The sequence below is a fragment of the Methylobacterium sp. 88A genome, from assembly GCF_000376345.1.
Lineage (GTDB): Bacteria > Pseudomonadota > Alphaproteobacteria > Rhizobiales > Beijerinckiaceae > Methylobacterium > Methylobacterium bullatum.
The window spans coordinates 3769766-3825429 of record NZ_AQVT01000001.1 but is presented as its reverse complement, the minus strand read 5'-3'; the positions used below and the strand labels follow the sequence as shown (position 1 = coordinate 3825429).

Genomic DNA, 55664 nt, shown 5'->3' with positions numbered 1-55664 from the left:
ATCACGACGGGGAGATGGGCGGTGGTCGGGTTGCGCTTGAGGCGCCGGCACACCTCGAAACCGTCCATGCCGGGCATCATCACGTCGAGCAGAACGAGGTCGCACAGGCCCTTCTCGCAGATCGAGATGGCATCCGGCCCGTTCATGGCCGCCAGAACGTCGAAATACTCGAGGGACAGCTTCGTCTCGAGCAGCTTCACGTTCGGAAAGAGATCATCGACGATCAAGATGCGGGCCGACATCGTTCCTCGCGGATTCTAACGGGTTCGACGGGGCGACCCTGTGGACGGTGGCCCTCATCAACGGGCTCCGTCGCCGAGGTAGAGGCGGACGGTGGCGAGAAACTTCGCCACGGAGATCGGTTTCGAGAGATAGGCCTCGCAGCCGCCTTCACGGATGCGCTCCTCGTCGCCCTTCATGGCGAAGGCCGTGATGGCGATGACGGGGATATGCTTGAGGTCGTCGTCTTCCTTCAGCCATTTGGTGACTTCGAGGCCGGAGACCTCGGGAAGCTGGATGTCCATCAGGATCAAGTCGGGCCTGTGGGCGCGGGCGAGTTCGATCGCCTCGATCCCGTTGGCCGTCTTGAGCGTCGCATAGCCGTGCCCCTCCAACAAATCGTTGAAGAGCTTCATGTTGAGTTCGTTGTCCTCGACGATGAGCACGGTCTTCGGCATGGCTCATTGTTCCCGGCAGGCTGGCGGCGCATTCTGGAAGGACCGACGTCCCGCTCGATGAGAACCTAAGGGATACATGTTGACGAAACGCAAATCCGACCGTCCCGAAGAATCCGCCGAGCACCTCGCCATCTCGGTGCTCGGATGGCTCGCGGAGGACGGCGACAGGCTGCTGCCCTTCATGGCCTCCTCCGGTCTGACGCCCGACACGTTACGGGAAAGCGCCACCGATCCGGCCTTCCTCTCGGCGGTCCTCGACCATCTCATGGGCGACGAGGCGGTTCTGATCGCCTGCGCCACGGCCCTCGACGTGAAGCCCGAACAAATCGCCGCGGCGTGGCGCCGTCTCGGGCCGGCCGATCCTGATGCCGAGTTCGGGTGAGGTCGAAGCTCGGCAACGTAAGGGTGTCTTCCGCGCCCTGCGAGCCGCCCCCGGCGACCGCCCTTCACGGGCTTTGAAAGGCGCCGGGTCTCACGGCTTGCACTCGGCCTCAGTTTTTGCGTCGGCCTTGTGGAGGTCGAGACGGCTGAGGTCGCCGGCGATGGTGAAGTCGCCGTAATTGAGACTGAGCCCGCCGCTGACGCCGTTCTCGTAGAGGAGGAAGGTGAGGGTGTAGACCGGGGTGCGCTCACCCTGTCCGGGGGTGAAGTAGCTCAGGGTCACCGGCCAGCGCCGCATCGCCGCCATTTCCCCTTCCCGCAGGGGCTTGTCCCTGTCGGCGCCGCCATCCTTGGCAGGCTCTTCGGCGGTGATCGGTTTGCCGATCACCGCGAGCGTGTCGAAGATCTTGCGGCCGTCGTCCGACCCGTCGAACACCTTGGCCGACATCGTCGTCTCGCCGGCCTGTGCCGCCTCGATCATGCGGCGCATGTGGAGAGTCGGGAACAGCACGAAGCCGTTCTCGGTGTACTGGTCGCGCTTGGGCTCCTTCAGCTTCACCTTCAGGGCGTCCGCGCCGCTCTCTGCCGTGCCATCCACCGAGGTCGATGCGCTGCCGTTGAGCACCGTGTTGGTCTTGAAGCGGAAACTGTGCCCGTCGCCGCCCTCGAAGGTGGTGTTGCGCAGATCGGAGAGGCGCTTGCCGGTCTCGCCGCTATCGAGTTCCGTCACCTGCCGGGTCTGCATCGTGTAGCCCTTGCAGGCATCTCCGCTGAAATCGAGGACGATGCGTCCCCGTGCGCTCTCGACCGCCCGCGCCCCCCGGCTTTCGGCCAGAGACAGGTCGTAGACCGCGCGGTGGCCGGCCAATCGCATCGGCGCCGCCTCGGCGATGGCCGTAGAGGCGGCGATGGCGCCGAAGGCGATGGCGAGGGTGGAGCTTGGCAACCGCATGAGGTCTCCCGATGGACGCGCCGGTCGAAGCGAGAGGCGTGCCGATGCGCCGTCACAGATAGGGGGGCGATGCCGAAGCGGCAACGGCGGCGGTTTGCGTCGCCTCCTCGATGCCGGGAGCGTCTCGGAACCGTCCGTGTCGGATGAAGCGTAGCGAAGCGGTGATCGCGGCGCGGTTCAGGATCATCAGGTCGTGGGTGGTGTGGAGGGTGAGGTGATCGCTCATGCCGGTGACCCGTGTCCGCGCCACGCTCACGCGCCCGTCATTGGGGCGGGGCAGGATCAGGAAGGATTCGATGAGCCAGACCGACCGGTCCGCCGCGATGACCCCCAGGGGAAAATCGACATCGCCGAGGAGCGTGGTGAGGGCCTCCGAGCGGTGGGTGGTGAGTTGTGCACCCGCCGGTCCGAAGAACAGCCGGTATGGCCTCATCCGATGCAGAAAGTCAGCCACTTCGCTGCCGCCGTTCGGCGGTCCCAGCATCACCACGCGGCCGAGATTGGCCGGGCGATACCGGGTGATGATCCCCCGCGCCACGAGCCCGCCCATGGAATGGGTGACGAAATGCAGGCGGCGGAGGCCGGACGCGAACGCCGTCACCTGGGGCGCCGCGCCCTCGACGATCGTCTGGATCGTGGCCTTTCGCCCGGGGTAATCGAGATTGAGAGTGCGGTATCCCTCGGCGCGAAAGGCACGCTCCATCCTCCCGAGGGAGGCCGAGCGCCGCGCGATGCCGTGAAGCAGCACGATGCCCTCGGCACCGTCCGTCTGCCTCGCGTCCGCGCTCCTGCCATTGAGGTCGACTGGCGAAGCAGTCATCGGGTTGCTCCCCGCAACACTGCGCCCGACACTCGCCGGGGCGGCGGTCGAGGTAGTGCCGGCGCTCGCCATGACGCAAGCGAGGAAACGCACGATGCCGGCCACACTCGCGTGAGCGACCGTACCGACGACCGTCGGCTGCTGGCCGGCCATCTCGCCCTCTTCGTCGCGCTCTATGCCGGATACGGGGCACTCTCGCCGTTCCTGCCGCTGTTCCTCGAACGGCGTGGGCTGCCCGCGCACGAGATTGCCTGGCTCCTCGCCCTCGCTATCCTGGCGCGGATGGTGACCGGGCCGCTCGCCGGGTGGATCGCCGACCGGTGGGGCATCGTCCGCCCGGTCCTGGCCGGTGCGGCCGCGCTCGCGGGACTTGCCGCTTTCGGGCACCTCGCGGTGACGGGATTCGCGAACCTGCTCGCCGTCGGCCTTGCCTATGCCGTCCTCACCGCCCCCCTGGCGCCGTTCAGCGACGCCCTCGCCCTGGCCGCCTCGCAAAACGGTCGGCGCTTCGTCTACGGCTGGGTGAGGGGCGTTGGCTCGGCCGCCTTCATCCTCGCGACGAGCGTGGTCGGCTGGCTGGTGCCTGGGCTCGGGATCGAGGCCGCGATCCTGATCGGGGGCGGTCTCTTTGTCGCCGCCGGTCTCGTTGCGAATGGACTTGGGACGGGCAGACCGCCGGAGGTGGCGGCCAGACCAAGGCCGCGGCGGGGCGTCTCGGAGGTGCTGGCGAACCGGCGCTTCCGTCGCGTCGTGCTGGCGGCCTCCCTGGTCATGGGCGCGCATGCCATGCACGATGCCTTCGCGATGATCCTGTGGAGCCGGAATTCCATCCCGGCCGGGATCGCTGGCCTGCTCTGGTCGGAGGCGGTGGCGGCGGAGATCCTCGTCTTCCTCCTTGCCGGGCCGTGGATCCTGAGGCGGCTGGATCCGGGCCGGGCGATCGGGCTGGCAGCCGTCGCCGGGGCATTGCGATGGGGGATCAGTGCCGAGACCGTGGTACTTCCGGCGCTCGTTGCGATCCAGTGCTTGCACGGGCTCACCTTCGCGCTCCTGCATCTCGCCTGCCTGAAGGAGATCGAACGCTGCGTGCCGCCGGATCTCACCGCCACCGCGCTGACGCTCTACGGTCCCCTCGGCCTCGGCCTGTCATCAGCTTTGTTCACGCTTGCGTCCGGTCCGCTCTTCGCCGCTTACGGAGCGTCGGGCTTCTGGGGCATGAGCGGGGTCAGTCTCGCGGCCCTTCCGGTGGCGATCGGTCTGGGGCGCGGCGAGCGTTCGCGATCCGGCGAGAGAGTACGTACATAGAGCATGGTTCCCGTGCAGAAGAGCCCATGCCCAGCGTCGCCGATATCCTGATCCCGCTCGCGCTCGACAACGCCTACAGCTACGCCGTGCCCGCCGGGCTGGTCCTGTCGCCGGGCGATGTCGTGCAGGTTCCGCTCGGGCCGCGTGAGACGGTGGGGGTGGTCTGGCAGGTGGCGGAGAGCCCCGGCGGCTCGAACCTGCGGCATGTGACGGGCCGGGTCGAGGCGCCCCCTCTTTCCGATCCGTTGCGCGAACTCGTCGACTGGCTCGCCCGCTACACCCTGGCGCCGAAGGGCTCGGCTCTGGCCATGGCCCTGCGCCTGCCCGACGAGGCGGCGCGCGGCGAGACCTCGCGGATCGGCGTGCGCGGTTCGGGCAAGCCGCCCGCCCGGCCGACGCCGGCGCGGATGAAGGTGCTGGCGATCACCGCCGATGGGACGATGCGCGGCAAGAGCGCGCTCGCCAAGGAGGCGGGCGTCTCGCTCAGCGTGGTCGATGGCCTCATTGATGACGGCGCCCTGGAGGCCGTGGCCCTGGCGCCGGAGCCGGTGGCGCTCCCGCCTGACCCGGACCACGAGCGCGTCCCCCTGTCGGAGGCGCAAGACCAGGCAGCCCGTGAGCTCATCGGCCTCGCCTTTCCCGCGTCGGAGGATGCGAAGGCGCCCACAATCCTCCTCGAAGGCGTCACCGGCTCCGGCAAGACCGAGGTCTATTTCGAAGCCGTGGCCGAAGCCGTCCGGCACGGGCATCAGGCACTCATCCTGATGCCGGAGATCGCGCTCACGGCGCAGTTCCTCGACCGGTTCGCCGAGCGCTTCGGTGTCCGCCCGGCGACCTGGCATTCCGGCATCGGCTCGAAACGCCGCGAGCGCCTGCGCGCCGGTGTGGCGGCGGGCGAGGTCGCGGTCGTGGTCGGTGCCCGCTCGGCCCTGTTCCTGCCGTTCAGCGATCTCGGCCTCGTCGTGGTCGATGAGGAGCACGAGGCTGCCTACAAGCAGGAGGACGGGGTCCATTACCACGCCCGCGACATGGCGGTGGTGCGCGGCCGTCTCGAGAACTGCCCGGTGGTCCTCGCCTCGGCGACCCCCTCCATCGAGACCAAGGTCAATGCCGAGAAGGGGCGCTACGCCCATATCGTCCTGCCCGAGCGGTTCGGCGGGCGGCGGCTGCCGGACATCCATGCCATCGACATGCGCCTCGACATGCCGGAGAAGGGCCGCTTCCTCGCCCCGCCCCTGGTCAACGCCGTGCGCGCCACCATTGAGGCCGGCGATCAGGCGCTCCTGTTCCTCAACCGCCGTGGCTATGCACCGCTCACCCTGTGCCGGGCCTGCGGCCACCGCTACCAGTGCCGCAACTGCTCGACTTGGCTGGTGGAGCATCGCTTCCGCCGGGCGCTGGTCTGCCACCAATGCGGCTATGCCGAGCGCCGGCCCGACGCCTGCACCGAATGCGGCACGTTCGACAACCTGACCCCCTGCGGTCCGGGGGTGGAGCGCATCGCCGAGGAGGTGGCCGAGCTGTTTCCCGACAAGCGCGTGATCGTCCTCTCCTCCGACTTTCCCGGCGGGGCCGAGCGCCTGCGCGCAGAGTTGCAGAGCGTGGCGGATGGGGAATGCGACATCGTCATCGGTACCCAGCTCGTCGCCAAGGGCCACAACTTCCCGCATCTGACCCTGGTCGGCGTGCTCGACGCCGATATCGGCCTGACCTCCGGCGATCCGCGTGCGGCCGAGCGGACCTTCCAACTGCTCCAGCAGGTGACGGGCCGTGCCGGGCGCGGCGACAAGCCGGGCCGTGCACTGGTCCAGACCTACCAGCCGGATCATCCGGTGATCGCGGCCCTGCTTTCGGGCGACGCTACCCGGTTCTACGAGGAGGAGATCGCCTCGCGGGAGGCCGCCGGCCTGCCGCCGTTCGGGCGGCTCGCCGCCCTCATCGTGTCGGCAAACGAGCGCGAGGTGGCGGAAGCGCATGGACAGGCCCTGGCGCGGGCCGCCGAACCGCCGGAGGGCATCATGGTGCTTGGGCCGGCCGAGGCCCCTCTCGCTCTGATCCGAGGACGCTACCGGTTCCGGCTGCTGGTGAAGACTGAGCGGGCCGTCGATCTCCAGGCCTATCTGCGCGACTGGCTCGGGCGCGGGCCGAAGGTTCGCGGCAACGTGAAGGTCGCCATCGACGTGGACCCCCAGAGTTTCCTATAAGTCTGGTCCGACGTTCGCATGGTGCGTTCGACCCGACCAGGAGTGCTGCACGTGCTGACCTACACCAAGACACCGGACTCGAACGTGGCCGAAATCGTCGTCGACGGCCAGATCACCGATGAGGACATGAACACCGTCATCACCGCCATGCAGGCCGATCTCGACAAGGGCGGCAAGCTCAAGCTGCTGGAGGACGTGCGCGAGTTCAAGGGCATGGAGCCGGCGGCCTTCTTCAAGGACGTTCGCTTCGGCCTCGCCATGATGAAGGGCGTCAGTCACGTCGCCTTGGTCACGGACGCGTCCTGGCTGCGCATGGTCGCCGACACGTTCGGCAAGGTCTCGCCAGCCAAGATCAAAACCTTCGACCGCGCCCATATCGACGAGGCGCGGAGCTGGCTCGCTGCCGCCTGAGGAAGCCTATTCGGCCTGGGCGGTGCGCGTGGTCTGACGCCGCGCCGTCCAGCGCCCCGAGCAGAGCGGGGAAACCTTCCAGGTTCCACTGCCAGAACGGGCCTCGAGCCGGCCGGAGGCCGCGCCGTTTGCGCTGCCATTCGAGACATTGAGCCCCACCGTTCCATCGGTGCCCACGCGACCTGTCATCGTAGCCCGGTCCGCCGACGAGATGAGCCGAACCTGACCGTCCTGCACCGAGACCGAGTAGCTGTAGCGGCTGTCGCAGATGCCGGTCTCGGTTACGAGCTCGACGGACCACGCGCCATTGAAATTGCCGCCCTCGCGGCTGACGGCCGGTTGAAGATGAGCGGATGAGAGTCCGGCTCCGAGCGCCAGCACAGCCACGAGTTTCGACATGTTTCCCCCTGAGTTGAGACAATTCGCAGATTCCCATGGGCAGCCTTTCGGCGCTCTTGATAGGAACCATGCGTTTTGTGAGTTGATGGATTGTATAGATCTTTGATGCTCAGGGCAAATTTATGGCATCGGCCAAGGTAAGCTTCGCCGTTATGGTAGGCAGATGGTGGCGAATGCTAAGGCGAAATGGCGAATGGGGGCGTACAAATCAGGCGCGATATGAATTGGCGTGCAAGCTATAGCCGAGCCGGTATCGCTTCGATGTTGGCAATGCTTCGGTGTCGAGCGATGGCACCTCCGATCAACGCTCGTTTTAACGATCGAAATAGGCCTGCAACGCGTCGCGGTCCTGCGTGATCGGCAGCGTGAGGAGGGCCAGCACGCGGGCCTTGTCCGGCGACAGGTCGTCGGCGAAGACGGCGCCCTCCGCCTTCAGGGTGCTCCCGCCGCCAGGGAAGCCGTAGACCGGCAGGGCGCGGCCGTTCTCCAGTTTCGTGGCGATGATGATGACGACACCCTGGGCGATGGCGCACCTGATCGCGGCGAGGAGCGCGGCATTGACGTTGCCCATGCCGAGGGCGGCCACCACGATCCCTTCCGCGCCGCTCTCCACGGCATGGTGGACCTGACTGCCATCGGCACCGGCATACATCGCCACGATGGCGATTCTGGCGAGCCGATCGGGTAGCGGCAGGGTCTGCCGCCGCAAGGGCGCCCGGCGGATCACCACGCGATCCTCGTCGATGGAGCCGAGATAGCCGGTCTCGCCCGAATGGAAGGTCTCCACGTTGTGGGTGTGGGTCTTCCTCACGTCACGCGCCGCATTGATCGCGTGGTTGAGCGTCACCGTCACGCCAAGGGATGCGGTGGCGGGCGTGAGGATCTGGCGTACCGCATTGAGGAGGTTGCGGGCGCCGTCACTGTCGCGGTCGGAGGCGTTGCGCTGCGCGCCGATGACCACGACCGGCTTGTCGCTGCGCAGCGTCAGATCGAGGAAATAGGCGGTGGTGTCGAGGGTGTCGGTCCCATGCAGCACCACGACTCCGGCGATCTCGGGATCGGCGAGCAATCCCTCGACGGTCCGTGTCAGCGAGGGCCACAGGTCCGGGCCCATCTCCGCGCTCGGGATGTTGGAGAACTCCGTCACGGTGATCCGCGCGAGCTTTTCCAGGCCCGGCGCGGCGGCGGCGAGGTCGGCTCCGGACAAAGCCGGCACCGGTGCATGGGTCACCGGGTCGGTCTTCATCGCGATGGTGCCGCCTGTGGCGACGATGGCGACGGTGGGGAGAACGAGGTCCGTCACCGTTCGCCTCAATCGTTCAGGGGCCGCGCCTCTTCGGGCAGCATGATCGGGATACCGTCACGGATCGGGTAAGCGAGCTTGGCCGAACGGCTCACCAGTTCCTGGCGGACGGAATCGTATTCCAGCGTCTGCTTGGTCAGTGGGCAGACCAGGAGTTCGAGGAGCTTGGGGTCGACGCGCGTGGCTTCCACGGCGGTGGGGATTTCGTCGGTCATCGTCATTCTCCTCGGGTCGCGGCTTCACTGCAGGGTCGGCTCGGACCCCGATCCGCGCACCAACTCCATCTCGGTCACCGCAATCAAGACTTCAGCGCGGGTCTTGAGGTCGGCCGCCTCCAGCATCGCCTGTTTTTCGCGCGAGCCGAACGGGCTCATCATGCAGAGCGCGTTGACGAGGGCCTCGTTGGGCGCCTCGTCTATGCCCGCCCAGTCGACCTTGAGGTCGTTCACCTCGACGAAGTCCTTCAGTGCCTTGAGGACGCCTTCGCGGTCTACCGCGTCTTCGCCCGCTCGCGGTTCGAAGTCGCTGAGGAAATCGTCGTAGGAGACCTGGCAGCGACGGTAACGGGTGGTGGTCGCGAGTTCGCCTTCGACGCGGAACCGTGCAATGCCAGTAAGCGAGATGAGGTAGCGCCCGTCGCCGGTCTCGGCGAATTGGGTGATCCGGCCGAGGCAACCGACGCGAAAGAGCTTGGGCGTCATTGGCGACGATCCGCTTTCCACGTCGGGCTGGATCATGCCGATGACGCGATCGGTCCTCAGGGCATCGTCCACCATGGCGAGGTAGCGCGGCTCGAAGATGTTCAGCGGCATCTGTCCACGGGGCAGGAGCAGCGCGCCGGGCAGGGGGAAGACCGGGATGACGCCGGGGCAGTCGCCCGGTCCCTTGTAGCCCGCATGGGTGCTCATCGCGTCTCTCCGCCCCGGCGTTGATGCGTCATGCGAAGACCAGCGTCGACAGTCGCCGCCGGCCCCGGATCGAAGCCTTGTCCATGAGGCCCCAGGCCTCGAAGAACGTCAGGAGCTGCTTGCGGGCCGCCCCGTCGTTCCAGGTCTTGTCCTGCCGCTCGATCTCGATCAGCTCGTCCACCGCCTCGTCGCGCTTGCCTAGACCGTTGAGGCCGAGGGCGAAATCGAACCGGGCCTGGAAATCGGCGGGATCGGCGGCGATGCGCTGCTGGAACACGCCGAGATCACCGAGGGAGGCCGCCTGTTCGGCGAGCTCCACCGCTGCGCGGATGCTCGCCAGAGCCGGGTCACCGGCCTTCGCTGGCGGCGCCATGTCGAGAATCTGGCGCGCGTTTGCGACCTCGCCGGAATCGAGTTGGATCTTCGCGAGGGCAGCCAGGGCCACGAGGTTCTCCGGCTCCTGCCCGAGGACGGCGGCATAGAGTTCGGACGCCCCTGCCATGTCGCCTTCGCCGAGGGCCGCTTCGGCTTCGGCCATCATCGCCTCCACCGGCGTCGGGCCGGCGGGACCGGCGAGCCTGGCGATGAATTCCTTGATCTCGCTTTCCGGCAGCGCCCCGACGAACCCGTCCACGGGACGTCCCTTGTCGATGGCGATGACGGCCGGGATCGATTGCAGCCCGAGCTGCTGGCTGATCTGCGACCAGATCGCCGGATTCTCGTCGATATTCACTTTGGCGAGGATGACGGCGCCCTTGGCGGCGGTCACGGCCTTCTCCAGCAAAGGAGTCAGCTGCTTGCAGGGGCCGCACCATGTTGCCCAGAAATCCACCAGAATTGGCTGCTGCAGGGAGGCAGTGATGACCTCGTCGCGAAACGTCGCGGTGGTGACGTCCTTGATGAGGTTTGCGGGACCGCCGGCGGGGCTCGCCCCGGCGGTGGAAACGTCGTTCAGCATGCCATCCTCAACTCTCGCACTCGGATCGACGGAACGGATGCCGCCGGTGGCCGATCAGATTCGTCCAAGCCCTAGATGGGCGCCCCGGATCAACTGGACCAGAGCGGTACTCGGGCTATTCACACCATCCCGGCCTCTAAGCGCTTCGGCCGTCTCGCAGCACCACCGCCTCAGGGTTTCGGCGCGCCGGGGGGCGTTTTCGCGTCCGTGACGAAACGGGCCTCGTAGCGTCCCTTGGCCGAGGTCGCCTCGCAGGTGATCGCGGTCTTGCCTTCCTGCGGGTTGCTGAAGCTGCACGACCCGACAGCCGCTAGCGGTCCGCGAACCACGCCCTCGTCGGTCTTCTCGCCGGGAACGACGAGATTGATCGGCTGCAGAGCGTCGGTTTCCTCCGTCCGCTCCTGCTGTGCCCCACTGCCGCTGAAGCTCAGGGAGCGGCCGTCCCAGGCGGAGAAGTCGAAACTCGTCCGGTTGCGGGACACGGTGTTCATCATCGTGTCCTTGCAGTTCTGGGTCACGTCCAATCCCGCCACGATCAGCTTCTCGCATGTGCCCTCGAGCTTGATCGCAGTCTGGGCGCCCGCAGGACTTGCCAAGGCGACAAGGACGGCGAGGGCGGGCAGGATGAGGGCGGATGGTGTCTTCATGGCGCTGATGTATGTCCGTGGTCGGATCTGTCGAGGGCAATGTCGCGAAGGTCGCGGCCTCATGTTCCGAAGCGTAACGCCCTGTCGTTGGGAGCGTCGAGATCGAGCTCTGGACCTTTCGGCACGATCCCCGTCGGATTCAGGCTCGGATGACTCCCGTAATAGTGCTGCTTGATGTGGATGACATTCACCGTGCCGGCGATGCCGGGCAGGGTGTAGAGGTCGCGCAGGTAGTGCGAGAGGTTCGGATAGTCAGCGATCCGGCGCAGGTTGCACTTGAAGTGCCCGACATAGACCGGATCGAACCGCACCAGAGTGGTGAACAGGCGGATGTCGGCCTCGGTCAGCGTCGCGCCGCACAGGTATCGGGCCTTGCCCAGCCGCTCGTCGAGGGAATCGAGTTCGGCGAACAGGGCGTCGAAGGCGTCTTCGTAGGCGTCCTGCGTCGTCGCGAAGCCGGCCTTGTAGACCCCGTTGTTGACGGCATCGTAGACGCGGGCGTTCACCGCATCGATCTCGCCGCGCAGGGCTTCCGGATAGAGGTCGGGTCCGGTGCCGCCGAACGCGTCGTTCAACATGCGGATGATCTCGGACGATTCGTTCGAGACGATAGTGCGGCGCTGCTTGTCCCAGAGGACGGGGACGGTGACGCGACCGGTGAAGTCCGGCACTGCCTTCAGATAGACCTCGTAGAGTCGGTTCGCGCCGTTCACCGTGTCGGGTGTGGCGCCCGGTGAATCGCTAAAGACCCAGCCTTCCGATCCCATATGCGGATCGACCACCGAGACCGTGATCGCCTCCTCCAGCCCCTTCAGCGCGCGCACGATGAGGGCACGGTGCGCCCAGGGGCAGGAAAGCGAGACGTAGAGGTGATAGCGGCCGGCCTCCCAGCGAAATCCGCCCTCGCCGGACGGGCCGGGCTCGCCGTCGGCGGTGACCCAGTTGCGGAACTTGGCATCCGTTCGCTTGAACCGGCCGCCGGTGTCCTTCGTGTCGTACCAGGTATCCTGCCAGGTGCCGTCGACCAGCAATCCCATCCGTCGTCTCCCACCAGACCCGCCGATAGCGAGATGAGCCATGTGCGGCTTGTCGGAAAGAGCAAAATAGCGGGAACAGGTCTGCATCCGCACGGTTTGCCGGCGATGAGTACCTTGCCCGACGCGCCCACCGCCGATCCGCTGATCCTTACCCTGGAGATGGACCCGGAGACTTTCTTGCATTTCGACGGGTTGAGACGGCGGCATTTCCCGAAGAAGCTCAACGTCATCCCGGCCCATGCCACACTGTTCCACCACCTGCCGGGCCTGGATGAGGAGGGGATCGCCGCGACCCTTTCCGAACTCACGGCGGAGCGCGAACCGGCGGAGGTCGCCGTCACCGAACTTCACTTCATGGGCCGCGGCGTCGCCTTCGCCCTCGCCTCCGACGCCCTGTCCCGGCTTCGAGACGAGATCGCCCGGCGTTACGCGGATGTTCTGACCGCACAGGACCGGCAGGGATGGCGGCCCCACGTCACCGTCCAGAACAAGGTCGCGCCGGACGTCGCCCGCACCCTGCATCATACGCTGGAGCGTGATTTCGAACCGTTCAGCTTCACCTCGCCGGGGCTGATCCTCTGGCGCTACCTTGGCGGGCCGTGGCAACAGCGGGGACGCTTCGCCTTCGGGCGGCATCGATGATCGAGGGACGACGAACCGATGACGAAGACAGCAGCATGAAGGCGCCGCTCCCGACCTATCTCCAGCATCCGCTGTTCAGCCACGCCACGGCCCTGTGGCTCCGCCTGCGCCTCAACGAGGTCGGCCCCCTCGTGGCGCTGCTGGGCGTGAGCTTCCTCGGCTACGCCTTCTTCTTCCTCGCCGACGAGGTCGGGGAGGGCTCCACCGAAGCGCTCGACCGCAAGATCCTGCTTGCCCTGCGCAACCCCGCCGACCTGTCGGACCCGATCGGGCCCCGCTGGCTCGAGGAGACGATGCGCGACATCACGGGACTCGGCAGCGTCTTCACCATCACCTTCGTGACCCTGAGCGCGGTCGCCTATCTGGCGCTCACCCGGCGGCACCGCATCGCCGCCTTCGTGCTGGGCGCCATCGGCGGGGGATTGCTCGTCTCGACGGTGCTGAAGATGTTCTACCATCGGCCGCGGCCGGATCTCGTCCCCCACGGCATGGACGTGTTCACCGCGAGCTTCCCCAGCGGCCACGCGATGATGTCGGCCATCGCCTACCTCACCCTGGCGACATTGCTGGCCCGTGTGGACCAGAACCGTGCGGTGAAGGTCCTGATCCTCCTTCTCGGTGTCGGGATGACGCTCATCGTTGGGGTGAGCCGGATCTATCTCGGTGTGCACTGGCCGAGCGACGTGCTCGCCGGCTGGTGTATCGGCGCGGCCTGGGCCTCCCTGTGCTGGTTCATGGCGCTGATCCTTCAGCGAAGAGGCGAAGTCGAGTCCCCCGATCCTCCGCCGGGCTGACCTTGCCCAAAGGTTTTGTTGGCAGAGTGAGTCCGGCGGGCGGCGCGAGGGGAACGCTCTTCACGCGATCCCATCGTGAACCGCCCCTTGCCGCATTGCGGCCCATCGCTGCCCTGACCTATGGTCCCGCCGATGAAGCTCACCGTGCCCGAACCCGACCTGCCGTATCGGCCCTGCGTCGGCATCATGCTGATCGCTCCCCGGGGGAGCGTCTTCATCGGCCGTCGCCGTCAGGAGGCGGGGCCGGAGCATGTCCAAGGAGACCGCGCCTGGCAGATGCCGCAGGGTGGGATCGATGAGGGCGAAGATCCTCTCGCGGCGGCCCTGCGGGAACTGCACGAGGAAACCAACGTCTCGGCCGGTTCGGTCGTACTCCTCGGGGAGACACCCGGCTGGCTCGCCTACGATCTGCCGCCCGCCGTACTGAAACAGACCTGGAAGGGCCGGTATCGCGGACAGACGCAGAAGTGGTTCGCTTTCGGTCTCGTCGGGGACGAGACTGAGATCGACGTGCTTTCGCCCGGCGGCGGCTTGCACAAATCCGAGTTCGATGCCTGGCGTTGGGAAGAGATGGACGGGTTGGCCGACCTCATCGTGCCGTTCAAGCGGCCCGTCTACGAGGCCGTGATCGCCCAGTTCGCAGTCCTTGCCGGGTGGAGCGAGCAGGCGCAGAGGGCTGCCCCATCGCGATGATGCGATTGTGGTGGATCCCCATTTCCCTGATTCTGTCGTGGTTCGTCTACACGCTGACGCCGCTCTGGATGCTCTATGATCTGGCCTCGGCGGTGCAGGCACGGGACGTCGGGTATGTCGAACGGCACGTCAACTTCCGCATCCTGCGCCAATCCATGATCCGTCAGATCTCGGCCGCCGCCTCTCAGCCGAGGGGCGAGGCCGGTGCCGAGGTCGAGCTCTCGCGGGATCGACAGAGGCTGATCGAAGCCGCGGCGGCCCTGGCCGAACCTCTGACCGAATCCCTTGTGACGGCACAGTCGGTCATCGATCTCCTCGATGACGGTATTCCGCAATCCCTCGATATCGGCCTCCGCGGCGGCGATGCCGAGCATAGGAGCGACGTTCCCGCCGGATTGAGGATCGACACGATTTCTCGGCTGATCCCGTACTACCTCTCCTCGGAGATGCGGGGATTCCGCACCCTCGTCATCGCCGTGCCTCCCGAAGCGTCGCGGTCGCAGCGGTTCCGCCTGCGCCTGCGCCTGCGGGGGTGGTCTTGGCGGCTGGTTGAGATCGAACTACCGAGCGACCTGCGTAACCGCATCGCCAGCAAGGTGGCCCGCGTCCGCAATCATCCGGACCAGGATGCCGTACCGCCGCCCACCCCGCCCTGAGCAGCTTTACACCCGACGACCTGCGACACTCCGAAGATTTGAGTGGGGGATGACATCGGGCTCGCGATGCGCGGGAGCCCCTCCAAACCGTGGGGACCGCGCGCCAAAGGTTGCGCGGCCCGCCTCTCAATGCACCGTGTCGGGGAGCCGCCGGTTGGTGAAGCGGGCATTGCCGAGGCCGGTGCCGATGGTGAGGACACCCCATCGCGCGACGCCCGTCATGTCCGACATGGCCGAGAGGCCCTGCACCACGGCATCGTTGTGCATCAGCACCATGGTGTCGTGATCCCCGATGGTGGGAATGGCTTCCACCAGTCGTTCGGCAAGGTTGAAACGACTGCTCTCCCAATCGCCGGGCAGGTTCTGGCCACCGCGTTCGATGGTCCCGTCGGAGGCGATGACGCCGGGGCACCCGACCCCAATGAAGGGCGCGAGTTTCAGGCGCGAGCGCTCCGCCCGCGAGATCAGGTCGTTCAGCATCGCGATCAGGCGGTCGACCGCCTCGTCGCGGCTCGGGGCCGGATCCTCGTCGCGGTGGCGCCAGAGCTCCGAACGCCAGATCTCTGCGCGCGACAGGTCGGCGGCTTTCTTCAGGTTGGTCGTAACGACTCCCGCCCGGATGTTGCTGCCCCCGATATCGACGGCAAGCAGACTGTCGTACCCGGAAAAGATCCAGGACGGCGCCAAGTGGACGGCCCCGATCAGCCCTGCCTCGTCCGGGTGGTGACGGATTGGTTCGAGGTTCAGGTTGAGACCGCCGGCACGGAGGATCACGCTGGCGCGGTCGATGGCGAGCCGTCCGGCAAGGCTGTCGCTGAAACCGCCCCCGACGACGATGCTCTGGGTATCGCGCCACCCTTTCTGGCGCAGGAAGCGCCGTACGACGGTGGCGAGCTCCTGCGCGAATTCCTCGATCGCGCCGAAGACCACGCCGGCCGCGAGCGGGGCACCGTCGATCAACAGGTCGTCGAGGCGCCGCTTGCTGAAATCGTGGCTCGGCTTCGTGCCGAGCGGGTCGGGACCGAGCTTGCGCAGCTTTTCGCGCCAATCCTCCACGAGATCGCGGAAGGCCTTCTTCGATACGCGATCACCGATGAAGCCCTCGCCGTTCTTCAACTCGATGTTGTAATCGTCGAGGGTGACCGAGGGCAGGTCGTTCGACGCGTGGGAGAGGCTCGATCCGCGCGTTGCCGTATCCGTGCCCATGCTCGATCAATCCTTTCAGAGTGAGGGAAATGCCGACCGTCGAGATCCGGCCGCACTGGCCCGCCGCGTGGAGTTCGGCATGGCCAGCGATGCAAGCGTTCTCGCCCCGCGAGTGTTCCGTCCGAGACGCGTTCCAGCTTTTGCGAGCGTGGTCACTTCGCCTTGGCGGGGGCGGCCTCGGCGGGGGGAGCCTTCGGCTGGCGGGCTTCCATGAGATCCTCCGCCTTCTCTTCGTCGGTATCGCCGCTCTGCTCGATCGCCTTCTCGGGGTTGGTGGCCAGCGCCTTGATGATCGCGACGAGGCGATCGCATTCGCCCTCATACTTGTACGTTTCCAGGATGATCGCCGCGTCACGCAGGGTGCGCAGGTCGCGCACCGCCTGCTTGTTGGCGGTTTCGCGAAGCTCGGATTTGCCGGCGATGGCTTCCTCGAGCTTCGCCCCCTTCACGTCGCACGCGGCCTTGGCGTTTCCTGTCGTGTAGGCGCTGAGCGTCGTGGCGCAGAGGACGAGAGCGGTGGCGAGCAGGGTGCGCATGGGGAATGGGGCTCCAGGAGGAATGGGGCGCGGTTGCGCTCAGGCGTAGTGGGGGAAGCGGCGCAGGAGGCCGTTGGCGAGGGCGATGAGCTGGCTCGGGCGATAGGGCTTCGGCACGAAGATTGATTCCGCCACCGCATCCGCCTGCGAGAGGCTTCCGCGTCCTCCCGACGTGTAGATGACCGGGAGGTTCGGACGCAGGCGCCGCGCCCGGCGGGCAAGGGAGAGGCCATTGGTGTTGCGGGCCAAATCGATATCGGTGAAGAGCAGGTCGACGCGCTCCCTCGCCAGGATGTCTTCGGCCTCCTCGGCGTCGGCGGCGCTGAGGACGCGGTAGCCTTCGTCCATGAGGGCTTCGACGGCCAGTTCGCAAACCATGGCTTCATCCTCCACCACCAGAACGGTTTCGGATCCGCGGACGGAGCCGAAGTTCGGCAACGCGAAGGCAGCGTAAGCGACAGGGATCATGACGCAACTCCAACTCACCCGGGGCGGGACGAGAAGCCCGACGCCGGATCGTCACACCAACGGGAGTGGCGGCCGCGATGTTCGGTCCCGTTCACTCGAATTGCGCGGACTTGGTAAGCAATGCCTTAACCCTACCGAACCGGCCTCGGTCGTCCCGGGACGGAACGGGGCGGCGGGAGCGCGCGCGCTGCCATGAGCCGGAGCCTGTCATGAGCCGGACCTGGCATCTCGGCTTCGGCCTCGTCCTCACGGCGCTGGCCGGCTACGTGGACGCCCTCGGGTTCATCCGGCTGGGCGGCCTCTACACCTCGTTCATGAGCGGCAACACGACCCAGTTCGCCGTGGCGATAGGGCATGACACGCCCCTCCTGGCGATCCTGCCGGCCCTTCTCATCTTCGCCTTCTTCGTGGGAAGCCTGTGTGGGGGCGGGCTCTCGGCCCTGACCCCGGCCCGGTGGAGCACTCCGGTGCTTCTCGGCTTCGAGACCGTCCTAGTATCCGGCGCCTATCTCACCGCGGTGGAGGACCCGAGCCCAGGCCACGCCTCGCTGCTTCTTGCCCTCGCCATGGGCGCGCAGAACGCCGCTCTCGCCCATGTCCAGGGGTTCCGGGCCGGCACCACCTTCGTCACGGGGGCGCTGTTCAGCACCGGGCAGAAGCTCGCTTCGGCGCTCGCGGGGCGCGGACCCCGTTTCGGCTGGGTCGGTGACGGCCTTGTCTGGCTCTCGCTGCTATGCGGTTCCCTGCTCGGGGCGGTCGCCTATGGCCGCCTGGCGTTGTATGCCCTCGCCATTCCCGCCGGCATCGCCGGTTGTCTCACCCTGGTCGCGACGGTCATGACGGTGCTGAAATCGGCGCCGGATTCCGCATCCGCGTCCTGAGAGGTTCTTAGCCGATGAGCGCCAGCGCTCCCTCACTCGTCGATCACGTCGTTCCGCTGGAGGCTGGCGCCCATGTCTCCGGGGCCGTCTGGCTGAAGGACGTCCTGGCCCTGGCGCTGGGCGACGGGGCCGTGATGCTGGTCGGCCCCCACGAGACGCGGCGCGTGGCGGCTCACCCGGATGCCGGCATCCTGGTGGCCTCGGGTGACGGACGGCGGATCGTGACGGGCGGCGACGACGGACGCATCGTGGCCGTCGCGGCCGATGGCGACATGACGGAGGTGGCCGCCGCCAAGGGCGGGGCCTGGATCGACGCCCTGGCGCTCCATTCCGATGGCGCCATCGCCTATGCCGCCGGCCGCAACGTCGTCGCCCGCGATGCCAAGGGCCGGGAGAAGGTCTTCGCCGCGCCCACCACGGCGCGGGGGCTCGCTTTCGCGCCCAAGGGCTACCGCCTCGCCGTGGCGCATTACAACGGCGCCACCCTCTGGTACCCGAATCTCGAGACCGCTCCCGATTTCGTGGAATGGAAGGGCTCGCATCTCGACGTCACCTGGTCGCCGGACGGCCGCTTCGTCGTGACGACGATGCAGGAGAACTCGCTCCACGGCTGGCGTCTCCAGCCCGACCGGGGCCACATGCGGATGTCGGGCTATCCCGGCAAGGTCCGCTCGGTGAGCTGGTCGGGGGACGGCAACTGGCTCGCCACCAGCGGCGCGGAGGCGGCCATCATCTGGCCATTCGATTCGAAGGAAGGCCCCACCGGCAAGGCGCCGCGCGAATGCGGCATCCGCCCGGCCCGCGTCACGCGGGTGGCGTTCCACCCCAAGGCCCTGGTCCTCGCCATCGGCTACGAGGACGGCTGCATCCTGCTCGTGCGCTTCGCCGACGCCTCGGAACTGCTGGTCCGGCCCACCACCAAGGGCGGCGCGGTCTCCGCCCTGGCCTGGGACGGGCGCGGCGGCCGGCTCGCCTTCGGCTGCGCCGGTGGCATGGCCGGCATCCTGACGCTGCCGGGTTGAGGCGGCGATGGCGCTCCTCGGCTTCGGACGCCGGCGCGACCCGGCCGACGATACCGCGCGTCGCCGGGTCGAAGAGTGGGTCCGCGACCTCGTCGAGCCCGGGACCGTGGTGAAGGTCAACGAGATCCTGTGCCCGGACCCTTCCTGTCCCGGCCTGGAGACGATCGTCCTCGTCATGAGGCCGGGGCGGAAGACGCAGGCCGCGAAGGTGGCCAAACCCCTGGCCGAGGTGACGCGGGCGGAGGTGGAAGCCGCCTTGGCGGACCTCCCCTGACCGTTCGGGAACCGCCACGGAGCGGCCCCTTCGTGCGCCATCCGACCGTTCGGGAACCGCCACGGAGCGGCTCTTTCGTGCGCCATCCGACCGTTCGGAACCGCCACGGAGCGGCCCTTTCGTGCGCCTCCCGACCGTTCGGGAAACGCCACGGAACCGCCACGGAACCGCCCTTTCGTGCGCCATCCGACCGTTCGGGAACCGCCACGGAGCGGCCCCTTCGTGCGCCATCCGGCCGTTCGGGAACCGCCACGCGGCTCGGCCTTTTGTCTGACGACGTCATGAGGGATGAATCGTGCTGCGTGTGATCCGGACCCTTGGCCTCGCCCTCGGCATCCTCGGCGGCATCGTCGCCGCCCAGGGGCCCGAATTCGCGCAGCAATACGCGCAGCGGCTCGGGGGCACCCTCGACGAGTTGCGACGCTCCATCGCCGCCCTCGACGCGGACGCCGCCGCGAGCGGGACCAACCGGCAGGGGGCCGTCGAGCGCCTGCGCGGGAACGGCGACGCCCTGGTGGCCCGTCGCGGGGAAGCGGCCCGCGCCGATATCGAGCGCCTGCAGCGTCTCGACGCGCAGAAGCAGGCCCTCACCGAGGCGGGCGGCCCCATGGGCCGTTTCGCCGCGCTGCTGCGCGACCCCGACATGGCGCTGGCCCGCGCCACCTACCAGGATTACGTGCCCGCGGTCCCGGCGAGCGCCGACGGGATCATCGCCGGATTCCTCGGCTTCCTGGCGACCTGGGCGGGTTGGCGGGTGCTGACGGATGTCGGTCGGCGGCTGGTTCCGAGGCGGCGGCAACCGAAGGCCGCGTGAAGGCAGGCGGCGGAGGACGCACGGGTGTTGCACGACATCTACAGCGCGCACCGCCTCCCTGCACTACGACTCGAGCGGTAGCGCACGGGCGGACTCGTGGCGCCGTCGAACGGCTGCAATCGCACCATGGCCCGCGCGCCCACCTCTCGACCGTCCATCGATCCGGCCCTCGACGCGGCGGCCCTGCTCCGGCGCGTGGGGTTCTTCGGCCTGTTCGTCCTGCTTCCCGTGGCGGCCCAGGTGGCCCGGCGCGCCACCGTGATCCTGGCGCCCATCGCCATCGCGCTCATCGTCATCGCCAGCGCCATCGACGGCAAGCAACGGCCGCTCCGGGTGACGGCGACCCGGATGCTGACGTCCACGGCCTTCCTGGCGGGGGGGCTGGTCATCCTCTGGTCGGCCCTGTCCCTGGTCTGGACGCCGTTCCTCGGACCGGCGACGGAGCGCCTTCTGAATCTCACGGCCACCATCCTGATGACCCTAGCCGCCTATCTCGCGCTGCCGGACCGGATGCGCTCGGCCAACCTCTACCTGCTGCCGCTGGGCGTCATCGCCGCGTCCATCGTCTCCATCGTGTTCGGGCTGTTCGGCGACACGCTCCTGCGCACCATGCCCGAGGACCAGAGTTCGGTGGATCGCGGGCTGACGGTCCTCGCCCTGCTGGTCTGGCCCTCCGTGGCGTGGCTGCGCTCGCGCGGGCGTGACCTGGAGGCCCTCGGCACCGCCATCCTCGTGGCCCTGGCCCTCTCGATCTCGCCGAACATCACCCAGATCCTGGCGCTCGCCGTCGGCGCGGTGGCGTTCGCCCTCACGACCTATCGCCCCCTCGTCGGCGTGCGCGCGGTTGCCCTCGTCTGCGGCGGCCTGCTGGTGAGCGCGCCGTTCCTGCCGTTCATCGCCCGGCCCATCGGCATCGTCGCTTTGGGGCCGACGGCGCCCAATGTCCTCACCATCAAGGCGTGGCAGAAAGTGGTGACCACCGAGCCGGTCCGCCTCGTGACCGGACACGGGTTCGAGACCGCCTCGCGCGGCCGGTTCGTGAACCTGCTGCCCGGCAACGCCCCCACCACGATGCTGTTCGAACTCTGGTACGAACTCGGGATCGTGGGCGCCTTCGCCGCGGCCTTCGCCCTCCACGCGGCGATCCGCCATAGCGGCCGCTCGGCCACCGCCACCGCCCCCGGCGCGATCGCACCCGGAGCGATGGCGGTCTTCGCCAGCGCCTTCACCATCGCCTGTATCGGCGTCGGCCTCACGGTGATCTGGTGGGTGACGACGCTGACCGTGACGGTGCTCGTCTTCATCGCCGTGGAGCGCGGGCAGTTCCGCACCCGTCGCCCGAAGGCCAGCCTGCTCAGACCTCGCGCCGTGAGTCCGCGTCCCGCCAACGACGATTGACGGAACCGGGCGGGCTCATCCGGACCTCACTCGTCCGCCGCCGCCTCGATGGCGGCCATGTCGTCGTCGGACAGGCCCATATGGTGGCCGATCTCGTGGACGAGCACATGGGTGACGAGATGGCCGAGGGTCTCCTCGTGCTCGGCCCAATAATCGAGCAGCGGCCTGCGGTAGAGCCAGACCCGGTTGTGCCACTGCCCGGTCGCCACCTCGCCACCCTGCGCCAGGCCGACGCCCCGGAACAGGCCGAGCAGGTCGAACTCGCTCTCGCACTCCATCTCGCGGAGCGTGGCGTCGTCTGGAAAATCCTCCACGTGGATCGTCACGCCCTCGCACAGGGCGAGGAACTCCGGCGGCAGGCGGGCGAGGGCATCGCGTGCCAGGATCTCCACGTCGTCGAGGGACGGCGCCTGGAGATCGGCCCAATTCCGGGCGGGAGCGTTCATCCGAGGACCGGGAGGACCCGCTCGCCCAGGAACGCGGCGAGATCGTTGGTGATGTGGTCGATATGCGGCTCCTTCACCGCCTCCTGCTCGAAGGCCTCGCGGAACGGATCGATGGTGCGGGGCACGACGAGGACCGTCGCCATTCCGAACTCGTGGGGCACGACGAGATTGCGGGCGATGTCCTCGAACAGGGCCGACCGGCGCGGATCGACATCGTGCCGAACGAGGAAGCGCTCGTAGGTGGAGCGCTCGGGTTTCGGGACGAAGTCGGCGGCGGCGATGTCGAACACGTCCTCGAAATGGTCGAGGATGCCGAGCTTGGCGGCCACGTTCTCGGCATGGCGCCGGGAGCCGTTGGTGAGGATCAGCTTGCGGCCGGGCAACTGCTCGATGGCGTCGCCCAGGGCCGCGTCGAGGCGGATCGTGGAATGGTCGATGTCGTGGGCGAAATCGAGGAAATGATAGGGGTCGACATTCTCCTCCACCATCAGCGCCTTCAGGGTGGTGCCGTAGCGGTGGTAGAAATGCTTCTGCAGCGCCCGTGCCGAGATCCCGTCCAGGCCGTAGAGCTGCATGACGTACAGGGTGATCCGCTCGTCGACCTGCGGCCAGACGAGGGCGTCGCTGGGATAGAGCGTGTTGTCGAGATCGAACACCCAGGTGTCGACGCTCGAGAAGCCACGGGAGCCCGCGCTGGAGAGATGGCTTTCGCCGGGAAGGAACAAGGTGGCTGAACGGGGTTCGAGGCGGCGGGAGCGGTGCAGGACCGGATGCGATCGACAACGGTTACGATGAAATTGCGCCCTGCGAAAGGAAGCTCGGCCATTCGATCGGGGCAATCGCTCGAAGCGCCCGCCTCGGTTGTCGCGCTGGCCTCGGTCGTCGGCGCCCGCCTGCGCGGGCTCAGGCTTTCGCTTCGCCGCGCGGCTCACACGGCCGCTGGCGATCGGCCCTGGCCAATTCCATCCCTCCGGATGAAGAAGCCGCCGTTTCGCGTTTCCGTGCCGCATCGGCCGAATGACGGTGGTGGTTCGAAGGAAAGAGTAGGACTATCGCAACGTTGATCAGCGTAATGTACATCGCGAACGTCCATGACGCAGCGTCGATCGACGCCATCGGCAGGACGGATAACGTCGGCTTGCTTTCCTGGATGGTGCGACGTGCAAGATCGGGCACACGACCGAGGCGACGAGGAGCGGAATGATGCCATCGAGGCGGATTCCACGCATCCGAGCGATGGTGATCCGGAGCCACATCTCGACGCCGTGTGCCGCACCGCGTCGGCCCTGTTCCGCGTTCCCATCGTCCTCGTCCCCCTCGTCGATACCGAATTTCCCGCGCTGAAGGCGGGATCGGGTGCCGCGGGGGCGATGCCGGGTTGGTCCGATGCGTTCGCGGGGCAGGCCATCGGAGGCGAATCCGACGGGCCGGTGGTGATCCGCGATCTCCTCGCCGACCCTAGATTTGCCGACCATCCCCTGGTGACGGGTGGGCTCCGGGCCCGGTTCTACGCGGGCGTGCCCCTCACGCTCCGATCCGGGCACAGGACCGGCACGATGTGCCTGATCGACACCGTCCCGCGTCCGGACTTCACCGACGAACACCTGGTCCAGCTCGAGGATCTCGCCCTCATCGTCACTGGGCACCTGCGCCTTCACCAAGCCAATGCCGAGCGCGAGGCGGAGCTGCGAGAGCGCCTGCGCGTCACGACCATCCTCACCCGCCGCGAAGCCCATCTCGAAGCGGCCCTGGCATCTCAGCGCATGGCCGAGGAGATCGCGGGTTTCGGACATTGGCGCATCGACGTGGCCGAAGCCTGCGTCGAATGGTCGGCGGGGATGGCGCGGATCCATGGCCGCGCGCCCGCCGATCTCGCGCGCATCCCCCTCGACGATCATCTGGCCTTCTACCATCCTCAGGACCGGGAGCGCGTCCGCTGGCATCTCGACGACACCGTGGCCGGGTCGGGGGCATTCGCGCGCGACACTTACGAGCATCGGTCGCGGATCGTCCGACCCGGTGGGGAATGCCGGGTGGTCGCCGAGCGTGGAATCGTCGAGCGTGACCCGGACGGGAGCATCCGGGCCATCTCCGGGATCTGCCTCGACGTCACCGAACTGGCCCGATCGGACCAGCACCTGCGCGAGACGACGGATCTCCTGCGCGTCACCCTGGAGAGCATCGACGAAGGCCTCGTCATGGTCGATGCGGACGACCGGGTCAGGGTCCATAACGAGCGCCTGAACCTGCTTCTCGACCTGCCCCGGGACATGCTCCACGACGGAGCCCCCTTCGACGACCTCCGCCGCCACATCGCCGAACGGGACGGTTCGCTGCCGGCGACCCTGGACAGGCGGGTCCGTGACGGGAACCGCGATCACGGCGAAGCCGGCGCCAGCGGCGAGCACCTGCAACGGGATGGGACCCTCCTCGAACTCTGCGGGGTGCCGCTGGCCGACGGCAGCACCGTCTATACCTTCGCCGACATCACCGCCCGGCACAGGGCCGAACGCTCGCTTCGCGAGAGCGAGGCGTCCTACCGCCTGCTCGCCGACTTCCTGCCCCAGATGGTCTGGATCACGAACGACCGCGGCGACACCACTTACTGCAACCGCCATTTCGGGCGCTATTTCGAGCGGCCGCTCTTCTCCCTCAAGGAGCGGGTCGAGGCCTGTCACCCGGACGATCGCAGCCGCATCCGCGGCGATGTCGGCGACCGCCACAAGGCATGGCAGGACTACGATTTCGAGGTTCGCATCCGCCGCGCCGATGGCGTCTACCGCTGGCACAAGGTCAGCAAGCGCCCGATCCGCCTCCTCGACGGCCAGCCCGGATGGCTCGCGACGGCCTTGGATATCGACGACATCATCACCGCCAGGATCGCGCTGGAACGCACCGGCGACCTGCTGCGCCTCGCCCAGGACGCGGCGGAGGCGGGGGTCTGGGAATGGGACGTGGCCTCGGGCTGGATCTGGCAGTCCCAGGAAAGCGCACGGATGCAGGGATTGCCCCTCGATGGGGCGGATCCGGCCGCCGGCCTCGTGATGACCATGACGGAGTGGGAGCAAAACCTTCCGGCCGAGGACCTGGTTCGGGTCCGGGCGGAGGCGAGCCGGGCCATCGCGACACGCACCAACCACAAGGTGGAGTTTCGCGTCCTGCACCCGTCGACCGGCGAATGCCGCTGGTTCCAGGGATTCGGCCAGGCCGTCCTCGACCCGGAGACGGGCGAGGTCTGCCGCTTCGTCGGCATGAATCTCCACATCACGGCCAGCAAGGAGGTGGAGGAGGCGTTCAGGGCGAGCGACGCGCGCCTGCGTCTGAGCGAGGAACGGCTGGCCCTGGCCCTCGACAGCGGCAGGGACGGCCTATGGGACGCCGACCTCCAAACCGGCGAGGTCTCGTTCTCCGACCGGGCTCAGAGCATGCTCGGCTACGCGCCCGGCGAGTTCGGCCGGTCCTTCGCCTATGTCGGCTCCCTGATCCATCCGGACGACATCGACGGTTGCCGGCTGGCGGCCGTCGCGCATTTCCACGGCCAGCAGCCGGCCTTCGAGATCGAGCTCCGGGTCCGCACGAAGGCGGGGGGCTACATCTGGCTCCTCGCCCGCGGCAAGGTCGTGACCCGCGCCCCCGACGGCACGCCCATCCGCTTCGTCGGAACCCATATCGACATCACGGCCCGAAAGGAGGCAGACCAGCGGATCGCCCACCTCGCCTGCCACGACGCCCTCACCGGGCTGCCCAACCGGTCGATGTTCCACGAGCGCCTGGATCAGGCCCTCGGCTCGGTGCGGAACGGCGGTCGCCCGATGGCGGTGCTCTGTCTCGATCTCGACCGGTTCAAGGCGATCAACGACACGTTCGGACATCTGGCGGGCGACATCCTGTTGAAGCTCGTCGCCGAACGCCTGCGCGAGGTCCTGCGGCCGTGCGATGTCGTCTCCCGCCTCGGCGGCGACGAGTTCGGCATCATTCTGGTCAATCTCGGCGGGAAGGACGAGGCGGTCGAGGTCGCCCGCAGGGTGATCGACGCCATCGCGCTGCCGGTGAAGCTCAACGGCCACCTGGCCAATATCGGGATCAGCATCGGCATCGCCCATGCCCCCTCGGACGGACTCGAGGCCGATCCCCTCCTGAGGCATGCCGACCTCGCGCTCTACCGGGCGAAGGCCGCCGGGCGGAACACCGCCCGCGTCTACGAAGCCAGCATGGACGCGGCGATCGAGGAGCGCATCCAGCTCGAATTCGAGCTGCGCGAGGCCATCCTGGGCCGCGACCTGACCTTGCACTACCAGCCGGTGGTCGACCTCGCGACGGACAGCGTGAGCGGCGTCGAAGCGCTGATGCGCTGGCCCCATCCCACCCGTGGGATGATCCCACCCTCGACCTTCGTGGAGATCGCCGAGGAAACCGGCCTGATCGTCGAGCTCGGGAACTGGGCCCTGCGCGAAGCCTGCCGCGAGGCCGCGTCCTGGACGCATTCCGCCCGGATCGCGGTCAACGTCTCGGCGATGCAGTTTCGCGAGCCGGGCCTCGAGGAATGCGTGATCATGGCCCTGTCGGCGTCGGGCCTCGCGGCGGACAGGCTGGAGCTCGAAATCACCGAGAGCGTCCTCATCCAGGATACCGAGGCCGTGATCGCCTGCCTGCACCGCCTGCGCTACCTCGGCGTCCGTATCGCCCTCGACGATTTCGGGACCGGCTACTCCTCCCTGAGCTACCTGCGGCAGTTCCCGTTCGACAAGATCAAGATCGACCGCTCCTTCATCCGTGAGATCGCCGACCCGGACACCGCCGCCATCGTGCGCGCCATCGTGGGGCTCGGCGAGAGACGCGGAACGACGATCACGGCGGAGGGCGTCGAGACACGGGCGCAGCTCGATCTCGTGCGGGCGGAGGGATGCAACGAGGTCCAGGGCTTCTTCTTCAGCAAGCCCGTTCCCGCACGGGACTTGTCCGGCGTCGTCGCCAGGCTGTCGCGCGCCGAGAGGGCGGCCTGACGCGACGGGACGGCGCGGATTCAGCCGCCGAGGCTGTCGAGATAGCCGGGAGCGAGGCGCAGGCCGAGGGGCAGGTTCGAGACCGGGGGCGGGGTCCGGATGCATTCCTCGAGGAAGCCCATCGTGTTCCCGATGATGGCCTCGGAGAAGGGCTTGGCGATCACCGCCACCGCGCCGGCGAAGTCGTCGTGGAAGCGGCTCGCATTCGCGGTCAGGAAGACCAGCATCATCGCGGGCTCGCCCGCCAGATCCTTCGCCACGTCGAGGCCGGAGGAGCCGCCCTTCAGCTGCAGGTCGATGAGGACGATGTCGGGCCGGGTCCGCCGGGCCACCGCGACGGCGTCCCTCGCGGACACGGCCGTGCCGACCACCTCGTGCCCCGCCTCTTCGAGCAGGATCTCGAGCTGCATCACGATCAAGGCTTCGTCTTCGACGACGACGATCCGGAGAGGTTCGGTCACATCGACTCCCTGTAACCCGTCCCGCCGCGGGGCAGGCGGATCTCGATCCGCGTCCCGGGATTGGCCGGGTGCCAGGCGATATCGGCATTCAGCTGGCGCACCAGACTCTCGATCAGGCGCTTGCCGAAGGTGCGGCCGCCGCCGACGTCCACCGGCATGCCGATCCCGTCATCGGCGATCGTGATGCGGATCTCCTCGCCCTCGGGCTTCACCGAGACCAAGAGCCGGCCGCCCGCGTCACGGGGGAAAGCGTGCTTGAGGGCGTTGGTCAGCAGTTCGTTCATCACGAGGGCGACCGGGGGCGCCTGTTCGACGGCGACCTCGACGGAGACGAGGTCGACGTCGAGTTCGATCTCCTGCCGCCCGGAGCCGCGCACCAGATCGACGGCGAGTTCCTGAGCGAAGGCGGCGACATCGAAACGCTGGACGTCGTTCGACTGGTAGAGGCGCTTGTGCACGGTCCCAAGAGCCTCGACGCGGGCCAGCATGGACTTGAGCGAGGCCTTCGCGTCCGGGTCGGTGATGGTCCGCGTCTGCAGGGTGAGCAGCGAGGCGATCATCTGGAGGTTGTTCTTCACCCGGTGGTCCACCTCGTGGACCAGCATGGTCTTGGCCGCCAGCGTCTCGGTGAGCTCCCGCGTGCGCTTTTCCACCTCGCGCTCGAAATGGATCTTCTCGTTGCGCGTCTGCATGAGCGCATCGATCCGGTCCGTCACGTCGAGCTGCGACGCGAAGAAATACACGGTCTCGCCCTCGTCGCTGCTCACGGGGCTGACATAAAGGGCGTTCCAGAACTGGCTGCCGTCCTTGCGATAATTGAGGATGTCGACGGCGACATCGCGCTTGGCCGCGATCGCGTCGCGGATCTGGCGCACCGCGTCGGGACTGGTCTCCTCGCCCTGGAGGAGGCGACAGTTCCGCCCCATGACCTCGGCGCGGCTGTAGCCGGTCATCCTGAGGAACGCGTCGTTGACGAAGACGATGGGATTGTCCGCCTGCCGCGGATCGGTGATCAGCATCGCCATGCGCGTCGCGCGGATGGCCGCCGCGAAAGGATCGCCCCTTCCGTGCTCGGCCCCCAATCGGTCGGTGAGGTGCCAGGCGTCGTCCGCTTCCATCATGCCTTCCCGTGTTGCCCGGCGCGGATCGCGGCCAGGGCGAAAGTCTTCGGCACCGACGAAGGCACCACACCGTCGCGAGGATCCGTATCGCTTCGCCATGACGGTGAGCCATGGCGTGCGAGTGATAGGCGGCGATGTCGTTGTGAGTTGATATCAACGACATAGGGAGGCTCATCCATTCGACAAGCTTTGGTGTGCCGCCGTGTTCCAGTCGTTCGAGATCGTTTTACGGAACGTGTGTCGGAGCACGCCCGCAGAACCGTTGCTGATCCATCACGTATCAGGCCGATCGGTGCGGCTTCGGCCGGCGATGATTGCCGGTCATTGCCCGGAACGGTAGAATGGCCAAGCTCGTTATCGCTCGGCTTGACGCTCCATCCCCCGGTGGCGATGCAGGTCGAACGCCAGGATCACGCCGCCATGTCGACATCTCGCCGGTTCGGATGGGTCAAGGGCGCGGCCGCGCTCGCCGTGGCCGCACAGCTGGCCGCCTGCGGCTCCATCCCCCGCGTGGCCTACACCGCGGACCAGGCCTCGGCGGCGGTTCCGGCCGGCATGGATCTCAGCGTGCGCGCCTATGCCGACGCGTCCGAGAGCACCTTCACGGAAATGGTCGCACGGCCGGAACGCTCGAAGCGCGCCTTCGCCTATCTCGCCCTGTCGGGCGGCGGCGGTGACGGGGCCTACGGCGCCGGCATCCTCAACGGCTGGTCGGAATCCGGCAAGCGGCCCGAATTCGCCCTCGTCTCCGGCGTCAGCACCGGCGCCCTGATCGCGCCCTTCGCCTTCCTCGGGTCGGCCTACGATTCGACCCTCACCGACATCTACACCAGCGGCGTCGCCTCGACCCTGGTGCAATCGCCGAGCGTGACCAACATCGTGTTCGGATCGGGCCTGTTCGGGGACGGACGTCTCCGCGACCTCGTGCGCCGCTACGTCACGTCCGATCTCCTCGCCGCCATCGCCGAGCAGCACGCCAAGGGGCGCCGCCTCCTCGTGGTGACGACGAACCTCGATTCCCAGCGCGCGGTCATCTGGAACATGGGCGCCATCGCCACCAATGGCGGGCCCAACGCCGTCGCACTGTTCACGGATGTGCTCACGGCCTCCGCCAGCATCCCGGCGGTGTTCCCGCCCCAGCTCCTCGACGTGCAGGCGGAGGGCAGGGCGTTCCAGGAGATGCATGTGGACGGGTCGGTGGTGACGCCGGTCTTCACCCTCCCGCAATCGTTCCTGCTGCGGGACGGCCGCCTGCGCACGGCGGGCAAGGCCGATATCTACGTCATCATCAACGGGCGGCTGGAGCCGGAATTCGACGTGGCGCAGAACAACACCCTGTCCATCGTCGAGCGCTCGTTCACCACCGCGAGCCGGGCGCGCAGCCGCGCGACGCTGGCCGCCACCTACGCCTTCACCCGCGGCAACGGCATGGGCTTCAACCTGACCTATATCGACGAGTCCGCGCCCAACACCACGACGGCGAAAGGCTTCGACACCGCCTACATGCGCCAGCTCTACGAGAGCGGGCGTGAGACCGGCCGGGCCGGAACCTTCTGGCGCAAGAGCGTGCCCACGGCTCCCCTGGTGAAGGCGATCGCCACCGGGGTCGCGCGGAACTGAGAGGCCGGCACCATCCCCCGGTGGGGTGGTGCCCTGCGCCGCCCGCCCTCGCGCTCGTTGCTGCACTGCGATAGGAGGAGGGTCATCCTCCCGTGTGGCCATCGGCCCGCATCTCCCCTGCGTTTGGCCGCTGACCCATGATCCAGATCGAAGACCTCACTTTCAGCGCCTGGGGCCGGCGCTTCTTCGACCGCGCGAGCGTGGCCGTCCCGCCCGGATCGAAGGTCGGGCTCGTCGGCCGCAACGGTGTCGGCAAGTCGACCCTGTTCAAGATCATCCTCGGCGAGTTCCAGCCCGATAGCGGCGAGATCCTCCTGCCGAAGAATGCCCGCGTCGCCTCCGTCGATCAGGAGCACCCGGCGACCCCCGTCACCCTCATCGACACCATCCTGGCGGCGGATATCGAGCGCGAGGCGCTGAACCTCGAACTCGAGACCGCCGAGCCCGAGCGCATGGGCGAGATCTACGGCCGGCTGATCGAGATCGACGCCGACCGGGCTCCCGCGCGAGCGGGCGAGATCCTCGCCGGCCTCGGCTTCTCGGTGGAGGACCTGACCCGGCCGATGTCGGAATTCTCCGGCGGCTGGCGCATGCGCGTGGCTTTGGCCGCCGCGCTCTTCGCCGAGCCGGACATGCTGCTCCTCGACGAGCCCACCAACTACCTCGATCTGGAGGGCGCGCTATGGCTGGAGGCGCGGCTGAAGCGCTATCCGCATTCGGCGCTGATCATCAGCCACGACCGCGAGCTTCTGAACAACTCGGTGGACGCGATCCTTCACGTCGCCAACGGCAAGCTCGAACTCTATACCGGCGGCTACGACGATTTCGAGAAGCGCCGGGCCGAGAAGGCGCGGCTGCAGGCCTCGACCAAGATGAAGCAGGACGCCGAGCGCGCCCATCTGCAGAGCTTCGTCGACCGGTTCAAGGCCTCGGCCTCCAAGGCGGCGCAGGCTCAGTCACGCATGAAGCGCCTCGCCAAGATGGAGCCCATCTCCACCACCATCGAGGAGCATGTGGCCCCGTTCCACCTGCCTTCGCCCAAGCGCCCGCTGGCGCCGCCGCTGATGCATCTCACCGATGCCACCATCGGCTATGGCAACGACGAGCCGGTGCTGCGCGACCTCAACCTGACCCTCGACGTCGATGACCGGATCGGCCTTCTCGGCGTGAACGGCGCCGGCAAGTCGACCTTCGCCAAGATGGCGGCCGGCGCCCTGAAGGTGCGGGACGGGCGCATGGTGCGCGAGGGCCGGGTGCAGGTCGGCTGGTTCCACCAGCACCAGATCGAAGCCCTCGACCCGAAGGACACGCCCCTCGACATCATCCGCCGCGAGCGGCCGGACGACAGCGAATCCGGGCGTCGGGCCAAGCTCGCCAGCTTCGGCCTCGCCTTCGACAAGCAGGAGACCACGGTGGACGCCCTCTCGGGCGGCGAACGCGCCCGGCTCCTGCTCAACCTCGTGGCGATGCAGGCGCCCCACCTGCTCATCCTCGACGAGCCGACGAACCATCTCGACATCGACAGCCGCCGGGCCTTGCTCGACGCGCTGAACGATTACGGCGGCGCCGTCATCCTCATCACCCACGACCGTTCGCTGATGGAACTGGTGGCCGACCGTCTCTGGCTCGCCGCCGACCGCACGGTGAAGCCCTTCGCCGGCGACATGGACGATTACGCCCGCTTCGTCCTCGATAGGTCGAAGACCGGCAAGACCGCGCCGGGGCAGGGCCGGGAGAAGAAGAACAAGCGCAAGGCGGCGTGAGGGAGAGGCTTTTTCGTGTTGCCGTGGCGGCGGCGCATACTGCCTTCACGCCCGAACGAACCCGCGGTCACTCGTTTCCACCGCGCCGACTGAATTCGTCCATCTGCTCTATCGGGCAGAACCGCGTCCCTCTCCCCCTTGTGGGGAGAGGTCAGGAGTGGGGGTGGCTGCGCCTGCCTCAGTAGCGTGAGGGTCGCCCAACCACCCCCACCTCCAACTCCTCCCCACAAGGGGGAGGAGAGTCGCGCAGCCCTCGAACCATGTGAACTTCGTAGCCCCTCTCCCCGCATGCTGGGGAGAGGGGATGCTGGCCGGGCTTACTTCCGCAGGATCTTCGTGACGAGGCGGCCGATCGGGTTGCTCGAATCGTAGTTGCGATCGTCGCGGACGACGGGGCGGTTGTCGTTACCGAGAAGCTTGGTGACGAGGCGTCCGATGAGGCTCATGGCTGTATCCCTTCAAACCGGTTATGCGCCGCATTACGGCGCAGCTTGACGGTCAACACGCCGGACGTCCTCCCGTTCCGGATGAACCCCCACATGACCCGCGCCCGTCCCGGCATCGCCCTTGCTCCTCTCGGGCTGAGAGAGGGGACACGATGACCGAGCGATTGCTCCATGCCGGCGCGAGCCTGTCGCTGCTCCTCGCCGTCGCGATTTTGTTCTCGACCAATCGCCGGGCGATCCGGCCCCGGACCGTCGTCTCGGCCCTCGCCCTGCAGATCGCCATCGGGGCAATCGTGCTGTTCGTGCCCGTGGGGCGGCAGGCCCTCGATGCGGCGGCGACGCTGGTCCAGACGGTCCTGGCCTATGGCGACCGTGGGGTCCTGTTCCTGTTCGGCGGCCTCGTCGAGCCGCGCATGTTCGAGCTCTTCGGCGGCAGCGGCTTCATCCTGGCCCTGCGGGTGCTGCCGCAGATCCTCTACGTCTCGGCGCTGATCGCGATCCTGTATCATCTGAAGGTGATGCAGACGCTGGCCCGCCTCATCGGGGCGGGGCTTCAGCGGGTGCTCGGCACCTCGCCCATCGAGACCTTCTCGGCGGTCATCACCATCGTCATCGGCCAGAGCGAGATCGCGGTGGCCCTGCGGCCGTTCCTGATCCTGCTGACCGGGGCCGAATTGTTCGCCGTGATGTCGAGCGGGGCCGCGTCCACCGCCGGGTCGATCCTGGCCGGCTACGCCGCGTTGGGCGTGCCGATGGAATATCTGCTGGCCGCCGGCGTCATGGCGATTCCCGGCGGGCTTCTCTACGCCAAGATCCTGATGCCCTCGACGGAGCCGACGCGGGTGACGACGATGCGGGTTGAATTCGCCGAGACGCGGGCGGTGAACCTCATCGAGGCGGCGGCCGACGGCACGCAGAAAGGCCTCGTCATCGCGGTGTCGGTGGGCGCCATGCTGATCGCCTTCACCGGGCTCATCGCCCTTCTCAACGGCATCGCCGGATGGGGCGGCGGACTCGTCGGTTATCCGTCCCTCAGCATCGAGGGCGTGCTCGGGCTCGCCTTCGCGCCGCTGGCCTGGCTCATGGGCGTGCCCTGGAGCGAGGCGGGTCTGGTCGGCGGCGCCATCGGGCAGAAGATCGCCTTCAACGAGTTCCTGGCCTATGCCCAGCTCTCGCCGGTGCTCAAGGCCGGCACGCTCGATGCCCGGACGACGGCCATCCTGTGCTTCGCCCTCTGCGGCTTCGCCAATCTGGCCTCCATCGCGATCCAGCTCGCGAGTCTGGCGAGCCTCGTCCCCGAAAGGAGGTCCGAGATCGCACGCTATGGAATGCGCGCGATCCTGGCTGGTACGTTGTCGAACCTGACGAGTGCGACCATCGCCGGCCTGTTCATCGGCTGACGGCGGACCGTCACGCGGCGGCGCGCTTGGCCTTGGACGGCTTGGCCGCCGCCGGGGCGGCCTTGGCCGGAGCCGTCACCGGGAGCTCGATGTCGACCCCGAGGGTCGACATGTCCTGGCCCCGTTCCAGGCGGATCTGGACCTTGTCCCGTTCCACCGTGACGTGTTTGGCGATGACGGCGAGGATCTCCTCCCGCAGGAGCATCACCAGGTCGGAGCCGCCGGCCCCGGCCCGTTCATGGGCCAGGATCAGCTGGAGACGGTCGCGGGCCGTGGGGGCCGAGGCGCGTTTGCTGAAGAGGTTGCGCAGGCTCATGCCGCCCTCCGGGTGAACAGCTTGTTGAGGAGAGACTTCTTGTCGGACGGCACGGTCATCGGAACCGTATCGCCCTTCAGGCGGCGGACGGCGTCGATATAGGCCCGGGCCGGGGCGCTGAGCGGGTTGTTCATCGTCACCGGGCAACCGACATTGGAGGCGCGCAGCACTTCCAGGCTCTCGGGGATGATGGCGAGCAGCGGGATCGAGAGGATCTCGAGCACGTCGTCGACCTTGAGCATGTCGCCGCGGTCGGCGCGGGCGGGGTCGTAGCGGGTGAGGATGAGGTGTTTCTCCATCACCTCGCCGCGCTCCGCCTTCAGGGTCTTGGAATCCAGCAGACCGATGATCCGGTCGGAATCGCGCACCGAGGAGACTTCCGGGTTCGTGACGACGACGGCGAGGTCGGCGTGGCGCATGGCCAGGGTGGCTCCGCGCTCGATGCCGGCCGGGGAATCGCAGATCACCCAGTCGAACTTCTCGCGCAGCTCTTCCATCACCTTGGCGACGCCCTCGTCGGTGAGGGCGTCCTTGTCGCGGGTCTGCGAGGCGGGCAGCAGCGACAGGTTCTCGAGCCGCTTGTCGCGGATCAGCGCCTGGTTGAGCTTGGCATCGCCGTTGACCACGTTGATGAGGTCGTAGACCACGCGCCGCTCGGCGCCCATCACGAGGTCGAGGTTACGCAGGCCGACGTCGAAATCGACGACGGCGACGCTCTGTCCGGCCTGCGCGAGTGCCGCGCCGAGAGCCGCTGTGGTGGTCGTCTTGCCGACGCCGCCCTTGCCAGATGTAACGACCAGAACCTTGGCCATGCGTGTGTCTCCTTAATCCAAGGTTGCCATTTTGATGGAGCCGCTATCGAGCCAGATCTGCACGGGTTTCCCGCGCAGGGTCGTGCCCATGTCCTCGGCCGTGCGGACGAGGCGATCGATCCCGAGCAGTTCGGGCTCGAACTTGCGGCAGTAGATGCGGGCGCGGGGGTTGCGGGCGGCACCGGCGATGGCCCGGCCGCGAAGCGCCCCGTAGACGTGGATCGAGCCGCCGGCGAGGATCTCGGCGCCGGAGGCCACCGAACCCATGACGGTGACGTCACCGGTGGGATGCGTGATCGACTGGCCGGACCGGACCGAGCCCTCGATCATGAGAGACGTGGTTTCCGGCTCGGCATCCTTCGGAATCTCGATGCCGAGGGTGGGCCGTCCGTTCACGAGGAGCGGGGGCAGGGCGAGACCGTCGAGCATCGTCGTTCCCGCCAGGGTCGCCGCCGCGCCCTCGATGCCGAGGATGCGGATGCGGCGGGCACCGAGATCGGCCAGGACCTTGCCGAGCACGTCCGGGTCCGACCCGAGCGCCGCGATGTCGAGGATGAGGGGACGGCCGTCGAACAGCGTCGGCGACCGCTTCAGCGAGGCGTCCAGATCGGCGAACCAATCGGGAAGCGGAGCTTCCGGAGCCAGGACGAGTGCCTTGAAGGCACGGCCTCGTAGCGTCACGGATCGGCGGGATGGAGGGGCGTGTGTCACGGGCTCTCGCGATTCCTTACCGAACCATTGACGGTCCTTATGGTTACCGCTTGGTTAACGAGCCGGCTTTCCGTGATCCTGTGACCCTATAATCCTGCGATCCCAGGTTCATATGTCGGCGCTACTCCAGCGCGGCGACCTTGATCGCATCCCCGTCCAGGCGGATCTGCGCCGGTTGGCCCCGGCGGTCCGGCCCGAGATCGTCGGCCGTCCGGTAGAGACCGTCGATGGCGAGCAGTTCCGGCTCGAACTTGCGACAGGTGATGCGGGCATCGGGATTGCCAGATGCGCCCGCGATGGCCCGCCCCCGCAGCGCTCCATAGATATGGATGGAGCCGCCGGCGATCACTTCCGCCCCGGAGGCCACCGATCCCATGATGGTGATGTCGCCTTCGAGATGCAGGATCGTCTGGCCCGACCGGACCGGCTGGTCGAGGATCAGAGATCGGGCGGGGCGGGGCGCCTCCACCTGTGTCGGCGCTGGCGCGTCCGGCGTGGCGACCTCGTCCACCGGCCGTCCGCCGGCCGGGGCGGGGGGCAGCCCCTCGCCGAGGCTGCCGGATTTGGCTCCCTCGATCCCCATCACGGTGACGTCGCGGGCCTTGAGCTCGGAGACCAGGGCGGTGAGGTCCGCCCGGTCGAGCCCGAGGCCGGACACGTCGAGGATCACCGGGCGCCCCACGAAGAAGGCGGGGGAGCGCCGGGACAGCGCGTCGAGGTCTTCGAGCCAGTCATGCACCGGTGCCGAGGGGGCCAGCACCAGGGCCATGAAGGAGCGGCCACGGAAACGGATCGGGGGACGGGAATTCGGCTGGGTCACGCGGTGGCGTTTCTGTTGTTCCGGAATCGACAAGGAATGTGTTGAGCCAACCATATCGGCAGATCGCCCGGAACGCTCCCCTCCCGGCATCGTCGCCCACGCCTGTTTCTCTCAGAACTCCGGCCAGCCGCCGTTTCCCCTTGCCAGGCGGTCGGATCGAACATAAAGATATCTTTATGTCTCAAGAGAGCGCCAAGGCGACAGTCGTCCTTCCTTTCTCCGATGCCCTCGGTGTGCTGCGCGCCACCGCGGAAGAGACGCGCCTGCGCATCCTCGCTTTGCTGATGCAGGGGGAATTGTCGGTCTCCGATCTCACCGACATCCTCGGCCAGTCTCAGCCGCGCATCTCGCGCCATCTCAAGCTTCTGGTCGAGGCGGGTCTGGTGGAGCGGCATCGCGAGGGGGCCTGGGCGTTCTTCCGTCTCATCGAGGCGAGGACCGGGCTGGTGGAGCCCCTGGTCGGCGGTCTCGACCGGTCGAGCCCGCCTTTGTCCGAGGATCGGGCCCGGTTGGAGGGCGTGCGGGCCCAGCGCGCGGATGCCGCGCAGAGCTTCTTCGCCCGCCTCGCCCCGAAATGGGACCAGCTCCGCTCGCTCCACGTGCCGGAGGCGATGGTGGAGGCGGCGGTGATCGACGCCCTCGGATCGCGGCCCGTGCGGAGCCTGATCGATCTCGGTACCGGAACGGGGCGGATGCTCGGACTTCTGGCGCCCAGGGCCGCTCGCGCCACGGGCCTCGATTCGAGCCACGCCATGCTCTCCGTCGCCCGCGCCAATCTGGAGCGGGCCGGCCTGTCGGGCGTGGACCTGCGCCAGGGCGACATCCATGCGCCGCCCTTCGGCCGGGGCAGTTTCGACCTCGTGGTGGTGCATCAGGTGCTGCATTATCTCGACGATCCCGCCCGTGCGCTCCGCGAGGCGGCGCGGCTCGTGGCGCCCGGAGGCCGGCTGCTGGTGGTGGATTTCGCGCCGCACGATCTCGAATTCCTGCGCGAGGAGCAGGCCCATCGCCGCCTCGGCTTCGCCGCCGAGCAGGTGACGGGCTGGCTCGCCGATGCCGGGCTCGGCATGGTGGCGACACGCCATCTCGCTCCGGCCGACGCGAGCGCGCACCAGCTCACCGTGACCCTCTGGCTCGCCGCCTCGGCGGCCGAGCCGACCCTCGCTTCCGAGGCGGAGCGCGCGGTGGCCTGACCGGCCGCCACGGATTCCCGTCTCGAATACACACGTCTGAACCGAAAGATCTTGAGGACGACCCGATGCCCACCGCTTCCCATCACCGCGCCAGCCGCGACGGCTACCGTCCGATCCAGGTCTCCATCGAGTTCTTCCCGCCGAAGACCGACGAGATGGAGAAGGTCCTGTGGTCGTCGATCGAGCGGCTCGCCCCGCTCCAGCCGAAATTCGTCTCGGTGACCTATGGGGCCGGCGGCTCCACCCGCGAGCGCACCCACAACACCGTGGCGCGGATGATCAAGGAGACGAGCCTCAAGCCCGCCGCCCATCTCACCTGCGTGGACGCCACCCGCGAGGAGATCGACGAAGTCGTGCAATCCTATTGGGATGCCGGGGTACGCCACATCGTGGCCCTGCGCGGCGACCCGCAGGACGGCGTCGGCACCGCCTATCGGCCGCATCCCGGCGGCTATGCCCGGACCAGCGATCTGGTGGCGGGCATCAAGCGGATCGGCGATTTCAAGGTCTCGGTCTCGGCCTATCCCGAGAAGCATCCCGAGGCCGCCACCCTCGACGCCGATATCGACGCCCTGAAGGCCAAGGTCGATGCGGGTGCCGACCAGGCGATCACGCAGTTCTTCTTCGAGAACGACGTCTATCTCCGCTACGTGGAGAAGGTCCGCGCGGCGGGGATCGACATTCCGATCATCCCCGGCATCCTGCCGGTGCAGAACTTCAAGCAATCCGCCAATTTCGCCCGCCGCACCGGCGCCTCGGTGCCGTATTGGCTGGCCGCCCGGTTCGAGGGGCTGGACAACGACGTCGACACCCGCCGGCTGATCGCGGCGGCGGTGGCGGCCGAGCAGGTGCTCGATCTGGTGGACGAAGGCGTCAACGACTTCCATTTCTACTCGATGAACCGCTCCGACCTCGTCTATGCCATCTGCCATCTCCTCGGCCTGCGCGCGCAGGCGCCGAAGGTGGCGGCGGCGAAGGCGGCCTGAACGACCCTTGGACGGGGGCCTCTCCTCCCCCTTGTGGGGAGGAGCTGGAGGTGGGGGTGGTGTCGGATACGGCGCGACATCTTCGCGGCCACCCCCACCCCTGACCCCTCCCCACAAGGGGGAGGGGGATCATCTGCGACGGAACTTGAGAGACCCCATGACAGACCTCCGCCCCGTTGACGGAAAAGAGATCGAAACCGCCCTGCGCCAGCGGGCCGCGGAAAAAATCCTCGTCCTCGACGGGGCGATGGGCACCGTGATCCAGCGCCTCGGCTACGGCGAGGCGGATTTTCGCGGGGGGCGCTTCCTCGATCACGGCCACGACCAGAAGGGCAACAACGACCTCCTGATCCTGACCCAGCCCGACGCGATCCGGCAGATCCACCTCGATTACTTCCTGGCCGGCGCCGACCTCTGCGAGACTAATACCTTCTCGGGCACCACCATCGCCCAGGCCGATTACGGCATGGAATCGATCGTCCACGAATTGAACGCGGAAGGCGCGCGCCTCGCCCGCGAGGCCGCCGCTTTGGCCGAGAAGCAGGATGGCCGCCGCCGTTTCGTGGCCGGCGCCATCGGCCCGACGAACCGCACCCTGTCGATCTCGCCGGACGTGAACAATCCGGGCTACCGGGCGGTGACCTTCGATCAGGTCAAGACCGCCTATATGGAGCAGGTGCGCGGCCTGATGGATGGCGGCGCCGAACTGATCCTGATCGAGACCATCTTCGACACGCTCAACGCCAAGGCGGCGGTCGCTGCCGCCTGGGCGGTGTTCGAGGAGCGCGGCATGGTCCTGCCGATCATGATCTCGGGCACGATCACCGATCTTTCCGGCCGCACCCTCTCGGGCCAGACGCCCGAAGCGTTCTGGAACGCGCTGCGCCATGCCAGCCCCCTCACGATCGGGCTGAACTGCGCGCTCGGCGCCAAGGAAATGCGCGGCCACATCTCGGAACTGTCGCGTATCGCCGACACCCTGGTCTGCGCCTATCCGAATGCGGGTCTTCCCAACGAATTCGGCCTCTATGACGAGAGCCCCGAAGCCATGGGCAGGCTGGTGGGCGAGTTCGCCACCGCCGGCCTCGTCAACATGGTCGGCGGCTGCTGCGGCACCACCCCGGACCATATCCGCGCCATCGCGCAGGCCGTGGAGGGCGTGAAGCCCCGCGCGATCCCGGAGGTGCCCCGCCTGATGCGCCTGTCGGGCCTCGAGCCCTTCACGTTGACGAAGGAGATCCCCTTCGTGAACGTGGGCGAGCGCACCAACGTCACCGGCTCGGCCAAATTCCGCAAGCTCATCACCGCCGGCGATTACGCGGCCGCCCTCGACGTGGCGCGCGACCAGGTGGCGGCGGGCGCCAGCATCATCGACATCAACATGGACGAGGGCCTGCTCGATTCCGAGAAGGCGATGGTCGAGTTCCTCAACCTCGTGGCCGCCGAGCCCGACATCGCCCGCGTGCCGGTGATGATCGATTCCTCGAAATTCCACGTCATCGAGGCCGGGCTCAAATGCGTCCAGGGCAAGGCGATCGTGAACTCGATCTCCATGAAGGAGGGCGTCGAGAAGTTCATCGCCGACGCCAAGGTGTGCCGTTCCTACGGCGCCGCCGTGGTGGTCATGGCCTTCGACGAGCAGGGCCAGGCCGATTCTTACGAGCGCAAGGTCGAGATCTGCACCAAGGCCTACAAGGTCCTGACCGAGGAGGTCGGTTTCCCGCCGGAAGACATCATCTTCGATCCGAACGTGTTTGCCGTCGCCACCGGTATCGAGGAGCATAACGGCTACGGCGTCGCCTTCATCGAGGCGACCAAGACCATCCGCGAGACCCTGCCCCACGCCCATATCTCGGGCGGTATCTCGAATCTCAGCTTCGCCTTCCGCGGCAACGAGCCCGTGCGCGAGGCGATGCACGCGGTGTTCCTGTACCATGCGATCCAGGTCGGCATGGATATGGGCATCGTGAATGCCGGCCAGCTGGCGATCTACGCCGAGCTTCCGGCCGAGCTGCGCGAGCTGTGCGAGGACGTCGTCCTCAACCGGCGCGAGGATTCCACCGACCGGCTGCTCGATGCGGCCGCGCGCTTCAAGTCGGGCGGCGGCGTCCAGGCCAAGGCGGCCGACCTGTCCTGGCGCGAGGCTCCGGTGGAGAAGCGCATCGAGCACGCCCTGGTCAACGGGATCACCGAGTACATCCTCGTCGACACCGAGGAGGCGCGCCTCGGCGTCGAACGTCCGCTCCACGTCATCGAAGGCCCCTTGATGGCCGGCATGAACGTGGTCGGCGACCTGTTCGGCTCGGGCAAGATGTTCCTGCCGCAGGTGGTGAAGTCCGCCCGCGTGATGAAGCAGGCGGTGGCCTATCTCGAGCCCTTCATGGAGGCCGAGAAGCTCGCCAATGGCGGCGACGGCAAGCGCCAGGCCGCCGGCAAGATCCTGATGGCGACGGTGAAGGGCGACGTCCACGACATCGGCAAGAACATCGTCGGCGTCGTGCTCGCCTGCAACAATTACGAGATCATCGATCTGGGCGTGATGGTGCCGGCGGCCAAGATCCTCGACGTGGCCAAGCGTGAGAATGTCGACATCGTCGGCCTGTCGGGCCTCATCACGCCCTCGCTGGACGAGATGGTTCACGTCGCGGCCGAGATGGAGCGCGAGGGTTTCGACGTGCCGCTCCTCATCGGTGGCGCCACGACCAGCCGTGTCCACACGGCGGTGAAGATCCACCCGTCCTACAACCGTGGCCAGACCGTCTACGTGACGGATGCCAGCCGCGCCGTGGGTGTGGTCTCCAGCCTGCTCTCGAAGGAGACGCGGGACACCACCATCGCCAACATCCGGGCCGAGTACCGCAAGGTCTCGGATGCCCATGCCCGCTCGGAGCTCGACAAGCAGCGCCTGCCGCTCGCCAAAGCCCGCGCCAACCCGTTCAAGATCGACTGGTCGGGCTACCGTCCGACCAAGCCGAGCTTCACCGGCGTGCGGGTCTACTCCTCCTACGAGGTCGCCGACCTCGTGCCGTATATCGACTGGACGCCGTTCCTCCAGACCTACGAGTTCAAGGGCCGCTACCCGGCGATCTTCGAGGACCCGAACCAGGGTCCGGCGGCAAAGGCCCTGTTCGACGACGCGCAGGAGATGCTGAAGCAGATCGTCGACGAGCGCTGGTTCAACCCGAAGGCGATCATCGGCTTCTGGCCGGCAAATTCGGTGGGCGACGACATCGCGCTCTATACCGGCGAGAGCCGCTCCGAAAAACTCGCGACCTTCCACGGCCTGCGCCAGCAGCTGTCGAAGCGCGACGGGCGCGCCAATATCTGCCTGTCCGACTTCGTGGCACCGACGGAGACGGGCATCGGCGATTACGTCGGCGGCTTCGTGGTCACGGCTGGGCTGGAAGAGGTGCGGATCGCCGAGCGGTTCGAGCGGGCCAACGACGATTACCGCTCGATCCTGGTCAAGGCGCTCGCCGACCGCATTGCCGAGGCGCTGGCCGAGCGCATGCACGAGCGGGTGCGCAAGGAGTTCTGGGGCTATGCCCCCGACGAGACCTTCGCTCCCGAAGATCTCGTGCGCGAGGACTATGCCGGCATCCGCCCGGCGCCGGGCTATCCCTCCCAGCCCGACCACACCGAGAAGGTCACCCTGTTCGACCTGCTCAAGGCCGACTCGCGCATCGGCGTGAAGCTCACCGAGAGCTATGCCATGTGGCCGGGCTCGTCAGTCTCGGGCCTCTACATCGCCCACCCGGACGCGCATTACTTCGGCGTCGCCAAGGTCGAGCGCGATCAGGTCGAGGATTACGCCCTGCGCAAGGGCATGGACCTTCGGGAGGTGGAGCGCTGGCTCGGGCCGATCCTCAACTACGACCCGGCCCGCTATCTTGCGGTGGCGGCGGAGTAAGAGTGCCTCATGTAACTCTCGATCACGGTCGGCTCTCGCTGCGAGCTCGACAGCGCAGCGGGAGTTTCGTGAGAGACACGAAGGCATGCGATTCGGTGGAATGGAGCGCGGGTGTGTCCTGGCGAGGCTTGACCGTCGGACCGCCCGCGCTTCAATGCGATCCCTTGATCGATGGCTTGATCGATGGCTTGAGCGGAGCGCGACCACGTTGAACCGGACCACCGGAATCCTGGCCGTCGCGGTCACTCTCGCTCTCGGAGTCTCGGGCTGCACCGGTTTCTCCTACCTGTCGAAGAACTACGCCAGCGTGGGCGTTCAGGTGGTGACCATCGGCTGCAAGGACCCGTATTCCGTCTACGACCAGCGCCGCGTGAACAAGATGCTCGTCGTCTCCGACGGAGTGCGGGAAATCACGGGCTGCGGCATCGACGAGCGTTACGACGGGCAGGGCGGCCCGGCGGAGACCCGTGCCAAGCGGTTGCGCGAGGCGGCGCGGGCCTTCCTCGACGAGACGGCCCGCGAGAATTGCAAGATCACCGGGGAAGCGATCTTCTCCGACCTGCAGACCGAGTTCTCCTACATCTGCAAGCCGACGCCGGAAGAGCGCGGCCTCAAGGTGCCCCGCCTCCCCGGTCGCGGTTGAACCAGTCAGTCCCCATTCGCTGAGGACGGACGCGGAAAAGTCCGCTCCGCCGCATCGCCCGAGGCCGCGAGCAGGGCACGGGCGAGGTCGCGCGCCTCCCGCCGGTCGAGGGCGAGAATGGCGGTGAAGGGCGTCCCGGACAGGTCCGCGAGGCCGAGTTCGAGCCGCACACCGTCCGGCAATGCGGCGACGGCGAGACTCCAGTCCCGTTCCTGCTGCCCGTTCATGTGCCCCACTCCCGTTCGGCTCGCGGCATCGGCCCGAGGATGGGCGGCGATCCATCGGACCACGCCGATGTCGCGATGCCGGAAACCGCGCATGGAATGACCGATTGTGGCGCGCAGGGCCAGAGGGGAAGCGCCGCCCGCGAAACTCTCTCGGACGCGGGCGATTGACGGGCGGCGGCGGAACGGTGTTTCTCCGCCCGCGAAACGGCCGGATCGCCGGCCCGGCAGCCAATGCCCAGGAACAAGGAAACGCCCACATGTCCGAGATCTGGTTCCGCACCGGAGAGGCCACCGTCCTCGCCGCCGATGGCCAGTACACCGACGCGATGCCGGAGGTGCTGATCGGCTCCACCCGCGGTCCGGTGGGCCAGGCCTTCGCCGGCATGATGGGGCAGGTCCAGGGCCACACCCGCATGTTCGTGGTGCGCGACCTGAACCAGCTCGTGCGCCCCTCCACGATGATGACCACCAAGGCGACGATCCACACGGCGGAATACGTCAACTTGCTGGGCGGCGTGGTTCAGGCCGCCACGGGCGACGCCATCGTCGATTGCGTGATCGAGGGCATCCTGCCGAAGGACGGGCTCGACGAGCTGTGCATGATCATCATGATCTGGCTCGATCCGCGCTGCGCCGAGGACGCCAATCTCGACCAGAAGGACCTCTACCGCACCAATTACGAGGCGACGAAGCTCGCCATCGCCCGCGCCATCAAGGGCGAGCCGAGCATCGACGAGCTCATCGCCAACCGCAAGACGGTGAAGCACTACGCGCTCGAGGACATCGTCGAGTACTGAGAGACCGGAGAACCCGCGGGTGGAGGGATGCGCGGGCGTTCCTCCACCCGCCGACCATCCCTATCCGGAAAAAGCGGCCGTCAGGGCGGGGATCGCCGCCCTCAGGCCGATACGGGTGCCATGGCCCGTGGCTGCATCCCGGCCGTTCCGGCGCCGCCACGGGGCCGCGCGCCCGACACCTCGCGTAAGGAGTCCACCGTCTCGTCGGAGCTCGCGGCGACGAGATCGCGCCGCCGTTCCGCCGTCGGGATCGGCATGCGCACCATGATGATGGTGCCGAGGCCCTCCTCCGAACGGATGCGCAGCGAACCGCCATGCAGCTCCGCCATGGAGCGGGCGATGGCGAGACCCAGCCCGGACCCTTTATGCGTGCGCGTGAGATTCGTCTCCACCTGCTGGAAGGGCGAGCCGAGGCGGCGCAGCGCCGCCTTCGGGATGCCGATCCCATTGTCCTCGATGAAGATGTTGACGAGATCGCCGGAGGGACGCGCCTTGACGACGATGCGCCCGTCTCCCCCGGGGGTGAATTTCACCGCGTTCTGGATGAGGTTCAGGAGGATCTGGTGCAGGGCGCGGCCGTCGGCCAGCAGGGTCAGATCGGTGGCGACGTCGACGCCGATGGTCAGCGACTTCGCCTTGGCCGCCTCGGCCACCAGCTTCAGCGCATTCTGGACCGCGCTGTCGAGGGAGACTTCCTGCAGGGCCAAGCGGACGCGGTGCGATTCGATGCGCGACATGTTGAGGATGTCGTCGATGACCGAGAGCAGGTAGTCGCCGCTGGAGCGGATGTCGCGGCAATACTCGGTGTAGCGCGGGGAGCCGAGCGTCCCGTAGACCCCGCTCTCCATCAACTCCGCGAAGCCCATGATGGCGTTGAGCGGCGTGCGCAACTCGTGGCTCATGGTGGCGAGGAACTCGGACTTCGTTTGGTTGGCGGTCTCGGCCTGGGCTTTCTGGTCGAGGTAGCGCTCGGCGAGGTCCGCGAGCTGCTGCGTCTGGAGTTCCAGGGTCCGGCGCGAGCGCTTGAGATCCTTGACCGTCTCGATCAGTTCGCGCTCCGAGGCGACGAGCTGCTCCTGCTGGCGCTTGAGGTTGGTGATGTCGGTGCCGACGGAGACGTACCCGCCGTCCTTGGTCCGCCGCTCGCTGATCTGGAGCCAGCGACCGTCGGTGAGCTCCGCCTCGAAGGTGCGGGCCGTGGCCGACGAGGCCTCGATCTCGCGCAACTCGCGGCGCACCGGCGGCAGGACGCCCCGGCCCATGATCTCGTGGTAGCGCTTGCCCGGAATCGCGTCGTCCGGGCTCAGGGCATGGAGGTGGCGGAACTTGGAATTGCACAGGACGAGGCGGTTGCTCGTGTCCCACAGGACGAAGGCTTCGGAGATCGCCTCCACCGCGTCGCGCAGGCGCATGTCGGCGGTGGCGTTGGATTCGGCGAGCTGGCGCTGCTCGGTGACGTCGAGGGCGATGCCGACGAGGTGACGGCCGCCATCGACCTGATCGGGGACGATCTCGGCGCGGGTGCGCAGCCAGATCCAGCCGCCATTGGCGCTGCGCATGCGGAACTCGTGATCGACGGTGGATTGGCTCGCGGCCAGCTGTCGGGCCAGGGCGTAGAGGTCGCCGTCATCGGGATGGACCAGGGCGTTCACGTCCCCGAAGGACAGGAACTCCCGCTCCCGGCGGTAGCCGAGCAGGGCATACATCGAATCCGACCAGTAGATCCGGCCGCGCGGGATATCCCAGTCCCACAATCCGCAACGGCCACGGCCGAGCGCCGTGTCGAGCCGCTGCTTGATCTGCTCGCAGAGCCTGTCCACCGCGTAGGCGCGCTGGGTCTGGAGCGCGTAGGCGATCCCGATCCCGATGATGACGAGGGCGGCGGCGCCGTAGAGAACCACCTGATGCCGCATCCGCATGGCCCAGGCGTCGAGGACCGGCGCGATGGGCTGGATCACGGCGATCTGGCCGCGGCCCTTGGGAAGCGTCCGCAAGGCCGCGAAGGCCTGCTCGCCGTTGGCGAGGGTGAGGGCCATCACGCCGGCGCGCTCGCCCAGCGTGCTGAGCGCCTGCATCTCGCCGAGGCGGTCCGTGAGGGTCCCGCTCAGATCCGTCAGTGCCGGATGGGCGCCGAGGATGGTCTCGGATGCCGAGGTCACGAGGATCTGACGTCCGGCCGGCATCAGGGACGCGGGAACGAGCGTCTCCAGGCGCGACCGGATCGCGGGGGAGGTCGCCTCCACATCCGCCAGGGCGCCGGTGACGAGACGCGTGAACGTCTCGATGTCGGTGACCGTATCGCGCAGGATCTCGCTGCGCTCGCCGCGCAGCTGAAGCGCCGCGCCCGCCGCGAGGCAGACGAGAAACGTGGCCAGAAAGGCGGGCACCGCATAGCGGAGCCAGATCTCGGCACGGACGAACCGGGTATGGGCCGCAGTCTGAGGGCGGTGAATACCAAGAATCGTATCCGCACGTGCGGAGAGGGAAGCGGAATCCGCCTCCAGCATGACAAGCCCCCGCAGCTGTGGATGAGTCGTTCCTCGGCGTGGAGTGAGTCACGCTTCGAATCGTATCCAATTCAGCATTTCCACAGGCAACTTGTCCACGAAATTCTTGGGCGAGCGCTTGACTCTCGGCTCGGTGTGACAATCGGATTCGAAGAATCGATAGTTCGAATTTGACCTTATTTTAGAAAGCGTTAACCATTCTCGAGTGTCCGGCCGAGGATATCGGCCACGTCACGCGAAAGCCCCCCGGCGGAGGCGAATTCGCCAAGCGTGACCGTAGCTTGAGTCCGCCGTCCGGATTCCAACATTTTCCACGAACCGAACGCGGTGAGGAGCCGCGCGGCGAGCTGTGGATTCGTCCCGTCGATGGTCCGGATCGCGTCCGCCATCAATCTGAAGCCCGCTCCGTCGGGTCGGGCGAACTGGGTCGGGTTCGCCATGGCGAAGGTCCCGAGAAGCGCGCGTACCCGGTTCGGGTTGGTGATGGCGAAAGCCGGATGGCCCTGAAGCGCCGCGACGCGGGCGATGGTGCCATCCTCCGGGATCATCGCCTGAAGGGCGAACCATTTGTCGAGGACCAGCGGCTCGTCGGCATAACGGTCGCCGAAGGCATGGAGGGCCGCCTCCCTCGCTTCGCCGGGGATCGCGGCCAGGGTGGAGAGGGCCGCCAGCCGGTCGGTCATGGTGGCGGCCTCGGCGAATTGAGCGGCGGCGAGTTCGCCGCCTCGGACTTCGTCCGCCGCGACGATGAGGTCGAGGGCGGCGTTGCGCAGGGCCCTGCGCCCGGCCGAGGCCGCATCGGGGCTGAAGGCCGCGCCCGTCGCGTCGGTCATGGCGGCGTGGAGGGAGTCCAGTCGTCGTCCGAGACCCTGCCCGATCTGGCGCCGCAGGGTCCGCCGGGCGCGGTGAATCGCATCGGGATCGACGTCGCCGCCGATTTCGTTGGCGACGTCGCTTTCGCTCGGCAGGCCGAGGACGAGGGCGGCGAAAGCCGGATCCCTCAGGGCTTCGGCATCGAGGAAGGTGGAAAGAGCCTTGATGAAGGCGCGCGCGTCCGGTCCCGCATCCTCCGCCGGCGGGGCATCGGCCCTCGTCCGTTCGACGATCAGGCGCATGGCGACGCTCTGGGCCGCCTGCCAGCGGTTGAACGCGTCGGTGTCGCGGGCGAGCAGTCTCAGGCGGTCGGCATCGCTCGATGCCATCTCGATCCGGACCGGGGCGGAGAAGCCCCGCAACAGAGAGGGCACCGGCCTCTCGTCGACCCCTGAGAACACGATCTCGTCGCAGGCGCGGTCGAGGACGAACACACCCTCGCTCACGCGCTCGCAGGAGGCGGCGATGGGGCCACCCTCGCCGACGAGGCCGAGGGCGATGGGGATGACGAGGGGCGGGCTGTCCTCGGCGCCGGCCAAAAGCTGGCGGAAGCGCAGGCGATAGGTCCGCGCCGTGGCGTCGTAATCCCCCTCGACGCTCACCACCGGCGTTCCGGGCCGCTCGTACCACCGCGCGAAATCCGACAAGTCGCGCCCGGTCTCGGCACTGAACGCGCCGAGGAAATCCTCCACCGTGGCGGCCCGCCCGTCATTGTCGGCGAAGTAGCGGTCCATCCCGGCGCGGAAGGCGGCGGCGCCGATCAGGCTGCGCAGCATGCGCACGATCTCCGCGCCCTTCTCGTAGACGGTGGCGGTGTAGAAGTTGTTGATCTCGGCATAGGCCCGGGGCCGGACCGGATGGGCCAGCGGCCCGGCATCCTCCGGGAACTGGCGTGCGCGCAGCGTCCTGACCTCGCCGATGCGATGGACCGCGCGCGAGCGCATGTCCGACGAAAATTCCTGGTCGCGGAAGACCGTGAGGCCCTCCTTCAGGCAGAGCTGGAACCAGTCGCGGCAGGTGACGCGGTTGCCCGACCAATTGTGGAAATACTCATGGGCGATGATCCGCTCGATCGCCGCGTAATCGGCATCGGTGGCGGTGTCGGGCGAGGCGAGGACGTATTTGTCGTTGAAGATGTTGAGGCCCTTGTTCTCCATGGCGCCCATGTTGAAATCGGACACCGCCACGACGTTGAAGACGTCGAGATCGTAGGCGCGGCCGAACGCCTCCTCGTCCCAGGTCATCGAGCGGGCGATGGCGTCGAGGGCATAGGCGGCCCGGTCCGACTTGCCCGGCTCCACGTAGACGGCGAGGGAAACGGGGCGGCCCTCCATCGTGGTGAACTCAGCGGACACCCGGTCGAGGCGGCCGCCGACGAGGGCGAAGAGATAGGCGGGCTTCGGGTGCGGATCGTGCCAGATGGCATAATGCCGGCCCGGGCCGGCGGGCCCGGCTTCCGTCAGGTTGCCGTTGCCGAGAAGGACCGGCGCTTCGTCGGCATCGGCTTCGATCCGGGTCGTATAGACCGACATCACGTCGGGCCGGTCGAGGAAGTAGGTGATCCGGCGGAAGCCGTCGGCCTCGCACTGGGTGCAGTAGACGCCGCTCGACCGGTAGAGGCCCATGAGCTTGGTGTTGGCGGTCGGGTCGACCCGCGTCTCGATCGCCAGCGTGAAGGGCTGTCGCGGCGGCTCATGCACCGTCAGCGCCGAGGCGGTGGCGGAATAGGCCGCCGGATCGAGGATTTCGCCGTCGAGCGACAGCCGCGTCAGCGTGAGATCGTCACCGTCCAGCACCAGGGGCGCGTCGGAGCGCTCGTCCGGGTTCGGGCGCAGGGCCAGGGTCGCGACGATCCTGGTCTCGCGGGGATGGAGCCGGACGTCGAGGGCCACCGTGTCGATGAGGTGGTCGCTCGGCCGGTAATCTTCGAGACGGATCAGGGTCGGGCTTTCGGTGCGCATGCGGTCGGTCCTGATCGGGAGCGAGGATTGAGAACGGCTCCGTGTCGCCGGTCCGCCCGGCTTCCACCCTCGTTGTATGAGTGGGCGGGAGCGTCGGGGGCATCGCGGCGTTGACGCCCGGCATAGCCGGGCCACATAGGCGGCATCAACCGGAGACGACCCAGCCCATGGAATACCTGCACACGATGGTCCGCGTGGCGGATCTCGACAAGGCGCTCGCCTTCTACGTGGACACGTTCGGCTTGCGCGAGACCCGCCGCGTGGAGAACGAGAAGGGCCGCTTCACCCTCGTCTTCCTCGCGGCCCCCGGCGATTACGACACGGCCCTGGAGACGAAGGCGCCCCAGGTGGAGCTCACCTACAACTGGGATCCGGAGACCTATTCCGGCGGGCGCAATTTCGGTCACCTCGCCTATCAGGTGGACGACATCTACGCCTTCTGCGCGCGCCTGCAGGACAAGGGCGTGACCATCAACCGGCCGCCGCGCGACGGCTACATGGCGTTCGTGAAGTCGCCGGACGGGATCTCCATCGAGATCCTGCAGAAGGGCGAGGCGAAGGCCCCGCAGGAGCCTTGGGCCTCCATGGAGAATACCGGCTCCTGGTAGGACGGCGCAATCGCGGGGCGCGTCATCGCGCGCCCCGCGTACCGGGTCATGAACCTATGCGCCGCCCAATTCATTGGCCGGCGTGATGCCGAGTTCGGCGAGCTTGGCGGAGACGGCTTCGATCGGCCGTTTGAGCTTCAGGCTGATGATGGAGACCGGCACGCGCTCGCGCGCCAGCGTCCGGAGTTCGGATACGTTTTCGAGCGTCCAGGCCGAATCGCTCGTTGCCATGGTCACCTCCTCACGTTGGCGGGCCGCCGCGACAGGCGTGGCCCACCAGGGGAGCTAGGGCCGCCTGGATCGTCGAGCAAGCCGCCGAACAAAATCCCGCCATGGCGCCCGGATGGGCATCCGGCTCCTTGACCTCGGGCGCGATGGCGGCGCACATCCGCGCCGGATCAGTCGGCCGGGCGGCCGCTCCGGTGCGAACCGGGGAGGAAAGTCCGGGCTCCATGGAGAGACGGTGCCGGATAACGTCCGGCGGGGGCGACCCCAGGGACAGTGCCACAGAGAGCAGACCGCCCTGCTTCATGCAGGGTAAGGGTGAAAGGGTGCGGTAAGAGCGCACCGCGGACGCGGCAACGCGGACGGCACGGCAAACCCCACCGGGAGCAAAACCGAATAGGGGCGACACGCTCGGTCCGACAGGACGGGGCAGGCCCTCTCTCCAGGCTCGTCGCCCGGGTTGGTTGCTCGAGGCGTTCGGTAACGATCGTCCCAGAGGAATGGCCGCCACGTCCGGGAGTTCGCTCCCGGGCCCTACAGAACCCGGCTTAAAGGCCGGCTGATCCGCTTCCCGCCGGCACCCGGCGAGCGTCGTTCCACGCATCGAATAGGCTGCATAAAACCGACGAAACTTACCGTCGGTTAACCTTGCTGAGGTCTGATCGGTCTCGACGGAGCCCATGCGGGTCCGCGCGTTGACGGTGCTCAGAGGCTCATGTTACCCGGAATCACTTCGTCAGCGGCGATTTTGGGAACGGCGGACGCACAGGGCGCTCGTCTGGGGCGAAGTGCGGGCCGCGTCCGCGACGTCCCGTCTTCCTTTGCCGTTCCGTCTCTTCCGGCCGCCTCGGAGCGGTCGATGCCCGCCGCAGGGACGCATGCGTCACATCCTTTCTTCCGTCGCCGTCCGGCGTCCTCGACCCGTTCCGCTTCGGCGCGCTTCGCCCCGGTCCGTCTCGCACGTCGCCATCGGCCGGTTCGCGGCATGACGGTCCTTCATGACGGCGCCCCCGACGGCCCGGCGGCGACCCCGCCCCACATTCCCGTGCTGCTCGCGGAGGTGGTGGCCTCGCTCGGGCTGACCGGCGCGTCCCTGGCGGTGGACGGCACCTTCGGTGCGGGCGGTTACACCCGCGCGATGCTCCAGGCCGACCCGGGCGTTCGCGTGCTGGCCATCGACCGCGATCCCAACGCCATCGCCGGCGGCGCGGCCCTCGTGGCCGCCTCCGAAGGGCGCCTGACCCTGGTGCCGGGCCGGTTCGGCACGCTCGACGCCCTCGTCCGGGACCAGGGTACTGAGACGGCTGACGCCGTCGTCCTCGATATCGGCGTCTCCTCGATGCAGATCGACCAGGCCGACCGCGGCTTCTCGTTCCGCAACGACGGCCCCCTCGACATGCGCATGGAGCGCGCCGGCCAGAGCGCCGCCGACCTCGTCAACGGCGCCGAGGAGGCGACGCTGGCCGACATCATCTACCATTACGGCGAGGAGCGCCGCTCGCGGGCGGTGGCCCGCGCCATCATCGAGGCGCGGCGGAAGGGCCCGATCGAGACCACGGCGGCGCTGGCCGAGGTCGTGTCGAGCGTGGTCTGGGCCGATCCCGCCAGCGGAATCCATCCCGCCACGCGGACCTTCCAGGGGCTGCGCATCGCCGTGAACGACGAACTGGGCGAACTCGTCCAGGCGCTTCATGCCGCCGAACGGATCCTCCGGCCCGGCGGGCGCCTCGCCGTGGTCACCTTCCATTCGCTGGAAGACCGCATCGTCAAGCAGTTCTTCTCCGCGCGCAGCGGCCGGGCGGCCCAGGCCTCCCGCCACCTGCCGAGCGCCGATGCGCCGACCCCGCGCAGCTTCACCATGGTGACGAAGGGGCCGGTGACGGCATCGGATTCCGAGATCCATGCCAATCCGCGCTCGCGCTCGGCCAAGCTCCGGGCCGCCGAGCGCACCATGGCGCCCGTCGCGCCGCCGCTGGCCGCCATCGAAGCGCTGGCGGCCCTTCCCGCCCAGCGCGGTCACCTCGTCTCGAAGAGCGGTGGAGTGCGTCGGTGATCCGTCTGCTGAACGTCCTCGCCATCCTCGGCCTGATCGGCTCGGCGATCTACGCCTACTCGATCAAGTACGACACGCTGTACCAGGCCGGTCAGGTCTCGAAGGCCAAGAGCCAGCTCCACAAGGAGCGGCAGGCCATCGCGGTGCTGCGGGCCGAGTGGCAGCTCCTGACCCGCCCCGACCGCCTGCAGGCGGCGGTGGAGCGCCATCTCGCCCTGGAGCCCATCGGCGTGAACCATCTCGGACGCCTCTCCGACCTGCCGATGCGTCCCGACCGCGGCGACGAGATCGGCCGCCTGCTGGCCGCCACCGCGACGCCCAAGGAGAAGTCGGCGGCGAAGTCCTCCGACGAGCCGAGGACGACCGGTTCGATCACCACGCGCACCACGACCACCAAGCCGACGACCACCGCGTCGGCGACCAAGACGACCACCGTCCAAACCACCAGAACGCCCAATACGGTTTCGAGGTAGTCCCGTGTCAGACGAGACCGTTCACGATCACGCGCCCCACACCGCCGAAGAGGCCGGGGACGCCCACCACCCCGAGAGCGCTCCGCAGCCGGCGCCAGCCGCGCGTCCGACCTGGACGGTGATGGGCGTGGTGCGGGCGATGTTCCATCTGGCCATCGAGCGGTCCTATGCCCGCGTCGGCCTCGTCGGTCTCGGCTTCGCGGTGGTGTTCCTCACCATCGCCGGCCGGCTCGTGGCGATGGCGGCCTTCCCCCAGGCCGATAACGGCGACAACCGCGTCGCCGCCGCGGCCACCACCGCGATCCGGCCCGACATCGTCGACCGCAACGGCGAGATCCTCGCCACCGACATCCGCACGGTCTCGGTCTTCGCCGAGCCGAAGAACATCTACGACAAGGACGAGGCGGTCGAGCTCCTCACCGCCGTCCTGCCCGAGCTCAACGCCACCGACCTGCGCGCCAAGCTCTCGACGAAGAAGGGCTTCGTCTGGGTCAAGCGCGAGATCACCCCGAAGCAGCAGCTCGAAGTGCATCGCCTCGGCATTCCGGGCGTCGGCTTCTTGCCAGACCACAAGCGCGTCTACCCCAACGGCACGGCGGCGGCCCATATCCTGGGCGTGACCAACCTCGACAATATCGGCATCGCCGGCATCGAGAAGTACATCGACAATACCGGCTTGAAGGACCTCAACAGCCTCGGCTTCGTCGCCAAATCCACCGACCTCCGCCCGGTCCAGCTCTCCATCGACCTGCGGGCGCAGTTCGCCCTGCGCGACGAGCTCGCCTGGGGCCTCGACCACTTCAAGGCCAAGGCCGCGGCGGGCATGATCCTCGACGTGACCACCGGCGAGGTGATCGCGCTCGCCTCCCTGCCGGATTTCGACCCGAACAACCCGGCCGAGGCGAACAATCCCGACCGGATCAACCGGATGAATGTCGGCGTCTACGAGATGGGCTCGACCTTCAAGGCGATGACGCTGGCCATGGCGCTCGATTCCGGCAAGTACAACGTCAATTCCACCTTCGATACCCGCGGCGGCGTGCTCACCTGGGGCCGGCAGAAGATCCACGAATATCACGGCACCAACCGCACCATCACCATGCCGGAGGTGTTCACCCACTCCTCCAACATCGGCTCGGCCAAGATGGCGCTCGGCATCGGCGTGCCCGGCCACAAGGCCTTCCTGAAGAAGATGGGCCTGACCGACCGGATGCGGACGGAACTGCCCGAGAGCGCGGAGCCCATCGTTCCCTCGCGCTGGACCGAGATCAACACCATCACCATCGCCTTCGGACACGGTCTCGCGGTGGCCCCCCTCCAGGCGGCGGCGGCGGTGGGCGCCATCACCAATGGCGGCAATCTCATCGTGCCGACCTTCCTCAAGACCACCGAGGCCGAGGCGCTGAAGAAGGCGACCCGCGTGCTCAAGCCCGAGACCAGCGAGGCGATGCGCTTCATCATGCGCCTCAACGCGGTGGAAGGCTCGGCCAAGAAGGCCTCGATCCCGCTCTACTATGTCGGCGGCAAGACCGGCACCGCCGAGAAGGTGATCCACGGCCGCTACGTGAAGAACCGCCTGTTCACGACCTTCATGGCCGCCGCGCCCATGAACAACCCGAAATACCTGTTCGTCACCATCATGGACGAGCCGCAGGGCCTGCCGGAATCCGGCGGCTACGCCACCGCTGCCTGGAACTCGGGCGTCGTCACCGGGCGGGTGATCGAGCGCGTCGCCCCGATCATCGGTCTGCCGCCGCAATTCGATCCGCCGGTGAAGCCGTTCCCCCTCATGGTGAAGCTCGGCGCGTATCACGCGACGATGCTCGACGGGCGATGAGCGGCATGACCCTCGGCGAATTGTTTCCCGAGGCCGACCTCGGTGCTGCGGCGGGAAACGCCGCGCATGGCATCACCGCCGATAGCCGCCGGGTCGTTCCCGGCGGCGTCTTCGTGGCGGTGCCGGGAACGCGGGTGGACGGCAAGGTCTTCGCGGCCAAGGCCTTCGCGGATGGCGCCGTCGCCATCCTGGGGGAGGGCGATCGGCCCGCCGACCTGCCGGCAGAGGCTCTCTGGATCGCCGTTCCCGACGTGCGACGGGCCCTGGCGCTCGCCGCCGCGCGCTTCTCCGGCCGCCAGCCGCAGACCGTGATCGCGGTCACCGGGACCAGCGGCAAGAGTTCGGTGGCCGATTTCGTCCGTCAGATCCTGTCGCGTCTGGGATTCGCTTCGGCGAGCCTCGGCACGGTCGGCATCGTCACCGATCGCGGCGCGCAATACGGCTCGCTGACCACGCCCGATCCGGTCTCGCTGCACGAGACCCTGGCGCGGCTGGCGGATGACGGCATCACCCATCTCGCCATGGAGGCGTCGTCCCACGGGATCGAGCAGCGCCGCCTCGACGGCGTGACGCTCACTGTGGCCGGTTTCACCAATCTCGGCCGCGACCACCTCGATTATCACGCCACCATCGAGGAGTATCTCCAGGCCAAGCTGCGGCTGTTCACGACGCTCCTGCCGGACGGCCGGCCCGTGATCGTCAATGCCGATGGTCCCTACGCCGACCGGGTCATCGAGGCCGCGCGCGCTGCCGGGCACGATGTCCTGACGACCGGCATGAAGGGCGATGCCATCCGCCTCGTCGACGCCCGGACCGAAGGCTTCGCCCAAGTCCTGACGATCCGGCTCGGAGACGAGCCGGGGACGCACCGGGTCGACCTGCCTCTCGTCGGCGCCTTCCAGGTGGAGAACGCGCTCCTCGCCGCCGGCCTCGTCGGCGCCGCCATCGGACGCGACCGCATGGCGGACATTCTCGCCACCCTCGAACACCTCACCGGCGTGCCCGGCCGCATGGAGCGGATCGGCGAGGTCAACGGCGCCCTCTGCCTCGTGGATTACGCTCACAA

Annotated in this window: 54 protein-coding genes and 1 other RNA gene (2 of these 55 running past the window's edge); 28 read left to right on the top strand and 27 right to left on the bottom strand. The window is 67.8% G+C overall.

What is annotated here, in order from left to right:
• Window positions 1-242: the beginning of a PleD family two-component system response regulator gene (locus A3OM_RS0118310; RefSeq protein ID WP_018045230.1), read on the bottom strand. 1132 nt of this gene lie to the left of the window's left edge; 242 of the gene's 1374 nt are visible here — the first part of the coding sequence; its start codon is at window positions 240-242; its stop codon lies off the left edge, out of view.
• Between the two features lie 57 nt (window positions 243-299).
• Entirely contained in the window at window positions 300-677 is a 378-nt protein-coding gene (locus tag A3OM_RS0118305) for a response regulator (protein ID WP_018045229.1), read from the bottom strand.
• Between the two features lie 76 nt (window positions 678-753).
• On the opposite strand from A3OM_RS0118305, the gene A3OM_RS0118300 reads away from it, so the two are divergent.
• The gene (locus A3OM_RS0118300; RefSeq protein ID WP_018045228.1) at window positions 754-1059 is read left to right on the top strand and encodes a DUF3572 domain-containing protein; all 306 of its coding nucleotides are present in this window, start codon (window positions 754-756) and stop codon (window positions 1057-1059) included.
• A gap of 90 nt (window positions 1060-1149) precedes the next feature.
• Here the strand turns inward: A3OM_RS0118300 and A3OM_RS0118295 are convergent, their stop codons facing one another.
• Together A3OM_RS0118295 and A3OM_RS24300 are read right to left on the bottom strand one after the other, a co-directional pair.
• Window positions 1150-2010, bottom strand: coding sequence for a cell envelope integrity EipB family protein (locus A3OM_RS0118295; protein WP_018045227.1), 861 nt, complete (start codon window positions 2008-2010; stop codon window positions 1150-1152).
• A 52-nt stretch (window positions 2011-2062) separates the two neighbouring features.
• On the bottom strand, window positions 2063-2830 hold the full coding sequence (locus A3OM_RS24300; RefSeq protein WP_198290833.1) for an alpha/beta hydrolase: 768 nt from the start codon (window positions 2828-2830) through the stop codon (window positions 2063-2065).
• Window positions 2831-2941: 111 nt separating this feature from the next.
• Here A3OM_RS24300 and A3OM_RS0118285 point away from each other — a divergent pair, with 111 nt between their 5' ends.
• From A3OM_RS0118285 to A3OM_RS0118275, 3 genes are read left to right on the top strand one after another with little or no spacing between them, the layout of a single operon-like run.
• Window positions 2942-4135 carry an MFS transporter gene (locus A3OM_RS0118285; RefSeq protein ID WP_018045225.1) on the top strand — a complete coding sequence of 398 codons (1194 nt, stop codon included), beginning with the start codon at window positions 2942-2944 and terminating at the stop codon, window positions 4133-4135.
• Between the two features lie 26 nt (window positions 4136-4161).
• The gene (locus tag A3OM_RS0118280; RefSeq protein ID WP_018045224.1) at window positions 4162-6339 is read left to right on the top strand and encodes a primosomal protein N'; all 2178 of its coding nucleotides are present in this window, start codon (window positions 4162-4164) and stop codon (window positions 6337-6339) included.
• A gap of 51 nt (window positions 6340-6390) precedes the next feature.
• Window positions 6391-6750: an STAS/SEC14 domain-containing protein gene (locus tag A3OM_RS0118275; RefSeq protein ID WP_026176180.1), complete on the top strand. Its 360-nt coding sequence runs from the start codon at window positions 6391-6393 to the stop codon at window positions 6748-6750.
• A 6-nt stretch (window positions 6751-6756) separates the two neighbouring features.
• Here the strand turns inward: A3OM_RS0118275 and A3OM_RS0118270 are convergent, their stop codons facing one another.
• The 7 genes from A3OM_RS0118270 to A3OM_RS0118240 form a co-directional block, all read right to left on the bottom strand.
• Window positions 6757-7149, bottom strand: a complete 393-nt coding sequence (locus A3OM_RS0118270; protein WP_018045222.1) for a hypothetical protein — start codon at window positions 7147-7149, stop codon at window positions 6757-6759.
• A 313-nt stretch (window positions 7150-7462) separates the two neighbouring features.
• On the bottom strand, window positions 7463-8452 hold the full coding sequence (locus A3OM_RS0118265) for an asparaginase (RefSeq protein WP_018045221.1): 990 nt from the start codon (window positions 8450-8452) through the stop codon (window positions 7463-7465).
• Window positions 8453-8460: 8 nt separating this feature from the next.
• Entirely contained in the window at window positions 8461-8667 is a 207-nt protein-coding gene (locus A3OM_RS0118260) for a Trm112 family protein (RefSeq protein WP_026176179.1), read from the bottom strand.
• A gap of 24 nt (window positions 8668-8691) precedes the next feature.
• Window positions 8692-9360 carry an LON peptidase substrate-binding domain-containing protein gene (locus A3OM_RS0118255; RefSeq protein WP_018045219.1) on the bottom strand — a complete coding sequence of 223 codons (669 nt, stop codon included), beginning with the start codon at window positions 9358-9360 and terminating at the stop codon, window positions 8692-8694.
• A 28-nt stretch (window positions 9361-9388) separates the two neighbouring features.
• Window positions 9389-10318, bottom strand: coding sequence for a co-chaperone YbbN (locus A3OM_RS0118250; RefSeq protein ID WP_018045218.1), 930 nt, complete (start codon window positions 10316-10318; stop codon window positions 9389-9391).
• Between the two features lie 170 nt (window positions 10319-10488).
• Window positions 10489-10965 (bottom strand): hypothetical protein, encoded by a 477-nt coding sequence (locus tag A3OM_RS0118245; protein ID WP_018045217.1) that lies wholly within the window; start codon window positions 10963-10965, stop codon window positions 10489-10491.
• Between the two features lie 59 nt (window positions 10966-11024).
• The gene (locus A3OM_RS0118240; protein ID WP_018045216.1) at window positions 11025-12002 is read right to left on the bottom strand and encodes a glutathione S-transferase family protein; all 978 of its coding nucleotides are present in this window, start codon (window positions 12000-12002) and stop codon (window positions 11025-11027) included.
• A gap of 105 nt (window positions 12003-12107) precedes the next feature.
• On the opposite strand from A3OM_RS0118240, the gene A3OM_RS0118235 reads away from it, so the two are divergent.
• The 4 genes from A3OM_RS0118235 (at window position 12108) to A3OM_RS0118220 (ending at window position 14787) form a co-directional block, all read left to right on the top strand.
• Window positions 12108-12644 (top strand): 2'-5' RNA ligase family protein, encoded by a 537-nt coding sequence (locus A3OM_RS0118235; RefSeq protein WP_043764369.1) that lies wholly within the window; start codon window positions 12108-12110, stop codon window positions 12642-12644.
• 35 nt (window positions 12645-12679) lie between these two features.
• Window positions 12680-13438 (top strand): phosphatase PAP2 family protein, encoded by a 759-nt coding sequence (locus A3OM_RS0118230; protein ID WP_018045214.1) that lies wholly within the window; start codon window positions 12680-12682, stop codon window positions 13436-13438.
• 120 nt (window positions 13439-13558) lie between these two features.
• Window positions 13559-14131 (top strand): RNA pyrophosphohydrolase, encoded by a 573-nt coding sequence (locus tag A3OM_RS0118225; protein WP_018045213.1) that lies wholly within the window; start codon window positions 13559-13561, stop codon window positions 14129-14131.
• Window positions 14131-14787 carry a DUF2939 domain-containing protein gene (locus A3OM_RS0118220; RefSeq protein WP_043764871.1) on the top strand — a complete coding sequence of 219 codons (657 nt, stop codon included), beginning with the start codon at window positions 14131-14133 and terminating at the stop codon, window positions 14785-14787. Before A3OM_RS0118225 ends, A3OM_RS0118220 begins: the two co-directional genes overlap by 1 nt.
• A 126-nt stretch (window positions 14788-14913) precedes the next feature.
• On the opposite strand, the gene A3OM_RS0118215 is transcribed toward A3OM_RS0118220, so the two are convergent.
• The 3 genes from A3OM_RS0118215 to A3OM_RS0118205 all read right to left on the bottom strand — a co-directional run bounded on the left by A3OM_RS0118215 (window position 14914) and on the right by A3OM_RS0118205 (window position 16997).
• Entirely contained in the window at window positions 14914-15993 is a 1080-nt protein-coding gene (locus A3OM_RS0118215; RefSeq protein ID WP_018045211.1) for an ROK family protein, read from the bottom strand.
• Between the two features lie 152 nt (window positions 15994-16145).
• Complete coding sequence (locus A3OM_RS0118210; RefSeq protein WP_018045210.1) at window positions 16146-16529, bottom strand: hypothetical protein; 384 nt, start codon at window positions 16527-16529, stop codon at window positions 16146-16148.
• Window positions 16530-16568: 39 nt separating this feature from the next.
• Window positions 16569-16997, bottom strand: a complete 429-nt coding sequence (locus A3OM_RS0118205; protein WP_018045209.1) for a response regulator — start codon at window positions 16995-16997, stop codon at window positions 16569-16571.
• Between the two features lie 209 nt (window positions 16998-17206).
• Between A3OM_RS0118205 and A3OM_RS0118200 the strand changes: the two genes are divergently transcribed.
• The 5 genes from A3OM_RS0118200 to A3OM_RS0118180 all read left to right on the top strand — a co-directional run bounded on the left by A3OM_RS0118200 (window position 17207) and on the right by A3OM_RS0118180 (window position 21386).
• Window positions 17207-17878, top strand: coding sequence for a YoaK family protein (locus tag A3OM_RS0118200; RefSeq protein WP_018045208.1), 672 nt, complete (start codon window positions 17207-17209; stop codon window positions 17876-17878).
• 14 nt (window positions 17879-17892) lie between these two features.
• Window positions 17893-18900 (top strand): hypothetical protein, encoded by a 1008-nt coding sequence (locus tag A3OM_RS0118195; RefSeq protein ID WP_018045207.1) that lies wholly within the window; start codon window positions 17893-17895, stop codon window positions 18898-18900.
• A gap of 7 nt (window positions 18901-18907) precedes the next feature.
• Window positions 18908-19174 (top strand): hypothetical protein, encoded by a 267-nt coding sequence (locus A3OM_RS0118190; protein WP_018045206.1) that lies wholly within the window; start codon window positions 18908-18910, stop codon window positions 19172-19174.
• A gap of 295 nt (window positions 19175-19469) precedes the next feature.
• The gene (locus A3OM_RS0118185) at window positions 19470-19988 is read left to right on the top strand and encodes a DUF2937 family protein (protein WP_018045205.1); all 519 of its coding nucleotides are present in this window, start codon (window positions 19470-19472) and stop codon (window positions 19986-19988) included.
• Between the two features lie 126 nt (window positions 19989-20114).
• Entirely contained in the window at window positions 20115-21386 is a 1272-nt protein-coding gene (locus A3OM_RS0118180; RefSeq protein WP_018045204.1) for a hypothetical protein, read from the top strand.
• Between the two features lie 26 nt (window positions 21387-21412).
• Here the strand turns inward: A3OM_RS0118180 and A3OM_RS0118175 are convergent, their stop codons facing one another.
• Both A3OM_RS0118175 and A3OM_RS0118170 read right to left on the bottom strand, forming a co-directional pair.
• On the bottom strand, window positions 21413-21832 hold the full coding sequence (locus A3OM_RS0118175; protein WP_018045203.1) for a metallopeptidase family protein: 420 nt from the start codon (window positions 21830-21832) through the stop codon (window positions 21413-21415).
• Window positions 21829-22557, bottom strand: a complete 729-nt coding sequence (locus A3OM_RS0118170; protein ID WP_018045202.1) for a pyrimidine 5'-nucleotidase — start codon at window positions 22555-22557, stop codon at window positions 21829-21831. The genes A3OM_RS0118175 and A3OM_RS0118170 overlap by 4 nt, the downstream gene beginning before the upstream one ends.
• Window positions 22558-22992: 435 nt before the next feature.
• Here A3OM_RS0118170 and A3OM_RS24820 point away from each other — a divergent pair, with 435 nt between their 5' ends.
• Window positions 22993-26835, top strand: coding sequence for an EAL domain-containing protein (locus A3OM_RS24820; protein ID WP_051074339.1), 3843 nt, complete (start codon window positions 22993-22995; stop codon window positions 26833-26835).
• Window positions 26836-26855: 20 nt separating this feature from the next.
• Here the strand turns inward: A3OM_RS24820 and A3OM_RS24290 are convergent, their stop codons facing one another.
• On the bottom strand, window positions 26856-27296 hold the full coding sequence (locus tag A3OM_RS24290) for a response regulator (protein WP_018045201.1): 441 nt from the start codon (window positions 27294-27296) through the stop codon (window positions 26856-26858).
• Window positions 27293-28417, bottom strand: a complete 1125-nt coding sequence (locus tag A3OM_RS0118155) for a histidine kinase dimerization/phosphoacceptor domain -containing protein (RefSeq protein ID WP_018045200.1) — start codon at window positions 28415-28417, stop codon at window positions 27293-27295. Before A3OM_RS0118155 ends, A3OM_RS24290 begins: the two co-directional genes overlap by 4 nt.
• 420 nt (window positions 28418-28837) lie before the next feature.
• On the opposite strand from A3OM_RS0118155, the gene A3OM_RS0118150 reads away from it, so the two are divergent.
• Window positions 28838-30037, top strand: coding sequence for a patatin-like phospholipase family protein (locus tag A3OM_RS0118150; protein ID WP_026176177.1), 1200 nt, complete (start codon window positions 28838-28840; stop codon window positions 30035-30037).
• A 137-nt stretch (window positions 30038-30174) separates the two neighbouring features.
• Window positions 30175-31800, top strand: coding sequence for an ABC-F family ATP-binding cassette domain-containing protein (locus tag A3OM_RS0118145; protein ID WP_018045198.1), 1626 nt, complete (start codon window positions 30175-30177; stop codon window positions 31798-31800).
• 317 nt (window positions 31801-32117) lie between these two features.
• Here A3OM_RS0118145 and A3OM_RS24285 read toward each other — a convergent pair whose 3' ends face one another.
• On the bottom strand, window positions 32118-32246 hold the full coding sequence (locus A3OM_RS24285) for a hypothetical protein (RefSeq protein WP_018045197.1): 129 nt from the start codon (window positions 32244-32246) through the stop codon (window positions 32118-32120).
• Between the two features lie 152 nt (window positions 32247-32398).
• Here A3OM_RS24285 and A3OM_RS0118135 point away from each other — a divergent pair, with 152 nt between their 5' ends.
• Window positions 32399-33646 (top strand): nucleoside transporter C-terminal domain-containing protein, encoded by a 1248-nt coding sequence (locus A3OM_RS0118135; protein WP_018045196.1) that lies wholly within the window; start codon window positions 32399-32401, stop codon window positions 33644-33646.
• A 10-nt stretch (window positions 33647-33656) separates the two neighbouring features.
• On the opposite strand, the gene minE is transcribed toward A3OM_RS0118135, so the two are convergent.
• The 4 genes from minE to minC (A3OM_RS0118115) form a co-directional block, all read right to left on the bottom strand.
• On the bottom strand, window positions 33657-33962 hold the full coding sequence (gene minE / locus A3OM_RS0118130) for a cell division topological specificity factor MinE (RefSeq protein WP_018045195.1): 306 nt from the start codon (window positions 33960-33962) through the stop codon (window positions 33657-33659).
• Window positions 33959-34774, bottom strand: coding sequence for a septum site-determining protein MinD (gene minD / locus A3OM_RS0118125; RefSeq protein WP_018045194.1), 816 nt, complete (start codon window positions 34772-34774; stop codon window positions 33959-33961). Before minD ends, minE begins: the two co-directional genes overlap by 4 nt.
• A gap of 12 nt (window positions 34775-34786) precedes the next feature.
• Complete coding sequence (minC, locus tag A3OM_RS0118120; RefSeq protein WP_051074338.1) at window positions 34787-35485, bottom strand: septum site-determining protein MinC; 699 nt, start codon at window positions 35483-35485, stop codon at window positions 34787-34789.
• A 121-nt stretch (window positions 35486-35606) separates the two neighbouring features.
• Window positions 35607-36305 carry a septum site-determining protein MinC gene (gene minC, locus A3OM_RS0118115; protein ID WP_026176176.1) on the bottom strand — a complete coding sequence of 233 codons (699 nt, stop codon included), beginning with the start codon at window positions 36303-36305 and terminating at the stop codon, window positions 35607-35609.
• Between the two features lie 176 nt (window positions 36306-36481).
• Here minC (A3OM_RS0118115) and A3OM_RS0118110 point away from each other — a divergent pair, with 176 nt between their 5' ends.
• The 4 genes from A3OM_RS0118110 to A3OM_RS0118095 all read left to right on the top strand — a co-directional run bounded on the left by A3OM_RS0118110 (window position 36482) and on the right by A3OM_RS0118095 (window position 43037).
• Window positions 36482-37498 carry a metalloregulator ArsR/SmtB family transcription factor gene (locus tag A3OM_RS0118110; RefSeq protein ID WP_018045191.1) on the top strand — a complete coding sequence of 339 codons (1017 nt, stop codon included), beginning with the start codon at window positions 36482-36484 and terminating at the stop codon, window positions 37496-37498.
• A gap of 65 nt (window positions 37499-37563) precedes the next feature.
• Window positions 37564-38484 carry a methylenetetrahydrofolate reductase [NAD(P)H] gene (gene metF / locus A3OM_RS0118105; protein ID WP_018045190.1) on the top strand — a complete coding sequence of 307 codons (921 nt, stop codon included), beginning with the start codon at window positions 37564-37566 and terminating at the stop codon, window positions 38482-38484.
• 157 nt (window positions 38485-38641) lie between these two features.
• On the top strand, window positions 38642-42394 hold the full coding sequence (gene metH, locus A3OM_RS0118100; RefSeq protein ID WP_018045189.1) for a methionine synthase: 3753 nt from the start codon (window positions 38642-38644) through the stop codon (window positions 42392-42394).
• A 208-nt stretch (window positions 42395-42602) separates the two neighbouring features.
• Entirely contained in the window at window positions 42603-43037 is a 435-nt protein-coding gene (locus A3OM_RS0118095; protein ID WP_018045188.1) for a hypothetical protein, read from the top strand.
• A 5-nt stretch (window positions 43038-43042) separates the two neighbouring features.
• Here the strand turns inward: A3OM_RS0118095 and A3OM_RS0118090 are convergent, their stop codons facing one another.
• Window positions 43043-43264 (bottom strand): hypothetical protein, encoded by a 222-nt coding sequence (locus A3OM_RS0118090; protein ID WP_018045187.1) that lies wholly within the window; start codon window positions 43262-43264, stop codon window positions 43043-43045.
• Window positions 43265-43521: 257 nt separating this feature from the next.
• Here A3OM_RS0118090 and fae point away from each other — a divergent pair, with 257 nt between their 5' ends.
• Entirely contained in the window at window positions 43522-44061 is a 540-nt protein-coding gene (gene fae, locus A3OM_RS0118085) for a formaldehyde-activating enzyme (protein WP_026176175.1), read from the top strand.
• 101 nt (window positions 44062-44162) lie between these two features.
• Here the strand turns inward: fae and A3OM_RS0118080 are convergent, their stop codons facing one another.
• Both A3OM_RS0118080 and pepN read right to left on the bottom strand, forming a co-directional pair.
• Window positions 44163-46568: an ATP-binding protein gene (locus A3OM_RS0118080; RefSeq protein ID WP_018045185.1), complete on the bottom strand. Its 2406-nt coding sequence runs from the start codon at window positions 46566-46568 to the stop codon at window positions 44163-44165.
• A gap of 191 nt (window positions 46569-46759) precedes the next feature.
• On the bottom strand, window positions 46760-49402 hold the full coding sequence (gene pepN / locus A3OM_RS0118075; RefSeq protein WP_018045184.1) for an aminopeptidase N: 2643 nt from the start codon (window positions 49400-49402) through the stop codon (window positions 46760-46762).
• A 167-nt stretch (window positions 49403-49569) separates the two neighbouring features.
• Between pepN and A3OM_RS0118070 the strand changes: the two genes are divergently transcribed.
• On the top strand, window positions 49570-50010 hold the full coding sequence (locus tag A3OM_RS0118070; RefSeq protein ID WP_018045183.1) for a VOC family protein: 441 nt from the start codon (window positions 49570-49572) through the stop codon (window positions 50008-50010).
• A 54-nt stretch (window positions 50011-50064) separates the two neighbouring features.
• Here the strand turns inward: A3OM_RS0118070 and A3OM_RS26195 are convergent, their stop codons facing one another.
• Window positions 50065-50241 (bottom strand): hypothetical protein, encoded by a 177-nt coding sequence (locus A3OM_RS26195; protein ID WP_018045182.1) that lies wholly within the window; start codon window positions 50239-50241, stop codon window positions 50065-50067.
• Between the two features lie 167 nt (window positions 50242-50408).
• Between A3OM_RS26195 and rnpB the strand changes: the two genes are divergently transcribed.
• From rnpB to A3OM_RS0118045, 5 genes are all read left to right on the top strand, one after another.
• An RNA gene (gene rnpB / locus A3OM_RS24875) (RNase P RNA component class A) lies at window positions 50409-50802 on the top strand.
• 418 nt (window positions 50803-51220) lie between these two features.
• The gene (gene rsmH, locus A3OM_RS0118060) at window positions 51221-52288 is read left to right on the top strand and encodes a 16S rRNA (cytosine(1402)-N(4))-methyltransferase RsmH (protein ID WP_018045181.1); all 1068 of its coding nucleotides are present in this window, start codon (window positions 51221-51223) and stop codon (window positions 52286-52288) included.
• Window positions 52285-52761 carry a hypothetical protein gene (locus A3OM_RS0118055; protein WP_018045180.1) on the top strand — a complete coding sequence of 159 codons (477 nt, stop codon included), beginning with the start codon at window positions 52285-52287 and terminating at the stop codon, window positions 52759-52761. The genes rsmH and A3OM_RS0118055 overlap by 4 nt, the downstream gene beginning before the upstream one ends.
• A gap of 4 nt (window positions 52762-52765) precedes the next feature.
• Window positions 52766-54598, top strand: a complete 1833-nt coding sequence (locus A3OM_RS0118050) for a penicillin-binding protein 2 (protein ID WP_018045179.1) — start codon at window positions 52766-52768, stop codon at window positions 54596-54598.
• Window positions 54595-55664, top strand: partial view of a UDP-N-acetylmuramoyl-L-alanyl-D-glutamate--2,6-diaminopimelate ligase gene (locus A3OM_RS0118045; protein ID WP_018045178.1) — the 5' portion only. It continues 400 nt past the right edge of the window; only the first 1070 of its 1470 coding nucleotides appear in the window; the start codon lies at window positions 54595-54597; its stop codon lies beyond the right edge, outside the window. Before A3OM_RS0118050 ends, A3OM_RS0118045 begins: the two co-directional genes overlap by 4 nt.

Excerpts from the sequence above, each read along its gene's own strand:
- A3OM_RS0118240 (WP_018045216.1), bottom strand. The coding sequence starts at position 12,002 with ATGGGATTGCTGGTCGACGGCACCTGGCAGGATACCTGGTACGACACG.
- A3OM_RS0118225 (WP_018045213.1), top strand. The coding sequence starts at position 13,559 with ATGGTCCCGCCGATGAAGCTCACCGTGCCCGAACCCGACCTGCCGTAT.
- A3OM_RS0118200 (WP_018045208.1), top strand. The coding sequence starts at position 17,207 with ATGAGCCGGACCTGGCATCTCGGCTTCGGCCTCGTCCTCACGGCGCTG.
- A3OM_RS26195 (WP_018045182.1), bottom strand. The coding sequence starts at position 50,241 with ATGGCAACGAGCGATTCGGCCTGGACGCTCGAAAACGTATCCGAACTC.
- A3OM_RS0118230 (WP_018045214.1), top strand. The coding sequence starts at position 12,680 with ATGAAGGCGCCGCTCCCGACCTATCTCCAGCATCCGCTGTTCAGCCAC.
- A3OM_RS0118135 (WP_018045196.1), top strand. The coding sequence starts at position 32,399 with ATGACCGAGCGATTGCTCCATGCCGGCGCGAGCCTGTCGCTGCTCCTC.
- A3OM_RS0118305 (WP_018045229.1), bottom strand. The coding sequence starts at position 677 with ATGCCGAAGACCGTGCTCATCGTCGAGGACAACGAACTCAACATGAAG.
- A3OM_RS0118220 (WP_043764871.1), top strand. The coding sequence starts at position 14,131 with ATGCGATTGTGGTGGATCCCCATTTCCCTGATTCTGTCGTGGTTCGTC.
- fae (WP_026176175.1), top strand. The coding sequence starts at position 43,522 with ATGTCCGAGATCTGGTTCCGCACCGGAGAGGCCACCGTCCTCGCCGCC.
- A3OM_RS0118235 (WP_043764369.1), top strand. The coding sequence starts at position 12,108 with ATGAGTACCTTGCCCGACGCGCCCACCGCCGATCCGCTGATCCTTACC.
- A3OM_RS0118145 (WP_018045198.1), top strand. The coding sequence starts at position 30,175 with ATGATCCAGATCGAAGACCTCACTTTCAGCGCCTGGGGCCGGCGCTTC.
- A3OM_RS0118250 (WP_018045218.1), bottom strand. The coding sequence starts at position 10,318 with ATGCTGAACGACGTTTCCACCGCCGGGGCGAGCCCCGCCGGCGGTCCC.
- A3OM_RS0118280 (WP_018045224.1), top strand. The coding sequence starts at position 4,162 with ATGCCCAGCGTCGCCGATATCCTGATCCCGCTCGCGCTCGACAACGCC.
- minE (WP_018045195.1), bottom strand. The coding sequence starts at position 33,962 with ATGAGCCTGCGCAACCTCTTCAGCAAACGCGCCTCGGCCCCCACGGCC.
- A3OM_RS0118205 (WP_018045209.1), bottom strand. The coding sequence starts at position 16,997 with ATGATCCCTGTCGCTTACGCTGCCTTCGCGTTGCCGAACTTCGGCTCC.
- A3OM_RS0118270 (WP_018045222.1), bottom strand. The coding sequence starts at position 7,149 with ATGTCGAAACTCGTGGCTGTGCTGGCGCTCGGAGCCGGACTCTCATCC.
- pepN (WP_018045184.1), bottom strand. The coding sequence starts at position 49,402 with ATGCGCACCGAAAGCCCGACCCTGATCCGTCTCGAAGATTACCGGCCG.
- A3OM_RS0118215 (WP_018045211.1), bottom strand. The coding sequence starts at position 15,993 with ATGGGCACGGATACGGCAACGCGCGGATCGAGCCTCTCCCACGCGTCG.
- A3OM_RS0118070 (WP_018045183.1), top strand. The coding sequence starts at position 49,570 with ATGGAATACCTGCACACGATGGTCCGCGTGGCGGATCTCGACAAGGCG.
- A3OM_RS0118210 (WP_018045210.1), bottom strand. The coding sequence starts at position 16,529 with ATGCGCACCCTGCTCGCCACCGCTCTCGTCCTCTGCGCCACGACGCTC.
- metH (WP_018045189.1), top strand. The coding sequence starts at position 38,642 with ATGACAGACCTCCGCCCCGTTGACGGAAAAGAGATCGAAACCGCCCTG.
- A3OM_RS0118190 (WP_018045206.1), top strand. The coding sequence starts at position 18,908 with ATGGCGCTCCTCGGCTTCGGACGCCGGCGCGACCCGGCCGACGATACC.
- A3OM_RS0118195 (WP_018045207.1), top strand. The coding sequence starts at position 17,893 with ATGAGCGCCAGCGCTCCCTCACTCGTCGATCACGTCGTTCCGCTGGAG.
- A3OM_RS0118300 (WP_018045228.1), top strand. The coding sequence starts at position 754 with ATGTTGACGAAACGCAAATCCGACCGTCCCGAAGAATCCGCCGAGCAC.
- A3OM_RS24285 (WP_018045197.1), bottom strand. The coding sequence starts at position 32,246 with ATGAGCCTCATCGGACGCCTCGTCACCAAGCTTCTCGGTAACGACAAC.
- A3OM_RS0118155 (WP_018045200.1), bottom strand. The coding sequence starts at position 28,417 with ATGATGGAAGCGGACGACGCCTGGCACCTCACCGACCGATTGGGGGCC.
- minD (WP_018045194.1), bottom strand. The coding sequence starts at position 34,774 with ATGGCCAAGGTTCTGGTCGTTACATCTGGCAAGGGCGGCGTCGGCAAG.
- A3OM_RS24300 (WP_198290833.1), bottom strand. The coding sequence starts at position 2,830 with ATGACTGCTTCGCCAGTCGACCTCAATGGCAGGAGCGCGGACGCGAGG.
- A3OM_RS0118175 (WP_018045203.1), bottom strand. The coding sequence starts at position 21,832 with ATGAACGCTCCCGCCCGGAATTGGGCCGATCTCCAGGCGCCGTCCCTC.
- rsmH (WP_018045181.1), top strand. The coding sequence starts at position 51,221 with ATGACGGTCCTTCATGACGGCGCCCCCGACGGCCCGGCGGCGACCCCG.
- A3OM_RS0118150 (WP_026176177.1), top strand. The coding sequence starts at position 28,838 with ATGTCGACATCTCGCCGGTTCGGATGGGTCAAGGGCGCGGCCGCGCTC.
- A3OM_RS0118180 (WP_018045204.1), top strand. The coding sequence starts at position 20,115 with ATGGCCCGCGCGCCCACCTCTCGACCGTCCATCGATCCGGCCCTCGAC.
- A3OM_RS0118255 (WP_018045219.1), bottom strand. The coding sequence starts at position 9,360 with ATGAGCACCCATGCGGGCTACAAGGGACCGGGCGACTGCCCCGGCGTC.
- A3OM_RS0118080 (WP_018045185.1), bottom strand. The coding sequence starts at position 46,568 with ATGCTGGAGGCGGATTCCGCTTCCCTCTCCGCACGTGCGGATACGATT.
- A3OM_RS0118260 (WP_026176179.1), bottom strand. The coding sequence starts at position 8,667 with ATGACCGACGAAATCCCCACCGCCGTGGAAGCCACGCGCGTCGACCCC.
- metF (WP_018045190.1), top strand. The coding sequence starts at position 37,564 with ATGCCCACCGCTTCCCATCACCGCGCCAGCCGCGACGGCTACCGTCCG.
- A3OM_RS0118090 (WP_018045187.1), bottom strand. The coding sequence starts at position 43,264 with ATGAACGGGCAGCAGGAACGGGACTGGAGTCTCGCCGTCGCCGCATTG.
- A3OM_RS0118110 (WP_018045191.1), top strand. The coding sequence starts at position 36,482 with ATGTCTCAAGAGAGCGCCAAGGCGACAGTCGTCCTTCCTTTCTCCGAT.
- A3OM_RS0118245 (WP_018045217.1), bottom strand. The coding sequence starts at position 10,965 with ATGAAGACACCATCCGCCCTCATCCTGCCCGCCCTCGCCGTCCTTGTC.
- A3OM_RS0118295 (WP_018045227.1), bottom strand. The coding sequence starts at position 2,010 with ATGCGGTTGCCAAGCTCCACCCTCGCCATCGCCTTCGGCGCCATCGCC.